The sequence below is a fragment of the Ruegeria sp. HKCCSA071 genome (assembly GCF_017872555.1).
Classification (GTDB): Bacteria; Pseudomonadota; Alphaproteobacteria; order Rhodobacterales; family Rhodobacteraceae; genus Ruegeria.
Genome location: NZ_JAEDOX010000013.1, coordinates 1 through 57,671, shown reverse-complemented (window position 1 = coordinate 57,671; position 57,671 = coordinate 1). Strand labels below are relative to the sequence as shown.

General features: G+C 54.6%; 42 protein-coding genes, 2 tRNA genes and 1 pseudogene (1 of these 45 running past the window's edge). 19 read left to right on the top strand and 26 right to left on the bottom strand.

From position 1 onward, the window contains the following. A pseudogene (locus I9188_RS20315) lies at window positions 1–771 on the bottom strand (GH1 family beta-glucosidase) (its annotated part extends 531 nt beyond the left edge of the window); the annotation flags it as partial. Then, complete coding sequence (locus I9188_RS17635; protein ID WP_209507653.1) at window positions 768–1,805, bottom strand: substrate-binding domain-containing protein; 1,038 nt, start codon at window positions 1,803–1,805, stop codon at window positions 768–770. The pseudogene I9188_RS20315 and the gene I9188_RS17635, both read right to left, overlap by 4 nt. Before the next feature lie 214 nt (window positions 1,806–2,019). Between I9188_RS17635 and I9188_RS17630 the strand changes: the two genes are divergently transcribed. The 14 genes from I9188_RS17630 to I9188_RS17565 all read left to right on the top strand — a co-directional run bounded on the left by I9188_RS17630 (window position 2,020) and on the right by I9188_RS17565 (window position 19,369). Next, on the top strand, window positions 2,020–3,378 hold the full coding sequence (locus I9188_RS17630) for an ABC transporter substrate-binding protein (protein ID WP_209507651.1): 1,359 nt from the start codon (window positions 2,020–2,022) through the stop codon (window positions 3,376–3,378). Between the two features lie 58 nt (window positions 3,379–3,436). Beyond that, entirely contained in the window at window positions 3,437–4,444 is a 1,008-nt protein-coding gene (locus I9188_RS17625; RefSeq protein WP_209507649.1) for a sugar ABC transporter permease, read from the top strand. A gap of 3 nt (window positions 4,445–4,447) precedes the next feature. Beyond that, on the top strand, window positions 4,448–5,596 hold the full coding sequence (locus I9188_RS17620) for a carbohydrate ABC transporter permease (protein ID WP_209507647.1): 1,149 nt from the start codon (window positions 4,448–4,450) through the stop codon (window positions 5,594–5,596). A 9-nt stretch (window positions 5,597–5,605) separates the two neighbouring features. Then, on the top strand, window positions 5,606–7,261 hold the full coding sequence (locus I9188_RS17615) for an alpha-amylase family glycosyl hydrolase (RefSeq protein WP_209507646.1): 1,656 nt from the start codon (window positions 5,606–5,608) through the stop codon (window positions 7,259–7,261). A 3-nt stretch (window positions 7,262–7,264) separates the two neighbouring features. Continuing rightward, on the top strand, window positions 7,265–8,347 hold the full coding sequence (gene ugpC / locus I9188_RS17610; protein ID WP_209507643.1) for a sn-glycerol-3-phosphate ABC transporter ATP-binding protein UgpC: 1,083 nt from the start codon (window positions 7,265–7,267) through the stop codon (window positions 8,345–8,347). An 81-nt stretch (window positions 8,348–8,428) separates the two neighbouring features. Beyond that, entirely contained in the window at window positions 8,429–9,178 is a 750-nt protein-coding gene (locus I9188_RS17605; protein ID WP_209507641.1) for a sugar phosphate isomerase/epimerase, read from the top strand. Continuing rightward, a complete protein-coding gene (locus I9188_RS17600; protein WP_209507639.1) occupies window positions 9,178–10,224 on the top strand; it encodes a LacI family DNA-binding transcriptional regulator in 1,047 nt (348 codons plus the stop codon). The genes I9188_RS17605 and I9188_RS17600 overlap by 1 nt, the downstream gene beginning before the upstream one ends. 22 nt (window positions 10,225–10,246) lie before the next feature. Beyond that, on the top strand, window positions 10,247–10,996 hold the full coding sequence (locus I9188_RS17595) for a basic amino acid ABC transporter substrate-binding protein (protein ID WP_209507637.1): 750 nt from the start codon (window positions 10,247–10,249) through the stop codon (window positions 10,994–10,996). Between the two features lie 66 nt (window positions 10,997–11,062). Further along, window positions 11,063–12,709, top strand: a complete 1,647-nt coding sequence (locus tag I9188_RS17590) for an amino acid ABC transporter permease (RefSeq protein ID WP_209507635.1) — start codon at window positions 11,063–11,065, stop codon at window positions 12,707–12,709. After that, a complete protein-coding gene (locus I9188_RS17585) occupies window positions 12,706–14,691 on the top strand; it encodes a beta-galactosidase (RefSeq protein WP_209507632.1) in 1,986 nt (661 codons plus the stop codon). Before I9188_RS17590 ends, I9188_RS17585 begins: the two co-directional genes overlap by 4 nt. A 126-nt stretch (window positions 14,692–14,817) precedes the next feature. After that, window positions 14,818–15,942, top strand: a complete 1,125-nt coding sequence (locus I9188_RS17580) for an extracellular solute-binding protein (protein WP_209507630.1) — start codon at window positions 14,818–14,820, stop codon at window positions 15,940–15,942. 116 nt (window positions 15,943–16,058) lie between these two features. Then, window positions 16,059–17,171, top strand: coding sequence for an ABC transporter ATP-binding protein (locus I9188_RS17575; RefSeq protein WP_209507627.1), 1,113 nt, complete (start codon window positions 16,059–16,061; stop codon window positions 17,169–17,171). Window positions 17,172–17,183: 12 nt separating this feature from the next. Further along, window positions 17,184–18,104, top strand: a complete 921-nt coding sequence (locus I9188_RS17570) for an ABC transporter permease (RefSeq protein WP_209507624.1) — start codon at window positions 17,184–17,186, stop codon at window positions 18,102–18,104. After that, the gene (locus I9188_RS17565; RefSeq protein WP_209507622.1) at window positions 18,101–19,369 is read left to right on the top strand and encodes an ABC transporter permease; all 1,269 of its coding nucleotides are present in this window, start codon (window positions 18,101–18,103) and stop codon (window positions 19,367–19,369) included. The genes I9188_RS17570 and I9188_RS17565 overlap by 4 nt, the downstream gene beginning before the upstream one ends. 43 nt (window positions 19,370–19,412) lie before the next feature. On the opposite strand, the gene I9188_RS17560 is transcribed toward I9188_RS17565, so the two are convergent. The 10 genes from I9188_RS17560 to I9188_RS17515 form a co-directional block, all read right to left on the bottom strand. Beyond that, a complete protein-coding gene (locus I9188_RS17560; protein ID WP_209507620.1) occupies window positions 19,413–21,329 on the bottom strand; it encodes a beta-galactosidase in 1,917 nt (638 codons plus the stop codon). Beyond that, window positions 21,326–22,186, bottom strand: coding sequence for an SMP-30/gluconolactonase/LRE family protein (locus tag I9188_RS17555; RefSeq protein WP_209507617.1), 861 nt, complete (start codon window positions 22,184–22,186; stop codon window positions 21,326–21,328). The genes I9188_RS17560 and I9188_RS17555 overlap by 4 nt, the downstream gene beginning before the upstream one ends. After that, on the bottom strand, window positions 22,183–22,788 hold the full coding sequence (locus I9188_RS17550) for a 2-dehydro-3-deoxy-6-phosphogalactonate aldolase (protein WP_209507615.1): 606 nt from the start codon (window positions 22,786–22,788) through the stop codon (window positions 22,183–22,185). Before I9188_RS17550 ends, I9188_RS17555 begins: the two co-directional genes overlap by 4 nt. After that, entirely contained in the window at window positions 22,785–23,678 is an 894-nt protein-coding gene (locus I9188_RS17545; protein ID WP_209507613.1) for a 2-dehydro-3-deoxygalactonokinase, read from the bottom strand. Before I9188_RS17545 ends, I9188_RS17550 begins: the two co-directional genes overlap by 4 nt. Before the next feature lie 4 nt (window positions 23,679–23,682). Continuing rightward, on the bottom strand, window positions 23,683–24,447 hold the full coding sequence (locus I9188_RS17540; RefSeq protein ID WP_209507611.1) for an SDR family oxidoreductase: 765 nt from the start codon (window positions 24,445–24,447) through the stop codon (window positions 23,683–23,685). Continuing rightward, complete coding sequence (locus tag I9188_RS17535) at window positions 24,447–26,153, bottom strand: IlvD/Edd family dehydratase (protein WP_209599697.1); 1,707 nt, start codon at window positions 26,151–26,153, stop codon at window positions 24,447–24,449. The genes I9188_RS17540 and I9188_RS17535 overlap by 1 nt, the downstream gene beginning before the upstream one ends. Before the next feature lie 58 nt (window positions 26,154–26,211). Further along, window positions 26,212–27,552, bottom strand: a complete 1,341-nt coding sequence (locus tag I9188_RS17530) for an alpha-glucosidase/alpha-galactosidase (protein ID WP_209507607.1) — start codon at window positions 27,550–27,552, stop codon at window positions 26,212–26,214. Continuing rightward, window positions 27,549–28,397 (bottom strand): carbohydrate ABC transporter permease, encoded by an 849-nt coding sequence (locus I9188_RS17525; RefSeq protein WP_209507605.1) that lies wholly within the window; start codon window positions 28,395–28,397, stop codon window positions 27,549–27,551. The genes I9188_RS17530 and I9188_RS17525 overlap by 4 nt, the downstream gene beginning before the upstream one ends. Window position 28,398: 1 nt before the next feature. Beyond that, window positions 28,399–29,325: a sugar ABC transporter permease gene (locus I9188_RS17520; protein WP_209507603.1), complete on the bottom strand. Its 927-nt coding sequence runs from the start codon at window positions 29,323–29,325 to the stop codon at window positions 28,399–28,401. Window positions 29,326–29,418: 93 nt separating this feature from the next. After that, entirely contained in the window at window positions 29,419–30,678 is a 1,260-nt protein-coding gene (locus I9188_RS17515) for an ABC transporter substrate-binding protein (RefSeq protein ID WP_209507601.1), read from the bottom strand. Window positions 30,679–30,818: 140 nt separating this feature from the next. On the opposite strand from I9188_RS17515, the gene I9188_RS17510 reads away from it, so the two are divergent. The 3 genes from I9188_RS17510 (at window position 30,819) to I9188_RS17500 (ending at window position 35,137) form a co-directional block, all read left to right on the top strand. Then, the gene (locus I9188_RS17510) at window positions 30,819–31,625 is read left to right on the top strand and encodes an IclR family transcriptional regulator (RefSeq protein ID WP_209507600.1); all 807 of its coding nucleotides are present in this window, start codon (window positions 30,819–30,821) and stop codon (window positions 31,623–31,625) included. Next, complete coding sequence (ugpC, locus tag I9188_RS17505) at window positions 31,622–32,680, top strand: sn-glycerol-3-phosphate ABC transporter ATP-binding protein UgpC (RefSeq protein ID WP_209507599.1); 1,059 nt, start codon at window positions 31,622–31,624, stop codon at window positions 32,678–32,680. The genes I9188_RS17510 and ugpC (I9188_RS17505) overlap by 4 nt, the downstream gene beginning before the upstream one ends. A 243-nt stretch (window positions 32,681–32,923) precedes the next feature. Then, window positions 32,924–35,137 (top strand): NADP-dependent isocitrate dehydrogenase, encoded by a 2,214-nt coding sequence (locus I9188_RS17500; RefSeq protein WP_209507598.1) that lies wholly within the window; start codon window positions 32,924–32,926, stop codon window positions 35,135–35,137. Between the two features lie 389 nt (window positions 35,138–35,526). Here I9188_RS17500 and I9188_RS17495 read toward each other — a convergent pair whose 3' ends face one another. The 13 genes from I9188_RS17495 to I9188_RS17435 all read right to left on the bottom strand — a co-directional run bounded on the left by I9188_RS17495 (window position 35,527) and on the right by I9188_RS17435 (window position 52,698). Continuing rightward, window positions 35,527–36,501 (bottom strand): glycosyltransferase family 2 protein, encoded by a 975-nt coding sequence (locus I9188_RS17495; RefSeq protein ID WP_245220708.1) that lies wholly within the window; start codon window positions 36,499–36,501, stop codon window positions 35,527–35,529. Window positions 36,502–36,752: 251 nt separating this feature from the next. Then, a complete protein-coding gene (locus I9188_RS17490; RefSeq protein WP_209507596.1) occupies window positions 36,753–37,859 on the bottom strand; it encodes a transporter substrate-binding domain-containing protein in 1,107 nt (368 codons plus the stop codon). Window positions 37,860–37,903: 44 nt separating this feature from the next. Beyond that, on the bottom strand, window positions 37,904–39,166 hold the full coding sequence (locus tag I9188_RS17485) for a transporter substrate-binding domain-containing protein (RefSeq protein ID WP_209507595.1): 1,263 nt from the start codon (window positions 39,164–39,166) through the stop codon (window positions 37,904–37,906). A 21-nt stretch (window positions 39,167–39,187) separates the two neighbouring features. Beyond that, window positions 39,188–39,970 carry a PP2C family serine/threonine-protein phosphatase gene (locus I9188_RS17480; RefSeq protein WP_209507594.1) on the bottom strand — a complete coding sequence of 261 codons (783 nt, stop codon included), beginning with the start codon at window positions 39,968–39,970 and terminating at the stop codon, window positions 39,188–39,190. A gap of 3 nt (window positions 39,971–39,973) precedes the next feature. Beyond that, window positions 39,974–40,993, bottom strand: coding sequence for an FHA domain-containing protein (locus I9188_RS17475; RefSeq protein WP_209507593.1), 1,020 nt, complete (start codon window positions 40,991–40,993; stop codon window positions 39,974–39,976). 201 nt (window positions 40,994–41,194) lie between these two features. Next, complete coding sequence (locus I9188_RS17470; RefSeq protein WP_209507592.1) at window positions 41,195–43,366, bottom strand: serine/threonine-protein kinase; 2,172 nt, start codon at window positions 43,364–43,366, stop codon at window positions 41,195–41,197. A gap of 341 nt (window positions 43,367–43,707) precedes the next feature. Next, on the bottom strand, window positions 43,708–44,994 hold the full coding sequence (locus I9188_RS17465; RefSeq protein ID WP_209507591.1) for a dynamin family protein: 1,287 nt from the start codon (window positions 44,992–44,994) through the stop codon (window positions 43,708–43,710). After that, on the bottom strand, window positions 44,991–47,033 hold the full coding sequence (locus I9188_RS17460) for a dynamin family protein (protein WP_209507590.1): 2,043 nt from the start codon (window positions 47,031–47,033) through the stop codon (window positions 44,991–44,993). Before I9188_RS17460 ends, I9188_RS17465 begins: the two co-directional genes overlap by 4 nt. A gap of 69 nt (window positions 47,034–47,102) precedes the next feature. After that, window positions 47,103–47,969 carry a hypothetical protein gene (locus I9188_RS17455; protein WP_209507589.1) on the bottom strand — a complete coding sequence of 289 codons (867 nt, stop codon included), beginning with the start codon at window positions 47,967–47,969 and terminating at the stop codon, window positions 47,103–47,105. Window positions 47,970–47,992: 23 nt separating this feature from the next. Beyond that, entirely contained in the window at window positions 47,993–48,394 is a 402-nt protein-coding gene (locus I9188_RS17450; RefSeq protein ID WP_209507588.1) for a hypothetical protein, read from the bottom strand. 46 nt (window positions 48,395–48,440) lie between these two features. Beyond that, window positions 48,441–50,183, bottom strand: a complete 1,743-nt coding sequence (locus tag I9188_RS17445) for a dynamin family protein (RefSeq protein ID WP_209507587.1) — start codon at window positions 50,181–50,183, stop codon at window positions 48,441–48,443. A gap of 8 nt (window positions 50,184–50,191) precedes the next feature. After that, the gene (locus I9188_RS17440; RefSeq protein WP_209507586.1) at window positions 50,192–52,204 is read right to left on the bottom strand and encodes a dynamin family protein; all 2,013 of its coding nucleotides are present in this window, start codon (window positions 52,202–52,204) and stop codon (window positions 50,192–50,194) included. A gap of 2 nt (window positions 52,205–52,206) precedes the next feature. Next, window positions 52,207–52,698, bottom strand: coding sequence for a hypothetical protein (locus tag I9188_RS17435; protein ID WP_245220707.1), 492 nt, complete (start codon window positions 52,696–52,698; stop codon window positions 52,207–52,209). Between the two features lie 768 nt (window positions 52,699–53,466). On the opposite strand from I9188_RS17435, the gene I9188_RS17430 reads away from it, so the two are divergent. Next, window positions 53,467–53,551 (top strand) — tRNA-Leu (locus I9188_RS17430). A 363-nt stretch (window positions 53,552–53,914) separates the two neighbouring features. Here I9188_RS17430 and I9188_RS17425 read toward each other — a convergent pair. Then, window positions 53,915–53,991 (bottom strand) — tRNA-Pro (locus tag I9188_RS17425). A gap of 2,072 nt (window positions 53,992–56,063) precedes the next feature. Between I9188_RS17425 and I9188_RS17415 the strand changes: the two genes are divergently transcribed. Further along, a complete protein-coding gene (locus I9188_RS17415; RefSeq protein ID WP_209599696.1) occupies window positions 56,064–57,458 on the top strand; it encodes a hypothetical protein in 1,395 nt (464 codons plus the stop codon). Window positions 57,459–57,671: the final 213 nt, after the last annotated feature.

Here is a 57,671-nt window from a genome sequence, read left to right as displayed (position 1 = left end):
TTGGTTAAATACTCCCCCAAGGAAGAACCGGTTGTAGATGCCATCATACAGGTCCGCTGCGCGCTGCGCTTCGGTGCTGCCATCGGCGGGCTCAGCCCATTCCAAGTTGAACACTGCTCCCAGATTGCTCATGCCCAGACTGCGCATGGCTTGAATAGCTTTTCCATGGGCCAACAAGACGTGGTGCATAGCTCGGGCGGTGGCGCGGATATCCCGTAGGCCGGGGGCATGGTGACCTTCAAAATGGCTTAGCCAGCTGACACACCAGGGTTCGTTTATCGGCGCAGCACTGAACATCCTGTCGCCGATCCGCCCCATAATAATTTCGGTATAGTCCGCAAACCATCCTGCGATGTCTCGGTTGCTCCATCCACCAATATCCGCAAGCGCAGAGGGCAATTCCCAATGATAGAGCGTCACACAAGGCCGGATCCCGCGTTCCAGCAACGCGTCAGCTAGTCGGTCATAGTAGTCCAGCCCAATCTGATTAACCTGACCACGTCCCTCTGGTAGCACCCGCGCCCAACTTGTTGAAAATCTATAACAGTCAAATCCGGCGTCGCGAACCAGATCGAAATCCTGTTCGAAACGGTTCAGGTGATCGCAGGCTATGTCGCCATTTTCACCTCGAACCACGTTGCCTGGTGAAGCTGCAAAAGTATCCCAGTGAGTCTGACCGGCCCCACCTTGCGCGTGCCCTTCGATCTGATAGGCAGAGGTAGCGACGCCAAAGAGGAAGTCCTCAGGGAAATCCGCGCGCGAGTGTTTCATGATCGCGACCTGTTTGGTGCGGGACCGGTTGATTCTCCCACTACCAACTCTGCCTCCAACAATCTAGTTTTGGCAGGATCATCCGGGGACGTGATCCGCTCGATCAGCATTTCTGCTGCCATCTCTCCGGCCAAGCGAACTGAAGAGCGAGTCGCAGTAAAGATCGGAACGTCTTGCCCGTTTTTTAAATAGGAAAGATCATCGTCATGAGCGATTACCGAGATATCTCGGCCCATTTTCAAACCAGCTTCGTCCATCGCGCGCCTGACCCCGATCGCAGAAATCATGGAAGAAGTCAGGATGGCTGTGGGTGGATCGTCAAGTTGCAGCATCCCGTGCGTTTCACGATGCCCATAAACTTCGGTCATTTCCGCGCTGCGCATCAGATCAGGATCGACAGCCAGCTCGGCGTTTTTCAATGCCTCAAGGTACCCTTCGCGACGGCGTTGCGCGAAATCCATGTCTTCGAGCCCATTGATCAAAGCAATGCGGTGATGGCCTAGGTCGATCAGGAAACGCGTCGCGCGCAGGAACGAGCTTTTATTGTTAACGTCAATCCAATCATATGAAGCGTTCACACCCGTTGAGCGACCATGAACAATAAACGGCACACCCATTCGGGTCAGAACTTCGATCCGGGGCTCATTGACCTTCGGACTCTGCAAGACAACCCCGTCCACTGCGCCGCGTTGGAAGAGACTACGATACGCTTTCTCGATCGATGTATCGTCTGCATTTGTGAACATAATATCATAGCCATGTTTGGCGTATTTATTGGCAGCTCCGGCTACAAAGTCCCCAAAGATAGGGTTGACCATTTCATGCTGCGAAGAGCTTGGGATGACGTGGCCGATCACCATGGATCTACCAGTCGCCAATCCCTTGGCGCGACTGTTCGGGCGGTACCCATGTTTGTACGCCGCTGCCTGGACGCGCGCGCGCGTGTCTTCGCTGACTTCGGGGTACCCGTTGAGTGCGCGGCTGACCGTTGTCTGGGAAAGCCTGAGAATCTCTGAGAGCTGTTTCAGGTTCATTATGATTTCAAAGCGCCTTCAATATAGTGACCTAGTTTGTTTTGTTGATAATCGTCTTTCCCGTCAACTGCTATTGTGGATTGGCGCTGGGATGCTAAAAAATTAATGAAACAGGGTGGATGTTGACAGTTTAACTTTCATCGAAGATAAACCCACTATCCAAAGCGCTTTGAAAGAGAGTCTTTCTGGTGCGACAATGTGGGAGGAGGTTTTGATGAGACACTCGCTTTATGCAGGTGCGGCGATGTTCGCCCTGATGGCCGGGCCTGTTCAGGCGCAGGGTGAATTGATCCACGCCGTGGGTGTGGGTGGCTTTGACTGGGATGGGTTTCAGGCTTTTGCCGAAGCCAATGACCTATCCGGTGAAAGCCTGACCATTTTTGGTCCCTGGCTGGCGGGTGAAGGAAAGTCTTTCGAGAACCTTGTCGCATATTTCGACGCGGCGACCGGTGCCAGTTCAAGCTATGTTGGTTCGGATTCGCTTGAACAGCAAATCCTTATCGACGCGGCTGCGGGATCAGCGCCAAACCTGACTGTCTTTCCGCAGCCCGGACTGGCGGCGAACCTAGCGAAGCAAGGGTATCTGACACCGCTTCCGGAAGGCTCGGCAGACTGGATCAGGGAAAACTTTGCAGCCGGTCAGTCCTGGGTGGATTTGGGTACTTTTGCCAACGCCGATGGGGCTGACGATTTTTATGGCTTTTTCTTCAACGTGAACGTCAAGTCCCTGGTCTGGTACATTCCTGAAAACTTTGAAGACTTTGGGTATGAAGTGCCTCAGACCATGGAAGAGTTTAAGGCGCTGATGGATCAGATGGTTGCTGATGGTGAAACACCCTTGTGTGTCGGATTGGCGTCAGGTGGAGCAACCGGGTGGCCAGCAACGGACTGGGTTGAGGACCTGATGCTGCGAACCCAGCCTCCGGAAGTCTATGACCAATGGGTGTCGAACGAGATGAAGTTTGACGATCCCCGTGTGATTGCTGCAATTGAGGAATATGGCAGCTTTACCCGCAATGACGACTATGTTGTTGGTAACGCGGACGACACCGCGGCTATTGATTTTCGCGACAGCCCAAAGGGTTTGTTCGACAGCCCGCCAGCCTGTATGATGCACCGCCAAGCGTCTTTTATTCCAGCATACTTCCCTGAAGGGACGGAACTGGGTGTTGACGCTGATTTCTTTTACTTCCCGGCCTATGCAGAAAAGGATTTAGGTACACCAGTGCTTGGGGCCGGGACGTTGTTTACAATTACGAACACAAATCCTGCGGTGGAAGCCTTTATGGAGTTTCTCAAGACGCCATTCGCGCACGAGATCATGATGTCGCAGGACGGTTTCCTGACGCCTCACTTGGGTGCAAATCCTGACAATTACGCGAATGACACGCAACGGGGTCAGGGGGAGATTCTAACCAACGCAACGACATTTCGCTTTGACGGGTCTGACCTGATGCCGGGTGCGGTCGGTGCCGGCACTTTTTGGACCGGGATGGTAGACTATTCGTCTGGTGCTAAAGATGCTGCCACCGTGGCTAGTGAAATCCAGTCCTCTTGGGACGCGGCAAAGTGATCAACGCACAGGGGGGGCGGTCCAGTGACCGCCCGCTTGCCAAACGGATGAGCGCACCATGACACCGGCACTACAAGGCCTGCTGACGATCGCCATCGGTGTGTCGGGTTGTGTAGGCTATTTCTACCTTTCAAACCTGTTTCTGGACAAAGTCCTGTTCCCGCCGCGCGGGCCAAACGCTGGCCAAAACATCAACCGCGCAAACTTGATCCGCCCGTGGTTGTTCCTGTTCCCGGCGCTTGCTGCATTGGGGCTGTATCTGGCGTATCCGGTGGTTGAAACCTTGCGCCTGTCGCTTACGGAACGCGTGCCTGGCAGCGGATATCGCTGGGTTGGCTTGGACAACTATACCCAAATGGCGGCTGAGCCGAAGTTTTGGGAAGCCATGCGCAATAACATGTTCTGGCTGATCGTTGTGCCAGCAATGTCAACGGCTTTTGGTCTTCTCGTGGCGCAACTGACCGACCGCATCCGCTGGGGCAACTTTGCCAAGTCCTTGATTTTCATGCCGATGGCCATTTCATTTGTTGGTGCATCGGTGATCTGGAAACTGGTTTATGACGCACGGCCGACTGAACAGGACCAGATAGGAATCCTGAACGCGCTGTACATCTTCTTCGGCGGCACCGAACCCAACACGTGGTTAACAATCCCCTTCTGGAACAGTTTCTTTCTGATGGTTGTCCTGATCTGGATACAGACTGGTTTTGCCATGGTCATCCTGTCGGCGGCTTTGCGCGGTATTCCCGAAGAAACCATCGAGGCGGCCATTTTGGATGGGGCCAATCCCTTTCAGATTTTCTTCAGGATCAAGGTGCCGCAGATCAAAACCACAATCCTTGTCGTTTGGACGACGATCACGATCACTGTTCTCAAAGTATTCGACATCGTCTTTGCCATGACCAACGGCCAGTGGGAGACGCAGGTGCTGGCAAACTACATGTACGACAAGCTTTTCCGCGCCAATGACTGGGGCGTCGGATCGGCCTCGGCCATGGTGATCATGTTGCTTGTCACGCCGATCCTCGTCTGGAACGTGCGCAACGCGCGCAAGGAGATGGAGTAAGCCATGAGCGATATCGCCGGAACCAAACCCGCGCTCAGAGGGGTGGTGCATCTGTCAGTCATCTTCCTAGTGATCCTTTGGGTCATTCCGACGCTTGGCTTGCTGATTTCGTCCTTTCGGACGGCAGATCAGATTTCGTCCAGCGGCTGGTGGCGGTCTCTGTTTCCCTCTGAACAAAACCTGACGCTGCGCAGTGCCGCGCCCGAGGCGCAGGTGCTGGAAAACGGAGTGTATGTCATTCAGGGGGCGTTGTTCGGCGAAGATGAGCAAGTAACGATTTCCAGATGGGGTATCAGTTCGCGTGATGTGGGGGTCTTTGAACCGGGCGAAACGGCCGAACTGCGCAGAGGAGGCATAATCACAGTAGATGAAGCTGGTAATTACCGGATGGAAAACTCTGAGGAATTTACCGGCAAACGCGGTGCGCGTATCTTCGTGACAGCCGAATTACCACCCGAGTTCACCTTGGACAATTACCGGAAAATTTTATTGGACCAGACCAGCACAGACAGCATGGCCAAGGCATTCTTCAATACGCTAACCGTTACGATACCGGCGACAATCATCCCTATATTGGTCGCAGCCTTTGCGGCTTACGCGCTGGCGTGGATGGATTTTCCGGGCCGGGCGCTGCTGATCGCAGCGGTCGTTGGTCTTTTGGTCGTGCCGCTTCAGCTTGCCTTGATCCCGTTACTGAAATTTCACTTGAGCATCGGGATTGGCAAAGGGTACCTGGGGGTCTGGCTTGCCCATACAGGATTTGGAATGCCCCTGGCGATCTATTTGCTGCGTAACTACATGGCTGGGCTTCCGCGCGACCTGATCGAGAACGCACGCGTTGATGGGGCCACCGAGTTCCAAATATTCACTAAGCTGATCCTGCCACTTAGTTTTCCCGCTCTGGCGTCTTTTGCGATCTTCCAGTTCTTGTGGACATGGAACGACCTGTTGGTTGCCAAAGTTTTCCTGATCGATGCCACCGGACAGACCACTGTCATGACGAACCGCATCGTCGAGCTTTTGGGCACCCGCGGTGGCAATTGGGAAATCCTCGCGACGGCTGCCTTCGTGTCGATCTTCGTGCCGCTGGTCGTTTTCTTCGCGATGCAAAAATACCTGGTCCGGGGCTTGCTGGCCGGATCTGTCAAATAGAGGCGTCTGATGAACGTGCAGAACAACCTTGAACAATGCAAAGCAACAAAACTGTCTTCGGACTGGTGGCGCGGTGGTGTGATCTATCAGATCTACCCACGCAGTTTTCAGGACAGCAACGGGGATGGGATCGGCGATCTGAAGGGCATCACTGCGCGACTGGATTACATTGCCTCGCTGGGCGTTGATGCAATCTGGATTTCGCCGTTTTTCAAATCGCCGATGAAGGATTTTGGCTACGATGTCAGCGATTACCGCGATGTCGATCCCATGTTCGGGTCGCTGGCGGATTTCAAAGAGCTTTTGGATCAGGCCCATGCGAAGGGTCTGAGGATCATGATTGATCTGGTCCTGTCGCATACATCCGATCAGCACCCTTGGTTCATCGAAAGCCGCAGCAGTCGGGAAAACCCGAAATCCGACTGGTATGTTTGGGCGGATCCCAAACCGGATGGCACGCCGCCGAACAACTGGCTTTCGATCTTCGGCGGCTCGGCCTGGCAATGGGATGCACGACGCCTGCAATATTATTTGCACAACTTCCTGACATCGCAGCCGGATCTGAATTTCCACTGCCCGGATGTTCAGGATGCGTTGCTGGACGTGGCGCGGTTCTGGCTTGATCTGGGGGTGGATGGTTTTCGGCTGGATACCATCAATTTCTATTTCCACGACAAGGCGCTGCGCGACAATCCTGCGCTGGCGATGGATCAACGCAACGCCACGATCGCACCGGCCGTGAACCCCTACAACCATCAGGACCACCTGTTTTCAAAAAGCCAGCCCGAGAACATCGCCTTCCTCGAAAGACTTCGGGCCTTGACGGACGAATATGAAGGCCGGGCTTGTCTGGGCGAGGTCGGAGATGCGCAGCGTGGGCTCGAGATCATGGGCGAATACACATCCGGGGATAAGCGGATGCACATGTGTTATGCCTTCGAGTTCCTGGAAAATCGTTCATTGACAGCAACTTACACCAAGCACGTTTTCGACCAGCTGGAAGAGAAGGCAGGTGACGCATGGCCATGTTGGGCATTTTCCAACCATGATGTGCAGCGCCACGCTTCACGCTGGAATCTGAACGATGCAGCCGCGCGTCAGTATGTGGTTTTGATGATGTGCCTGCGCGGCTCTGCATGCCTGTATCAGGGTGAGGAACTGGGCCTGCAAGAAGCTGACGTGCCGTTTGAAAAGCTGCAGGACCCGTATGGGCTCGAATTCTGGCCAGAATTCAAAGGTCGCGATGGATGCCGTACGCCGATGGTTTGGGCCGCTCAGGATGAACAGTCAGGCTTTAGTACAACCGAACCCTGGTTACCTGTAAGCGCCCGGCAAGCCGAACATGCAGTTGACCGGTTGGAAGCAGACCCGCAATCTATGCTGAACCACTATCGCCGCGCCATTGCATTGCGTCACACCCATTCAGCTTTGGCATCAGGTTTGCAGCGCGACCTGACCGAGACTGGATCGGTTTTGTCCTTCCTGCGCGAGGATTCCCGGGAGAAGGTCTATTGTGCGTTCAATCTGGGGTCGGACACGACCAAGTTAAAACTGCCGGAAGGCAACTGGCGTTTCATTGGTCAAGAACTGGGCGGAGTTGGCGGTATAGGTAGCGTCACCCTTAGCGCTTCGCAATTTTGCCTGATGGTCAGAAACAAGGGGTAAGGCATGTCAGATCTCAAACTCACGGGGGTCGCCAAGTCCTATGGCCCAGTCGACGTGCTTAAGGACATCAATCTTGATATCGAACAGGGCGAACTGATCGTATTTGTTGGTCCGTCAGGCTGCGGAAAATCCACATTGTTGCGGATGATCGCTGGTCTGGAGAATATCACGGGCGGAACCCTGGAAATTGAAGGGCAGGTAATGAACGACGTCCCGCCTGCGCAACGTGGTATTGCGATGGTCTTTCAAAGCTACGCTTTGTACCCCCATATGACAGTAAGGGAAAATATGGCGTTTGCGCTGAAAATTGCCAAAATGCCTGCGACCGACGTCGACGCTGCCGTGAAACGAGCTGCACGCATACTGCAGCTGGAGCCGTTTCTGGATCGCTTGCCCAAGGCCCTGTCAGGCGGTCAACGTCAACGTGTCGCTATCGGACGGGCCATCGTGCGCGACCCCAAGGTATACTTGTTCGACGAACCGCTCTCGAACCTGGATGCGGCTCTGCGGGTTGCGACCCGGATCGAGATCGCGCGCCTGAAGGAGGCCATGCCTGACAGCACCATGATCTATGTGACCCATGATCAAGTCGAAGCCATGACGCTGGCGAGCCGAATTGTTGTGTTGGCCAACAAAGGCATCGCGCAGGTAGGAACACCGCTTGATCTCTATGAGACACCTGACAACGAATTTGTCGCCCAATTCATAGGCTCACCTTCCATGAACCTTTTGCCAGGTAAAATCACAAAGACTGGAGAAATGACAACTGTTGAGCTTGCGTCAGGTGGAATTGCTGTGTCAGCGATTCCTACTGAAGACAGCGATCTCGGAAGACAGGTCGCAATCGGGGTTCGCCCCGAGGATTTTTTCATCACGAGCGAAGCCGCAGTCCTGACAGGAAAAGTGGATTTCACTGAAGCACTGGGAGAGGTCACGCTTCTATATTTTGAAAAGACTCAAGACTCCGAAGCTGCGATTGCCAAATTACCTGGCGTACAAAGAAATCTGCGTGGGCAGGTGGTATCCGTAGGGGCGGTCCCGGAAAAAGTGCATCTTTTTCACAACGGTGTTTCCATGCGAAAGTAACAGCTAGGTCGCATCTATACGGCGCTTGACAAGGATATAACTCATAATCCACCTTAATTGAAACGTTTCAATGGTGGGGGGATGCGAGTTTCTGCCCAACTCTACACAGTGCGGCAATGCGGTGATCTTGCAGATCAACTGCAATTGGTTGCGGCCTGCGGTTTTTCAGATGTCGAAACCACTGGCCTGCACGGCCGCACCCCCGCTCAGATGGCTGGCATTATTTTCGGGTCAGGCCTTAGTGTTCGGTCTGCACATTTTGATTGGGAAGAGTTCGAAGAGCGATTTTCGGATATCGTCGAAGTATTAAACCTAATGGAATGCCGGGTGGCTGTCATGCCTTGGCTGGCGCCCCAGGTGCGGCCCGACACTGCCGAGGGATGGAGGGTGGTGTCGGGCCAGTTGTCCAAATGGGCAAACCAGCTGATGGATCATGGTGTCAGCCTGGCGTATCACAATCATGATTTTGATCTTATCGGCGAGGTTGGCGACACACCTCTTGACCTGATCCTTTCCGGCGGAGATGTCTTTTGGCAGCCAGATATCGGTTGGCTGGTTGCGGCTGGCCTGGATCCGGCGGACGCGATCCGCCGCCACGCCAATCGAATCCTGTCCGTACATGCAAAGGATATCGACCCAGCAGGCGGAACAGGTGACGCGCGCTGGCGCGATTTGGGCGAAGGTGCGGTTGACTGGAACGCAACCCTGCACGCGCTTGCCTCGACCAACTGCATGGATCTTTTTGTTGAACATGACGAAACCGCAGATCACGTACGCACGCTGCAAACGGGTCGGTCGTTTTTGACGGAACAATTGGCAGGGTTTGAGTGATGGCGCGGGCGACGATCAAATCGATTGCCAGAAGTACCGGGTATTCCGTTGGCACAGTCTCGAATGCCTTGCGGGATTCCGTATCGGTGAAGCGGGAAACCCGGGAAGAGATTCAGAAAGTTGCATCGGAGCTGGGATACCGGGTGAATCTGGATGGCCTAAAGCTGCGCACTAATAAGTCCTATAGAATTGCGGTCATGGTCAGTGTTTCAAATGATGCGGCGGAAGAGTGGGAAGGTGTAGAGTTTACGCGAATTCTGGCCGGGATATCCAATGCGTTAATAGGATCACGCTATCAGCTGAGCGTATTTAGCACATGTGATGGCGAGGCTGCGCTGCAGACATTGAAGTCAGTCGTGCAAGAAGGGCAGGCTGATGGCGTGATCTTTTCCGGCACGCGTGTTCATGATGAACGCGTCGCGTATCTGCAGGGGCAGGGTTTTCCTTTTGTCACATACGGCATGAGCGACAGCCCCCAACCGCATCCTTTTGTGGATCTCGACAGTCAGGCAGCGGCCTATGATGCCACGGCTCGACTACTTGCGCTGGGGCATCGTCGCATCGCTTTGATAAACCCGCCGGATGACCTGATCTATGCACAGCAACGCCGCCGGGGGTATGCTGATGCGCTGTCAGAATGCGGTGTGGAGTTGGACCCGGCACTGGTATCCACCGGCCCGACCACCGCGGAATCCGGTCAGCAGAAATTTGCGACGCTAATGCAGTTGCCGAAACCGCCGAGCGCCATCATCTGTGCAAATGAGGCCATAACCCTTGGGGCTCTGTCAGCTGCCGATAAAGCCGGAGTGCAGGTTGGCAGGGACGTTGTGGTCATCTCGAACGATGACTTGAAGCTCAGCCAGTATTTTGTACCGCCACCCAGCACTTATTACTTGCCGATTGCTGAAACTAGCCGTCTGCTGGGTGAGTTCATGTTGAAAGCTTTGGACGGGGTCGATCCGTCCGAGATTCAGAAAAAGATCAGGGCCACATTGATCGAGCGGCAACCTGACACCCCGGCGCCGGAAGCGGCGCAGACCACCTGATCCAACAAAGGAGTACCTGAACATGATTAAGAACCTACTTGCCGCTGCCACACTCACGACACTGATTGCTCCAGCGGTTATTGCTGCCGACCTAGAGGGTCGTGTTCTGAAAATCGGAACCGATGCGACATACCCACCGATGGAAACCGTGGATGAAACAACCGGAGAGATCGTGGGCTTTGATGTCGATGTGATGAATGCGATCTGCGCGAAGGTCAATTGCGTTCCCAACTTCGTAAACACCGCCTGGGACGGTATCTTTGCGGCCCTTCAGCAGGGTGAGTTCGATCTGGTTATCTCGGGCGTGTCGATCACACCGGAACGCGAAGAAACCATGGACTTTTCCGAGCCTTACATCGTTGTCAGCCAAGCCATTCTGTTGCAGGTCGATAATGCTGACATGACACTTGAGGACTTCAAAGCCGGTGGCCAGAAACTGGCCGCGCAAACCGCGACGACCAACGCCCAATTGGCGGAAGAGCTTGTCGGGCGCGAGAATGTCAGCCTTTACGACAACTTCTCGGCCGCCATTCTGGCGCTTCAGAACGCGGACGTTCAGGGCGTGATCATCGATGGCACTTCGGCGGCGGCCTATGAACAGGAATTTGCGGGCGAATTGACTGTTGGCATTACAGGCCTGCAATCCGACCCGTTAGGCATCGTGTTTCAGGAAGGTGATCCGACAGTGGATGCAATTAACGCTGGTCTGAAAGCCATACAGGAGGACGGAACACTGGACGAGCTGACGGCCAAATACTGGGGCACCAACTGATCCATTAGCGCCCTTTTTTGGTCCGGCGGTCAGCACCGCCGGGCCTTGTTTTAGCGGAGAATTTCCATGTCGCGCCTCAGCACGATCCGCCCGAGTAACCTGGTGTTGCTCGCTGCAGCGCCCTTTATTATCTACCTGTTCGCTACATCCTCAAAATACTTGCGGTCGTTGGTCGCAATTCTGGGGATCGGCATCGACGCGGGGCCCATTTTTGTAGGGTTTCTGCTGATTTCGACCGTTGCGATCCTTGGATATCTTTGCGCCCGGTACGCGCGGTTTTCACAAAACTCCCCCGGCTGGTTGAGGTTCAGTGCGCTTGCTGCGTTACCGGCTGCTGCGGCGCTTTTGGTCATCAGCTTTGTTTCTCCGCAGCTTCTGATGCCATTTGCCGAGTCGGTCTTCTTTCATGCGCTCAGCGAAAACACCTCACCCCTTATCGATCGATCCAGTCAGACCTGGGTACTGTTTCCGGACGTGATCGCCAAGGTTCAGTCGGGACTACAAGTTTTCCTCACAGTTTACGCGGCTGTCGTCGCACTATGCCTGATTTCGGCACGTTTGCAGCCGCCCTGGCGCAGGCGCGTCTTGTTGGGGTTGGAGTGTCTCACGGGCGCGGTTCTGTTTTATCTCATGTTCATGGCTCATTGGCAGTTCGCAACCGGGGTGGCCATTACATTCCGTGCGGCCATTTTTGCCTATATCTTCGCGGCCATTCTTGGTTTGGTCTGGGTCGGGCTGCAATCGTTCAAACCAAAGGCACGTACGACGGTCGTCTATGGTTCGATCAGTTTGGCAATGCTGGCAGCCTCGGCATTTTCCTTTATGCAGCCGCAGGTCAGCTTTGTTCTGGTGGGCAGCACAGAGGGGCGTATCGCGGTTGTGCGCGGCACGCCGCAGGCGCAGGCTGACGTCATCCGGTTTGGCGAGTTCGAGGGGGCCGATGGTCAGCAGTATCGGATCCGCAGCGCAACCGATGCCACTGCCGCGCTTGAACAGATCGAAACGGTCGACAGCGTCTCGGGCGCTTTTGTTCCGGCGGAGGCGCATACGCAAGGTTATCCGGTCCTGTGGCAAACAAGATTTCTACCCGATAAGTACCGCAATCCGGCCCTGGCATTTGCCGTGCTCGGGTTTTTGTTGCTGACACTGACCATCGGCGGGGCTCAGCATAAACTGCACCCGCTGGCGGTCGGGGCCGAATTTTTCGTGGATACGATACGCGGCATTCCGATGCTGGTAATCATTCTTTATATCGGTTTGCCGCTGGCGGGCGCAGTCAAGGATGTTACCGGCGGCGGAATCGATATGACCAATATGACACGGGGGATCATCGCGATCTCGGTTGGCTATTCCGCCTATATGGCCGAAATTTTCCGGTCCGGGATCGAGGCGATACCGAAAGGCCAATTGGAAGCGGGCAGCTCTCTGGGTTTGTCGCGATGGCATACGGCGCGGCTTATTGTTCTGCCGCAAGCCCTTCGGATTGTAACTCCACCGCTTGGCAACGAGTTCATCGCGATGATCAAGGACACGTCATTGCTGTCTATCCTGTCCGTCCGCGACATGACCCAGAGGATGCGCGAATTTCAGGCGGCTAGCTTTTTGCCCTTTGCCCCCTTCAACACGGCAGCAATCCTGTATGTCGTTCTCACACTCGGCTGCGCCAGTTTCCTGAAGTGGATCGAACGACGCATGGCAAAGGACACACGATGAGCGCGCTGGAACTTGGGGTTTGTTACTACCCCGAACAGTGGGACCCTTTGCAATGGCGAGACGATGCCGCCCGAATGGCAGATATGGGGTTGGATTGGGTGCGGATTGCTGAATTCACCTGGGGCCTGATCGAACCCGCGCGCGGTCAGTTCCACTGGGGCTGGCTGGATGAGGTGATTGAGATTTTGGGGCAAGCCGGTCTGCGGGTCATGATGTCCAGCCCAACAGCCGCCCCCCCAAAATGGTTGATCGATGAGTACCCCGAAATCCTGCCTGTAGGGCCGGATGGTCGGGTCAGAGGGTTCGGTTCGCGCAGGCATTATTGTTTTTCCAGTGAGGTTTATCTGACCGAGGCGCAAAGGATCGCAACCGAATACGCTCGCAGATATGGTCAGAATTCGTATGTACAAGCGTGGCAGATCGACAATGAGTATAACGACCACGATACAGTTCTCAGCTATTCCGATGCCGCGCGGACTGGTTTTCAGAACTGGTTGGAGGAACGATATGGTGCAATCGACGTATTGAACGACGCGTGGGGAACCGTTTTCTGGGGGTCGCTTTACTCACGGTTTGGTCAGATCGAACTGCCCAACGGGCTGGTCGCCATGCCCAATCCAGCCCACGCGCTGGATTTCGCGCGCTATTCTTCAGAGCGGGTTCGGCTGTTCAACAAAACGCAGGTGGATGTTCTGCGCAAATATGCGCCGGGCCGGGATATCACCCATAACTTTATGGCAGGCAGTTTCGAGTTCGATCACCACGTCGTGGCTGCTGATCTGGATATTGTCGGGTTCGACAGTTACCCGCTGGGGAACCTATTGGGCTCTTCCCTTTCGGATGAAGAAAAGCGCCGTTATCTGCGCACCGGCGCACCGGATTATCAGGGATTTCATTGTGATTTGTATCGCAGTCAGGGGCGCGGTCGGATGTGGGTGCTGGAACAGCAGCCGGGCCCGGTAGATTGGGCCGATAAGAATCCGTCTCCGGCAGAGGGGATGGTTCGGCTTTGGACCTGGGCGGCCTATGCACATGGCGCGCAAGCCGTGATGTTTTTTCGCTGGCGACAGGCAAAATCTGCTCAAGAACAATACCATACAGCGATATTACGGTCAGATGGTAGCCTGGATCAGGCCGCAATTGAATTGGCTGAGATCGTAAAGGACCGCGCCATTTTGCCACCCGAGAGGCGGGCAAAAGCGCGGGTTGCAATGCTGCTGGATTATACCTCTATCTGGGCGGCGGATATCCTGCCGCATGACAGGGATTTCCCCAATGCCCAGATTTTTCGCGAGTGGTACACTGCTATTCGTGGTTTTGGGGTCGATCTTGATTTTGTTGGCCCTGAAGATGAGCTGAGCGACTACGCCCTCATCGTACTACCGCAAAGCATGATCGTGACGGCTGACCTTGCAGACAAGCTTGACGCTTCGGGAGCCAAGATACTGATTGGTGCCCGTTCCGGCAGCAAGACATCCGGGATGAACACTCCGTCCAATCTGGCTCCGGGCGAATTGGCAAAGTTAACAGGTATCCGTGTCACGCGCGTCGAATCACTCCCTTCACTTGCGCAGGAGGCTGTGGTTCTTCACGATGGACAGCAATTTGAATTCACAGGCTGGCGTGAAATCATCGAGACCAATGAGCACGTATTGGCCCGCTTCAAGAGCGCTTATTGTGATGCCAGCCCAGCGGTCATCCGTTCTGACCGCACGACCTATCTGGCAATGGTTCCGCGAAATGAGCTTTTGCAGGCGATTGTCGGTGAGGTACTGAACTGGGCTGGGATAAATGCAACGCCTTGCGACCCCGATATACGCATAACCCAACGCGGCTCGACCTATTACGCGTTCAACTTCAGTGACGTTTCAAAGCCTTTGCCTGTTGGTCGTGCACGTCAAATTCTGCTTGGTTCAGATCCGGTCAATCCAAGGGACGTTACCGTTTGGCGGGAGAATGCGGCGCCTCATAATTCAGCTTAGACGTGTCAAATCGTGAAACTGGACATAAGAATTTCGAAAACTGTCACTTTTGGACTGACGGATGGGCGCAGAAAGTCCTATGAATAGAAAACAAAAAAAATCGAGTCCAACAACGGGAGAACACTAATGGTTACCAAGTCATCACTTTCCAGACGCACTGTTTTGAAAGGAGCGGGTGCCGCGGCACTTGCCGCGCCTCTTTACAGCAAGAGCGCTCTGGCGTCGTCCGGTGAAATCAACATCCTGATGTGGTCGGATTACCTGCCGCCCAGCTTTATCGAAGAGTTTGAGACCCTTACCGGCATCAAGGTGAACTACACCGGGATCGGCTCAAACGAAGAAATCATCAACAAGATGAAGGCGACCAAAGGTCAGGGCTTTGACATCGTCTCACCGACCAACAACCGCTCGTTGCAATGGGAGCCGCTGGAGCTGTTACAACCCTTTGACATGAACAAGGTTCCGGTCGACCTGGTGAACCCAGCCATGGCTAAAATCGGTACGGATGCTTGGAACTTTGGCGGCGCCGGGGTCCACTGGTTGCCGCATATCTGGGGCACCGAAGGTATTGCATACCGCACCGACTTGTGGCTGCCGGCTGGGGACGCGCCATCCTATGGCGACGTCTGGTCAGAAGAAAACGCAGGCAAGACCATGGGCCGCGCGCATTCGATGATGCTGGGTGCAGGTCTCTACATGGAGCGTTCCGGCGAGATGGAACCGGGTTCGGTCTGGGCCGCATATGGCGATGAAGAAACCATGCGCAAGGTCTGGGGTCAGATCACCGACTGGTGCATTGCACGTAAGGATCGCATCAAGCTGATCTGGAACGATGCCGACACGCAGAAAAACGGTCTTCTGAATGAAGGTGTTGTTGTCGGTCAGACCTGGGACGGCCCGCCACTTGCACTGAAATCGGCTGGTGAACCGGTGCATTATCAGGCTCCCATCGAAGGGGCGATGGCATGGGTTGACGGGATGTCGATTCCATCTGGTGCGGCGAATATCGACCAGATCTATGCCTTCATCGACTTCGCCTATCAGGCCAAACCTGCCGGTGTTGCCATCGACAGCCACGGGTACAACTCTCCTGTTCTGGGGGCTGACCAGTATTCAGGCGACACCTATAAGAAGAACTTTGCCGAGGCCTATCCGGGCGACTCGCTGGCCAACCTCAACCCCTGGCCGGCCGAAGCACCGTGGTATGCTGAAACGCGGACCGAGTTCGTCAACAAGTTCAAGAGCGCATAAGCGATCTGAATCCATGCCCCTCGCGACCTGCGAGGGGCAACAATCTGTGCGCCGCTCCGGCGTAACGGAAAGCTATGTGGTGTGGTGATAGCGCGCACCTCAAGGAGATACCAAAAATGAGTGCAGGGGTCGGAGTCGATCTGGAAAACCTGTGGATCCGTTTCGGTGACTTCGTCGCCGTGCGCGATGCAAACGTCAATATAAACGGGGGCGATTTCTTTTCGTTCCTCGGGCCCTCGGGTTGCGGAAAAACAACGATCTTAAGGGCTGTTTCCGGCTTTCTCGAGCCTAGCGAAGGCAATGTTCTGATCGGCGGAAAGAACATGCGGGGCATCGGGCCCAACAAGCGCCCCACTGCTCTGATCTTTCAAAACCTAGCGTTGTTTCCCTTGATGAAGGTCTGGGAGAACATCACGTTCTCGATGGAAATCAAAGGTGCCAGCAGCGCCGAACGACGCAAGCGTGCTGATGAGCTTTTGGACATGATCGCGCTGCCGGGGCAAGGCGACAAACTTCCCAGCGAATTATCTGGGGGTCAGCGTCAGCGAGTGGCCATCGCTCGCGCCCTTTGCGCCGAGCCGCACGTATTGCTTCTTGATGAACCTCTATCAGCACTTGACCTCAAATTGCGCCAGCACATGCGAACGGAACTGCGTGAGATACAGCAGCGTGTGGGAATTACTTTTATCTACATCACGCACGACCAGGGCGAGGCGCTGACCATGTCAGATAATATTGCTGTCATGCGCGCAGGTGTGATTGACCAGATTGCCGATGGCAAAACCATCTACAACGATCCCAACACGGCTTTCGCAGCCTCATTTGTCGGCGAAAACAACGTTTTCCGTGGCAAGATAAAGCAGGTCATGGGTACCGAAGCGCTGATCTCGACCAACCGCTCGGGCGATCTGGTTGCACGGATATCGACCGCCAACCAAGGCAAGATGAAAGAAGGCGATAGTGCGATGATGTTCATTCGCCCCGAAGCCTTCGCCATTGCGCCCAAGGCGGCTTCGGGTGACCATTTTGTTACCGCGCGCGTCAACCACGAAGAATTCGAAGGCAACGTCTTCAACATCTTTACCGAAGGTGAAGGCGGAAAAGAGATCAAAGTGTCGATCCCGAACCATGGACAATCCTTCGAGGACCACACCGGACAGAACATCACGTTGGAATACAAGACGGATAACGCCGTCATCGTTCCTGCGGGTGAACTGGCTGCAGAATAAGGGGAGTAACTCATGCCCCAGTTTCTGAAAGACTTCTTCAATCGCAACGGCACCGGCATGGGAGTGGCAATCCTGGGTCTGGTTATGTTCTGGACCATCGGCCTGATCATCCTTCCGCAGCTGTCGATGTTGGACTTCTCTTTCCGTCCGAACCTGCCGCCGCCAGAGATCGGCGGCCCCAAAGACGTATATACGCTGGAGAACTACAAGTATCTGATCTATGGCCCCGAAGGCGGCAGTCAGGACTACAACACTGTTGATCTGAGGGTGTTTTTCCGAACTCTCGTGGCTGCGGTTTTTGTGACGGTTTTCAACCTGATCATTTGCTATCCGATTGCCTATTACCTGGGTCAGGCCGAAGGCAGCCATATTCGTATCTTCGCGATCATGCTGATCATCCCTTACTGGATCAACGAGATCCTGCGCGCCTTTGCGCTGCGCATCATTTTTGGGGAAACAGGCGTGTTGAACACATTGTTCACGGGGCTGGGCATCTGGGATACGCCGTTCGACTTCATTCGCAATGACATCGCGCTCTATGCGGGCCTGGGATATGCCTACATTCTGCTGATGATTTTCCCGATGTATAACGTGATTGAAAGTCTGGACAAAAACCAGATCGAAGCAGCACGCGACCTTGGTGCGCCCTGGTGGCGGATTCATTGGCGTGTGGTCATTCCTTATGCCAAGCCGGGGATCAGCTCGGGCTGTACCATGGTCTTCATGTTGTCCGCCGGTGCGTTGGCTGCGCCGCAAATTCTGGGCGGGCCGTCCAGTTTGTGGTTCACCCAACTGATCTATCAGCAATTCAATGACAACAACGACTGGCCACAGGGCGCCGCCTACGCAATCGTTCTGCTGGTCACTTGTATTCTGTTCGTGCTGGCCATGATGCGCCTGTTCAAAGTGAACATGGGGGATATCGGGAAATGAACAATTCCTTCCTCCGTATAAGCATCTGGGTCTATCTGGCGATCTTCTTCCTGTATCTGCTGGGCCCGCTTGTGATCATGTCGATCACCGCGTTCAACTCGTCCGGGTTCCCCCGGATGAGCCCATGGGAATGTCTGACATTCCAATGGTTTGGCGAACTGTTTCAGGATCAGCGTATCCTGAACGGCATCAAGAACTCGCTGATCATCGGAATTGGTACAGTGATCCTGTCCGTGGCGATGGGTTTGGCAGGCGCGCTGATGCTGACCCAGATCTGGCCGAAGCTTCGCGCGACCTACTATACAGTCATCATCGCTCCTATCCTGATCCCCGGTGTGGTTCTTGGTATCTCGACGCTGGTCTTCTGGGACCGGATCAACCGGATGCTGGGGCTGGGTGCAGACAGCTTTCTGTCGAACGGTATTTTCCTGACGGTGATCGGCCAATCCACCTTCATCGCCAGTTACTGTATGCTGGTGCTGGTGGCGCGGTTGCAGCGTTATGATGTCGCCCTGACCGAGGCGGCACTGGACCTTGGGGCCAGCCACGCTCAGGCTTTTCGCAAAATCCTGCTGCCGTTCATGCGCCCGGCGATTGCCTCGGCGGCGGTGCTGGCATTCTTGGCCTCGTTCGAGAACTACAACACCACCACTTTCACCTTTGGTGAATACCCGACGCTGACGATTGAGCTGGCTCAGAAGGTTCGCTACGGCATCACGCCTGCGATCTCGGCGCTGGCATTCATCATCGTTGCGCTGACGGTTTTCTTCGCTCTGCTGAACGAAGCCAAGCTGAAACGTCAGGAACTGGTGGCCGCGGCGCGTAAGAACGCAACGGTCGAGGAACTGGCTGGCAAGATCAAGCTACCCAGTTTCTTTACCGGTAACATAGCCGCTGTGTTGTTGGTCGCATTTGCGGTTGTTACGATCACCGTTATTGGCACAGCGGCGACCTACAGTCCGGCGCAATGCATTGCCGATGTTCGCGAGCAAAAACAGTTGGAAGCAGAACAACGCATTCAGGAACTTCGCAAGCAGCGTGAGGAACGCCGCAAACAGCAGGAGGCGGAAAAAGCCGGGCAGGGTGATGCCCAAACCGCGCCAAAGCCGTCAAACAACAGCGGTTTTGGTAATGTCTTCGCTCCGAACTCGCTGGATGGAAGCGAGAATGAAAGCAACGAAGGTGCTTCTGAAACCGAGAGTGAGCCGTCCAACAACAGTGGTTTCGGAGGGGTGTTTGACCCCAACAGCCTGAAAAGCGACTAATCGGTGTGCTAAGCGGCAACCAACGCAACTGTCCGGACAGGATTCAAATCTGTCCGGGCAGATTGCGCTTCAGGATTTTCACATCACAACCGCCAATGGTCGACCCGTTCCAGACCACCGGTTCAGCGTTATAGTTGATCAAGAACACGTGATCGGCTGTCTCACGCAGTCGCAGTCCTGGCGGCATTGGCTTCGGGCTCAATCCCGTTTTTCCCGCAGCCAGACCGATGACGCGATCCCATAATATTTCGTTTGGGAAGCCTGCAAGATACCAGAGCCCGTCCTCTGCCATAAGCGCAGGCGCTCCGTCGTCAAAACTCAGAATTTCTTCGGCTGATCCTGAAAGGCGATCAATCCAATGTTGTGCCGCGCCGCCGCCCCGGACAGGCCGGTTGTTTGCGGGGGGCAGTGTTTCGACCAAGTCCACGTTGCAATCCAACCCGTTCAGGCCAGGTCGACCGACGACGGGGATCTGGAAATCACGAGTAATTGCGCCGCTGCGCGGACCGAGGATGGCCAGATCCGAGTTGTCCGTTAACCTACGCTCCAAATCCGGGCCAATCGTTGCCAGTCCGGGGGCAAGGATCAGCGCATAATGCGCGGACAGGTCATCGGACGAAACGAAGTCAATCGACAACCCCGCGCGGCGCAATGCACGATAAGCTGAGAAGACCAACCGGAAATAGTCAAAGCCTGCTCCTTGCGGTAGCGATGTCCAGGCCCAGTCCGAGGGGTAATCAAACAGTATCGCAACCTTGGATTGGACCTGATACACCTCGCCCAATGTGGATAGCTCTCCCGCTGTCTGACGGGCCTCGTGCAAGGCAGGGGCAGGGCGATTGTCCGGTGTCAGCAAACCCGCGTGCATCTGTTCCTGTGCAAAGGGGGCTTGCCGCCACCGAAAATAGCTCACAACCTCAGCTCCGTGGGCGACAGCTTCAAGCGACCACAACCGTACCATTCCGGGCAAGGGTGCCGGGTTATAGGGCGCCCAATTCACCGGACCGGGTTGTTGTTCCATCACCCACCATCGGCCACGGCCCACTGCCCGGTAAAGATCATGGTGAAACGCCTGCATGTCCGGATCGCCTTGCTGAAGAAAGGCGGTCTTGTGGGCTTCGTCATCTTCCAATCGGTCCGATAGAAATCCGATCGGATAGCTGTCCCAAGTCGCAATATCCAGATCCGCGCCAACCTCGAAATGGTCGAAATCCAGAATACGGCCCATATAGTTATGCAACAGCGGCGCATCGGTCAAAGTTCGCAATACATCGACCTGAGCTTTGTTGAATGCCACAACCTGATCTGAACTGAACCGACGGAATGCCAGTACATGAGCAGGGTTCGGTTCGGTCACAGTTTGATTGGGTAGGTCAATCTCATCGAAGTTGCGATACTCCATTGACCAGAACACGTTTCCCCAGGCCTTGTTCAGTAGTTCTATGGAACTGTATTGAACAGCCAGCCAGCGCCTGAATGCGTTCAGTGCCGGGGTGCTGTAGCTGACGGTTGTGTCGTGACACCCATACTCATTATCGATCTGCCATGCCGCCACGTTCGGGTTATGACCATAGCGCTCTCCTAAGACCCGTGCGATGCGGACACATTCGTCGACATAGCCCTGGTGGCTAAAGCAGTAATGTCGCCGTGACCCGAATTTGCGCGTGTTTCCATTTGCATCCACAGCCAGCATGCCCGGATGTTTGTCCAGCATCCAACGCGGTGGTGTTGCTGTTGGTGTACCAAGCACGACTTTCAATCCTGCCGCGCCAAGTGTTTCAACCGCGCGATCCAGCCATTCGAATTGCAGGGTTCCGGGGTGAGGTTCCAGCCGGTTCCACGCGAACTCTCCAATGCGTACCCACAAGATGCCGGTGTCTACCATGCGCGCGGCATCTTCCGCCCACATCGCCTCGGGCCAGTGTTCAGGGTAGTAACACACACCAAATTCCGGCTTCATAATATGATCCTATGTTCTGCCTGCCCTCGCCCCGCGTTTGGCATTGCAAAGGTCATGCCGTTGGTGGGTTGGGATTCAATATCCGCGTTGCTCAACCCTTGGCGCGCTGAGGTGCAGAACAGCGTGCCTAAGCTGTCGCCGCCAAAGGCCGGGCAGGACGTATGTAACGCGTCGAAGGAAATGGCCTTTAGGAATTGACCTTCGGGCGTGTAGGCCGCGACACGTCCGATCCCCCATTGGGCGATCCAGATGTTCCCGTCGGCATCAACCACCGCACCGTCCGGGTTCAGGCATTCTTTGCGTAAGTCCAGAAATACCGTGCTTTCTCCTTCGGGCCATCCGCTTTCTGCATTCAAGCTCCAGCGCCTGACCTGCCTCGTTTTCGTGTCACAGAAATAGGCCACGGATCGATCCGGGGGAAAACAGATTGCATTGGAAATCGTCACATCGGACACGAGACATCTGAGTGTACCTTTCCAGAACCGATAAATTGATCCGGCCCCGGCTTCAGCCTGTTTGCCCATCGTACCGATCCAGAAACCGCCCCAAGGATCAGCGCGACCGTCATTCGAGCGGGTGATTGGGTTGTCTGCCTCTAGCGGCGTGACCAGCGCTCGATGCCCGGACTTCAAGTTAAACTGCCAAAGACCCGTTTCCGACGCCAAAAGCAGTGTATCGCGATCCACCCAGCCTGCCGCAGAGACATGTTCATCGAATTCCCAGCTTATCTGATTTACGCCTTCGCGCGCCATCAGGCGTTTGTTGAGAATGTCGAACCAGAATAGCTGTTGCAGAGCGGGGTGCCAAAGCGGACCTTCGCCCAACGCGCAGGGGCGGTCGTCAAAGACCGTGCTCATCCTGCCGCCTTGTCAAAGGCTGTAACGATCTGCCTCGCGCGTTTTGCGATTTCGACTGTGTCCATGCCAGGTTTGTACAGCGCTGATCCAATCCCGAATCCATCCGCACCGGCTTTGATCCATTGGTCGAAGTTTTCAGGTCCGGCACCACCGACGGCAAAGACGCGTGTTTTCTTGGGCAAGACGGGTCGAAGTGCGGCCAATCCTGCAGGGCCTGCCATGACGCCAGGAAACAGCTTTAGTCCTGTGGCCCCGGCTTTGAGAGCGGCAAAAGCTTCGGTCGGCGTGTAAACACCCGGCCAGCTTTGCATCCCCAACGCCACAGACCGTTTAATCACATCAGCATCATAGTTGGGTGACACGATCAGCCTGCCTCCGCCATTCCGGACGGCGTCCACCTGATCAACCGTCAATACAGTACCTGCGCCTATCAGGGCGTGACCTTCGAAGGCACGGGCCAGGATGGAAACGCTGTCGAGCGGATCAGGCGAATTGAGTGGAACTTCGATCCTGTCGATCCCTGCATCGATGATAACTCTACCAACGGCTTCAGCTTCTTGTGGCCGCAAGCCACGCAGAATGGCGATGATGGGGCGGCTCATGCGGTTTGCCTTGTCATGTTTCGCGCCAGCGCCAGCCCGGCCAGTGTTGCTTCGGTGGCGTTTGCAGTCTCAACAAAAGCACCCTGTTGTTTCAGCGCTGCCGAATAGACCCGCGATACGGCATCAGCGCCAATGATAGCCAGTTGTTGACCCAGCCAATAGGGACGGGTTGCGGCCAATTCAGCACCAATAAGCAGTCCCGACAGCCGCGCACGCGCGATGTCTTTGTCCTGATTATACAGCAGGTCCGCAGCCCGCAAGCCGAACAGGCGCGCAGCCAATTGTTCGGGTTTGGACAATGTGTCCGCCACAGCATCGGCAAAGGCATCTTCATCCCATCCTTCACCTATTGAATGCCGCAGCACAGATTGCGCACTTAACAAATCAAAAAGCTCTCCGGTCATGAGCGTCCGAAAACTCACGATTTCACCTGCGCTGACCTGAACCCACTTCGTGTGAGTTCCCGGAAGGCAGAGGACACCATCCCAGTTCTGGCGAGTTCCCAAAAAACCCGCGATCTGTGTTTCTTCTCCCCGCATCACATCTGGCGGGCTCAGTTGCTTTAATCCGGGTATGACGAAGGCCCGGATGCGCGGGTCTGTGCCGGGAACACGGACCGGGGCATGCGGCAAGGGCTGCGACGGAACGGTGGAATAAGGTGCTTCGACCCAGCCTTGGCGTGCGCCGACCATGCCGCAGGCGATCACGTCGATGGGGTCATCCTTCAGCCAGTTTTCAACAAGGTCCAACAGGGCGGTCTGGAACCCGTCGGCTCCGATGCGTGCCATACCCTTGTCGGACTGCGCGCAGCCCAGCACCTTTGCCCCCTGCATGGCCCAGACCCGCAGGTGAGATGTGCCCCAATCAACGGCGATCCAGTCAGTATTCATTGCGTCACCCTGAAACCACGACGCCGCCATCAACCGCCATACACTGACCGGTCATCGCCCGGCTGGCGTTGGATGCCAGGAACAATGTCGGTGCAACCATGTCTTCGGGTGTCAAGTGTTCTTTCAGGCATTGTCGATCCAAATGCGCGGCCAAATCTTCGGGCGTCGCCCACATATCCAACTGTTTTTGCGTCAAAACCCAACCGGGAGCCAGCGCATTCACACGAATGTTCTTTGGCCCCAGTTCGCGGGCCAAAGACCGAGTCATCCCTGTAATGCCCGCATTTGACGTCGTATAGATCGGATAGCCTGCATTGCCCATCATGTAGCTGATCGAGCTGAAATTAATGATAACGCCGCCTTCTTTCATTTGCCGGGCCGCTTCCTGACAGGCGAAATAATAGGCTTTCAGGTTTACGTCGATCATCCAGTCCCAGAACTCGGTCGTGGTTTCCTCAAGTGTATGGCGTTGGTCATTGGCCGCGTTGTTAACCAAAACGTCTAGGGGGCCGTGGGCTTCGGCGGCTTTGGCCATTGTCGTGTGAAGAAGCTGGGTGTCGGTCATGTCACCCTGCATGAACAGAGGTGCGCGGCCATGTTTGTCGCGCATCTCTTCGACAAAACCGCTGGCATCCGATCTGCCGATAAAAGCCACATTGGCCCCCTGAGCCAGGAACCCATCCGTCAATGCCGCGCCCACGCCCGAGCCTCCGCCGGTGATATAGACGGATGACCCGTTTAAGTCATGAAATGTCGCTGGCTGGGTCATCAGTGGCTCTCTCTGGTCACAAGGCGGGTGTCTTTGCCGACGAGGAAATCCAGATCGGCCCCTTGATCGGCCTGCAACACGTGATCGATATATAATTTTGCATACCCGCGGGAATAATGCGGCTTGTCGGGTTTCCATTGGGCTCGGCGTGCGTCCAGTTCTTTTTCGTCCACCAACAATTCAAGCTTGCCAGCGCTGGCCGAGACGCGGATGCGGTCACCGGTTTTCACCAGCGCCAGCGTGCCACCTGCTTGTGCCTCGGGGCTGACATGCAGGATGACGGTGCCATAGGCTGTACCGGACATGCGGGCATCCGAGATACGGATCATGTCGCGAACGCCTTCCTTCACCAATCTCGCCGGAATCGGCATGTTTCCCACCTCGGGCATCCCGGGATAACCCTTGGGCCCACATCCCTTGAGCACCAGAATGCTCTTGGATGTGACGGGCAGATCATCCCGGTCGATATTGGCTTTCAGGTCTTCGATATTTTCGAAAACGAACGCCTCACCCTCGGTTTCAAGAAGGGCATCGGTTGCGGCAGAAGGTTTGACGATGGCCCCGTTGGGCGCAAGATTGCCGCGTAAAACACGAAGGCCAGCAGCGGGCTTCACCGGATCGTTGAAAGGGCGAATGACGTCGCGGTTGAAACTTTCGGCACCTTCGTAATGTGCAGAGATGTCCTTGTTCAGAACCGTTCTGGCCGGGCGGAGGAAAGGTTTGAGTTCGCTCAGCACGGCAGGCACACCGCCTGCGTAACAGAAATCTTCCATCAGGTATTTGCCTGAGGGCATGCAGTTCACCAGTAAGGGAATCTCTGAACCAATTTCAAAGTCCTTGAGCGTCAGGTCAACGCCCACGCGCCCTGCGAGCGCTAGTAGATGCACAACGGCATTGGTCGATCCCCCTACGGCCGCATTGGCGAGGATTGCATTCTCAAAGGCTTCCTTAGTCAAAATGTCCGATGGTTTCAGGTCTTCGTCGACCATTTCGACAATCCGCTTGCCGGTCATATGGGCGAGGGCCATGCGGCGGGCGTCAACGGCGGGCAGGGCGGCATTAGTGGGCAGGCTCATGCCCATCGCTTCGACCAGAGACGCCATGGTGCTGGCTGTCCCCATGGTCATGCAAACCCCGGCACTGCGAGACATCCCGGATTCGGCGCTCATGAACTGCTGAAGGGTCATCTCTCCGGCGCGCACAGCTTCGGAAAACTTCCAAACATCGGTTCCTGAGCCAATATCCTGACCGCGATATTTTCCATTCAGCATAGGGCCGGAGCTGACAACGATCGACGGCAGATCGACCGATGCCGCGCCCATCAGTTGGCCCGGCGTGGTCTTGTCGCACCCGCCCAGCAGAACCACACCATCAATGCCATATGCGCGGATCGACTCTTCGACATCCATGGCCAGAAGATTGCGAAACAGCATGGCTGTGGGTTTCATCTGGGTCTCGCCCAACGACATGACCGGGAATTCGACGGGAAAGCCCCCGGCCTCCCAGACACCACGCTTTACCCCTTCGGCCAGATCGCGCAGGCCGGAATTGCAAGGGGTCAGCTCCGACCACGTGTTGCAAATTCCGATAATTGGCCGCCCATCGAAGGCGTGATCAGGAAAACCCTGATTTTTCATCCAGGATCGATGGATGAACCCATCCTTGTCGAGTTTCCCGTACCAGTGCTGTGAGCGGCGTTTTGACATTGTTCTGTGATGCTTTTCGAGATCTGGGAGGATTTGAGTATTTCTAAAAAGATGAAATTCAAGCGGCGCGAGGCGGGCGACACCAATCCGGCAACCAGTCGACATGGGCAGACAGTAGGTCGTTCACCAGATTTCGAATTTGGCGCAGATCCAGCTCGGCGGCGGTGTGCGGGTCCATCATCGCTGCATGATAGATATGCTCGGGGTTCTGGTCGACCAATGCCCTGACTGTGAGTTCCTGAACGTTGATCTGGCTACGCATCAGGGCGATCAACTGCGGTGGGATGTCTGCGATGACAGAAGGCTGAACACCATTTGCATCAACCAGACAAGGTGTTTCGACAGCAGCCCCAATCGGCAGCTGAGGTATCTGGCCGGTGTTTGGCAGATTGCCATAGGCCACGTAAGGGGAGTCAGAGGTGATCGCGTTCATTATGTCCGCCGCAAACTCGTGGCTGCGAGTGACCGCTATGTCGCGCCCGTCAGTCAGGGTTTTGGCCTGCTGTTTCCAGTTGCTCATCTGTTCCACACAGCGGGTCGGGTATTCATCCAGTGGGATTGAGAATTTCTCGATCAGGTCCGCCCGCCCGTCTTTGATGAACCATGGCACGTATTCTGCCAAATGCTCAGAACTTTCGGTGCAGAAATAGCCAAGGTGGTCCATCACTTCGTAGCGCACCTTGTTGGGGCAGCGCGGCATCAGCAGCGGCGCCTTGGGGATCCTGCCGCTGACATAACCTTGCCGAAGGGCGGGGTATAAATCTTGTCCCTGATGCTCAAGCCGCAGGAAGAAGGCGACGTGATTGACGCCCGCCACCTTGTAGCGAATGTCGTCTTTTGGCAGGTCCAAATCATGTGCTAGTTCCGCCACCGTGTTCTGAACCGAGTGGCACAGGCCGACCTGCTTCAATAATGGGTATTTCTCGGCCAGTGCCCAGGTGTTGATGGCCATCGGATTGACGTATTGCAGCAGTGTCGCATCAGGGCATAGCTGCATCATGTCATGCGCCACGTCCCACAAGACCGGCACAGTGCGCAGTCCCCGCATGATGCCACCTACGCCCAGCGTATCGGCGATGGTCTGGCGCAGCCCGTATTGCTTGGGGATTTCAAAATCTGTGACGGTGCAAGGCTGGTACCCGCCAATCTGAAAGGCAGTGATAACGAAATCGGCACCATCAAGTGCCGCGCGTCGATCTGTATGTGTGGATACTGTCGCGTTTGACCGGATGGAACGGATCAAGGCGCGGGCTACAGCTTCGCTTTCCATCAGGCGTACGGGGTCGATGTCCATCAGCGCAAAATGACTGTCTGCCAGAGCAGGCGTTAACAGAGCATCCCCCACGATGTTCTGCATAAAGATCGTGGAACCTGCTCCGATGAATGTTATCTTTGTCATTTTACAGCTCCGAGGGTCAGGCCCGCGATAAAGTGCTTTTGCATCAGGAAGAACATGGCAACCGGTGGCAGCGCTGCTACTATCGAGCCCGCGCTCATCAGTTGGTAGGCGGCACGGAACTGGGCGTTGAAACTGGTGATGCCTGCTGTGACAGGCTGGCTTTCCGCGCCCTGTGTCAGGACGACCGCCCAGAAATAATCGTTCCAGATGAAAGTGAAGATCAGCACGCTGAGCGCGGCTATTGCAGGTTTCATCAACGGCAGAACCACGTACCAGAAGATGCGCCATTCGCTGATACCCTCGACCCGCGCGGCCTCGATTAATTCAAAGGGCAGGGCCCGGATAAAGTTGCGCATGAACAATGTGCAAAAGCCAGTCTGGAAGGCGATGTGAAACAAGACGAGGCCGGTTTTTGTGTTGTAGAGGCCCAAATCCAGGGTCAGGTCGCGCACAGGCACCATCAGGATCTGGAATGGCACGAAATTGCCGGCTACGAACATGAAGAAGATCCATAGGTTCGATTTGAATTTGTAGATGCCTAGTGCAAAGCCGGTCATGGAACTGAGGGCAACGGCACCGATCACAGTGGGGATAGTGATCATGAAAGAGTTCAGCAAATACCGTGGCATGTCAGAATTGAAGAAAACCAGCCCGTAATTGACAGCGCCCTCAAAACTGGATGGCAGGCCCCAATAGTTGGCGTTGGTGAAATCCGCCGCAGGTTTGACCGAAAACAGAGCCACCGCCAGCAGGGGCCCCAGCCACAGCAACAGGGCAATTGGCAGCATCGCCTGATAGGTGATCTGCGCGGCACGCGGCTGTTTTTCGATAGGCTTGGGAAACATCTCAGTGCCCCCTTTCTTCGCGATACATCGACCAGAGGAAATAGGCGATGAAGCAGAGCATGATCAGGAACAGAACCACAGCGATTGCCGCGCCATACCCCATGCGGAACCCGTATTCGGACAGGGCGACTTCGAACATGTAATAGGCCAGCACTCGGGATGAACCGAACGGCCCGCCCTGTGTCATGATCGAGATCAGGTCGAAACTGCGCAGCGCCCCGATGATTGTCACGACAAAGGCTATGAAAGTGGCCGGGCGCAACTGCGGCAGAATGATGTGCCACAGCATTCTCAAGCCTTTGGCACCGTCCAGGCGTCCGGCTTCGATCTGTTCTGGATCGACGGCATTCAGACCGGTGAGGTAGAGGATCATGCAATAAGCGGTTTGCGGCCAAAGACCCGCGACGATGATGCCATAGGTGACCAGACGCTCATCACCCAGCACATTCAAGGGGCCCATTCCAAATAGGCCGAGAAGCTCATTCAGAAGGCCAAAAGTAGGGTCATAAAACCACGTGAATACGAGGCCAACAACAACCTGAGAGATGACAAATGGAAAGAAGAACAGCGACTTGTAAAGGCGAATACCCCAGACCGTCTGGTTCAGAAACAAGGCAATGAACAGGCCCGCGGGAATGGCCAGAAGGTACAGGATCAGCCAGATCAGATTGTTTTTGAGCGAAATATAGAATGCGTCCCGGTCAACCCACTCCCAATACAAATCTTCATAGTTGCGCATGCCCACATATTCAGCGGCCCCCAACCCATCCCATTCATAAAGTGACAGGTTGAAGGACTGGAAGACCGGAATGATCACATAGACCATGAAGAACAGCAGGCCCGGAGCCAAAAATAGCCACGGGGCGATCCGCTGTTGGTTTCTTTGAAACCAGCTTTCCTGTTCTGGGGCGTCGGCGGCAGTGGTCATGGGTGTCCCGGGGTTTCTTGAGGTGAAGGCGGGCTGAAGCCCGCCCTACAAAGCGGGTCAAGTAGGCCGGGCTTCAGCCCGGCCCAAGCCTGATTAGTTGTCGTAGATACGCTCTCGCGCGCGTTCCAGCTTGGCCAGAATACGGTCAGCATTGTCTGGTTTGACCATGAATTCCTGGAAACCTTCCATTGACACTTTGGCCATTTCAGCCGGCGCGTCGCGGTCCCAGAACTGAGCCACACCGCCGGGGCTGTTGGACGAGAGCATCGAAAAACCCTGCTGCAGGAACTTGTCATCGTCTACTGAGGATTGCGCGTTCACCGGCAGCTGACCGAGATTTGACCCATTGTTGATCTCGGTCTGTTCGTCCGCCGAGACAACGAAGCGCAGGAATTCACGCGCGGCTTCTTTGTTCGAGGCATTCGCCGGGATATGGAATGTATCGGTCGGCGCGTCTTCAGCCAGTTCGACATCAGGATTGATCGACACGAATTGGTAGAAATCCAGCTGATCGTCTGTCAGCCCTGCTTCACGCAAAGGCGCGACTGCGAAGTTGCCCATCAGATAAGCAGCGGCCTCTCCGTTGACCATGAATGGCAAAGCCTCCTGCCAGCTATAGGTCTGATGGTTATCAATGAAGGCCCCCATGTCGATCAACTGCTTCCAGTTGGCAAAGGTCTGCTTGACCCGGTCATCTTCCCAGCTGATTTCACCATTGGCCAATTGGTTGTGGAAATCAAACCCGTTGGTGCGCATGTTCAGGTAGTCGAACCAGCCACCAGCGGTCCACAGGAACTTGGTGCCGATAGTATAGCAGGCGCGGCCAGAATCGACGATCTTCTGACAGTTGGCCAGTTCTTCTTCCCAAGTGGTCGGTTCGCTGAGGCCCAGCTCATCAAAGATATCTTTGCGGTAGTAAACGCCCCACTGGTAGTAGGTATAGGGCACGCCCCATTGTTTGCCGTCGATGGTCATGGCGCCTTTGGTCGAAGCCAGGTTCTCGGCAATTTCGGGCTCGGCCCACAGATCTGATACGTCTTCAAACAGGCCAGCCTCGACATACGGCTTCATACGGTTGGCGGCATACCAAGTGGCCACGTCAGGTGTGTCAGCCGTCAGAAAGTTGCGGATCTGAGTCTTATACGCCTCGCGGTCGATAACCGTGGTTTCGATTTCCAGGCCGGGGTGCTGCGCTGCAAACCGCTCGATCATCGCTTCCATCGTTGCGCGCGGGGCCGGGTTTGACGTGTCCAGGAATATCCGAAGCTCTCCGGTCAGGTCAGCAGCCGCCGGTGCCGCCATAGCAATGCCAAGTGCCAGCGCAGCGGTTGTGCGCTTGAAAGTGGAATACATGGTTTCCTCCCTGTTGTCTCCACGTAAGTTTCAAATAATGAAACCTTGTTTTATATATTGAAAACTACACATCGACTCGGTTAGGCTTGTCAAGACCCTCGTGCGATCTGCGATGGGCAAGCGGAGGAGAACGGACGCCCGTGTCAGGTGACGGAACTATTGGCAAAGCATGTGATGTGCTGGATCAGGTCGCCGCATTTCAGCGCCCTGTGCGATTTTCGGAATTGCTGGACGACAGCGATTTCCCGAAAGCAACATTATATCGGTTTTTGCAATCATTAACCAATCAGGGAATGCTATGTTACGATCCCGAGCGCCAAACCTACGCGCCGGGTATGCGTTTGGTACGGCTTGCGCATGCAGCCTGGACCCAAAGCTCACTGGCCCCTATCGCACGTCCGTTTCTCGATATTCTAAGCCAGGAAACCGGCGAGACCGTGCATTTGGCGCAGCTCGATGCAGGTCAGGTTCTATACGTTGATAAACGCAACGCAGCGCAACCGATTGAGATGTATTCTCAGGCGGGTAAGGTGGGCCCGGCCTACTGCACGGGCGTCGGCAAGGCGATGCTTGCCTTTCTGGATGAGGGAGACCTTAACCGGGCAATTTCGCAGCAGAGTTTTCACCGCTTTACCGACAAGACCCTGACGTCGGACAATGACCTGCGCACGGATCTCGATCGAATTCGCAGCAAGGGTTTTGCCGTTGATGACGAAGAACATGAACCCGGAATTATCTGCGTCGCCTGCCCCATTCTGACATCAAACGGTCGGGTGCTGGGCGCAATCTCAGTAACTGGCTCGACCCAACGAATGGATTTTGAACAACTCGAGGCATGGGTGCCTCGTGTGCGGCGGGTGGCTGAACAAATCAGCACCGAGGCACAGGCTTGGCGTTTCCCTGAAACGCGACCAGACCTCGTCAATGACAGGAAGCAAGCGACATGACAGGTGTAACTCTGAACCAGGCAATCAAGCGGTACGGCCAGACGCAGGTCATTCACGGCATCGACTTGCAGATCGATGATGGTGAATTCTGTGTTTTCGTTGGCCCTTCAGGATGTGGCAAATCCACATTGTTACGGATGATCGCGGGTCTTGAAGAAACGTCGGAAGGCGAGATCCACATAGGGGCGCGGGACGTAACCCACATGGACCCGGCTAAGCGCGGCGTGGCGATGGTGTTCCAGACCTATGCGCTTTATCCACATATGACCGTGGCAGAAAACATGGGCTTTGGGCTGCGCATGAACGGCGTCGCAAAGGCAGAGATCACCAGAAAAGTGCAGGAAGCCTCGAACATTCTGAAACTTGACCAGTACCTCAAACGCAAACCCAAGGCCCTGTCGGGTGGTCAGCGGCAGCGGGTTGCGATTGGCCGTGCCATCGTTCGTGGCCCAGACGTTTTCCTGTTTGACGAACCCTTGTCCAATCTGGACGCCGAGTTGCGCGTGGAAATGCGTGTCGAGATCGCGCGCCTTCATCAGGAAATCGGCGCAACCATGATTTACGTGACCCATGATCAGGTCGAAGCCATGACCATGGCCGACAAGATCGTCGTGCTGCGGGATGGTCGTGTTGAACAGGTTGGCGCTCCGATGGATTTGTACCGCGATCCGGACAACCGGTTTGTCGCAGGCTTCATCGGTTCGCCTGCAATGAACTTTCTGGAATGTGACTATGGGGATGGCCTAGTCTCCCATCCCGCACTTAGCAAGCCGTTGCCCGTTACTGTGGCTATACCCGCTGGTCGGACCAAGGTGATATTGGGCATGCGGCCCGAACATATTCAGATTGACCGTTCGGCTGATGCCTGCACCGTGGACCTGACCGAAGCCTTGGGCGGCGTGTCCTATTCCTATTTACGGACGCCAAATGGTGATAAGCTGATCGTTGAGGAACGGGATGATCAGCGAAGCAGAACCGGGGATCGGATCGGCATAACCATACAGCCAGAGCGTGTGATGATTTTTGATCCAGAGACCGGGCAACGGTTTCGTTAATTACGACTTTCCGACCCAAGGGCAGTCTTCCCAGTGCCAAGAGTTACAAGACACATTAGTTGCCCCGTGGCAAAACGCGCGGGCAGATGTGATTGATTCCAAGTCGAACGTGATTTAAGGGAAGCCCTGTCAAAACAGAGTCACCCAGGGGCTGTACCGTGGTTTCGCCCCTCTCACGCCACGCAATTGTGGTTGCAACTCTTGGATCGCACGCCCCGAAAGGCTTAAAAAAGGTAAAAGAATATGGCAGATAAATCGAACTTCGACATATTGTATACCATTGTAGACGAAGCGCCAGAACTGGCCAGCGCCTCGTTCCTGCCCATCATTCGCAAGTTCGCATCTGCTGCGGGCGTCCGCGTTGGCACCAAAGATATTTCCCTTGCGGGACGCATTCTGGCAGTATTCCCCGAAAACCTTACCGACGAACAGCGGGTAAGCGACGATCTGGCTGATTTGGGCGAGCTGGTGAAGACACCTGATGCCAATGTCATCAAGTTGCCGAATATCTCTGCCTCGGTTCCACAGTTGGTTGCGGCCATCGAAGAACTGCAATCGCAGGGTTACGACATTCCGACTTACCCGGCAGAGCCTGCAACGGATGAGGAAAAGGCGATCCGCGCCCGTTATGACGCGATCAAAGGTTCCGCTGTTAACCCGGTTCTGCGCGAAGGGAACAGTGACCGCCGTGCGGCGCGTGCCGTGAAAAACTATGCTCAGAACAACCCGCATTCGATGGGCGAATGGGCGTCGGACAGCAAGACCAAAGTGTCGTCCATGCCGGCCAATGATTTCTATGCAAACGAGATTTCGGCCACCATCACCGCAGCACAAGCGGGCGATGCTAAAATTGAATTTGTGGGCAAGGATGGTGACGTCACCGTACTGAAAGACGGCTGGTCGCTGGAAGAAGGAACCATAGCCGACGCGACTTTCATGTCGGTCAAAGCACTGTCTGCGTTCCTTGCAGATGCCATTGAGGATACCAAAAAAGACGGGACCATGTTCTCGCTGCATATGAAAGCCACGATGATGAAGGTTTCAGACCCGATCATCTTTGGCTATGCCGTCAAAGCGTGGCTGGCCCCCGTGTTTGAAAAATTCGGCGCGGAACTGGATGCGTTGGGTGTGAACCCAAATTCAGGCCTGGGTGCATTGCTGGAGCGTGTACAGGGTCACGCCGACATCATGGCTGCCATCGACGCGCTCAAGGCGGACCGGCCGTCCATGTATATGGTGGATTCGGACCGCGGGATCACGAACCTGCATGTCCCATCGGATGTGATCATTGATGCCTCAATGCCTGCTGTGATCCGCGCCGGGGGCAAGGGCTGGGACGAGACGGGTGCCAAAGGTGACACCAACTGTGTGATCCCAGATCGCTGCTACGCGACCGTCTATGATGAGGCGATCAAGTTCTTCAAAGCCAATGGCGCGTTGAACCCGTCCACTGCCGGAGCCGTGGCGAACGTGGGCCTGATGGCTCAGAAAGCCGAGGAATACGGTTCGCACCCGACAACTTTCGAGGCACCGGCCGATGGTGCAATCCGCATCGTTCTGGCCAATGGTGAAACGTTGCACAGCCACAGTGTCGAGGCCGGCGATATCTGGCGCGCCTGCACCGTCAAAAAGGCGCCTATCGAGAACTGGATTCAGTTGGCTATGGACCGTCAGCGTCTGACCGGGTCCGAAGCGATTTTCTGGCTGGACGCAAACCGGGCCCATGACGCGGAACTTATCAAATATGTCAAACCGGCGCTTGAGGCCGCTGGCGTGGCCGACAAGTTCCAGATCATGGCCCCGCGTGAAGCGACCCGGCAGTCGTTGGAGACGATCACAGCAGGTAATGACTCGATTGCTATCACCGGCAACGTGCTGCGGGATTATTTGACTGACCTGTTCCCTATCCTGGAATTGGGTACTTCGGCCAAGATGCTCTCCATTGTCAAACTGATGAACGGCGGTGGTTTGTTCGAAACCGGTGCCGGTGGCTCGGCGCCCAAACATGTGCAGCAGTTGGTCGAAGAAAATCACCTGCGCTGGGACTCGATGGGTGAGTTCTGTGCGTTGGGTGAATCGCTGAACTACCTTGCTTACAGCAAAGGCAACGAGAAAGCGGGCATTCTGGGTGCGGCGGCCGAAGCAGCGACGCAGGGTATTCTGGACAACAACCGCTCACCCAGCCGCAAAGTTGGTCAGCCGGATAACCGCGACAGCCACTATTGGTTTGCTCGCTACTGGGCTGAGGCTTTGGCCGCCCAGTCCGAAGATGCGGAACTGGCTGCCGAGTTTGAATCATTGGCCAAGGATCTGGCCGCCAATGAAGCGCAAATCCTGTCCGAGTTGGCCGCAGCGCAAGGTAAAGCTGCGGATTTGGGAGGTTACTATCACACCGACCCAGCCAAAACGGCAGCGGTTATGCGGCCCAGCACAACGTTGAACGCAATCATCGGCTAATCGCTAACGGCAAAACAGGTGATCCCTCGCCTGTTCAAAACATGGAAAGGGACCGGCACAGTTGTGCGGTCCCTTTTTGTATCGCAGACACTGTGACGGAAAGTAGGGTCGGCAAAAGTTTTTTGCATTTACAATGCTTTATAAAAAATTTGTTTGTACTTACGGGATTCCCCTAATAGCACGACAGCGCTGACTGCTTTAAACCTTGGATAACAGAGAATTTCACTGGTGATGCCTCAGGGCCTTATCACTCACTCAGAGAATGACCAGCATTTGGGGTGCTGGTCATTTCATTTTGGTTCTCAGGATTTTCTGGACAGCCCAGCAGTTCAACCATGGTTGAAAACGAACACTATATCGAGTGCTCACAAAATACTGGAGACAGGGTTTTAACCAACACGCCGGGGTTCTGGGCTGGCAATCGGCGCTTGTATTCTGTTCGCTCCGCTAACCGCAACACCTTTATGCCGTAGATAAGAAAGGCGACGCGCCTCACGCCGGGCGAGCGCCAAGGATTCAAGGATAAGCGCGCACACGATCGACAGCATGGTTCCAACAAAACCGGATACTGCGACAACCAAAGACGGAACTCGGTCAACCAACCCTGTTTCCAGAAACTCTCGGAAAACCGATACGAATACGAAAAGCGACGGTAAGAAAATAAACAAGGCCAAAGAAAGGAAGAAAGCGATTGGTTTTTCGTCCTTGATCAGAAGGCCAATCATCTTGAGAATTCGCCACCCATCGGAATAGGTGGCTAGCTTGGAATTCGAATCCGGAAGCCGTGCGACGTATTTGGTCTCAATTTCTCCAATTGGCATGCGCATCTGCATCGCGTGTACCGTAAGTTCAGTTTCAATTTCGAAACCGTTGGAAACCGCTGGAAAACTTTTGACAAAACGTCTGCTGAAAACACGATAGCCGGACAGCAGGTCGTTGATTTTGCTTTTAAAGAAGAATTTCACCAGCCCGCTGAACAAGGCGTTTCCAAGTTTATGGCCCCGCCGATAGGCTTGAATGTCGTCGTTTATACGTGCGCCGTTGACCATATCAAGATTTCGAGAGACCAGCAGATTTATCAATTCAGGTGCTGCCATACTGTCATAGGTCGCATCCCCGTCTGCCATAACGTAGACATCCGCATCCACGTCGGCAAACATCCTGCGGACAACGTTACCTTTACCCTGATATGTTTCAGAATAGACCAGCGCGCCAGCTTCTTGCGCCACTCTGGCTGAGCCGTCCGTGGAATTGTTGTCGAATACATAGATTACGGCTTCTGGCAGGGCGGCGCGGAACTGCTTGACTGTTTCACCAATGGCAATTGCTTCATTGTAACACGGCAAGATAACGGCAATCTCCAAGCCCGGCCACGACGCCCGCGTCAGAGCTCCACTTCGGATATTCAAGGCACCCTGTATCATATGTTACTCATGCTCGCTCAGATGTGTCACTTGAAGGATGATTGCACTTCACCCCCAAGATGCTGCGCGTATGAGGCAGTTCTGAAGCAGATAAATGGCTGAAATTTGGCATCCGGCTGAAACGCACCGATAATTCAGCAAAAAGGGGCCGGTTCAGGAACCGGCCCCAAAGTTTCAGCTGAACCGAGGGATCAGTTCGAAGCTGAGTTCAGCTTTTCATTTTGCTCACGCAGTGTATCCGAGATAATCGCGTACCATTCACCGGATTGACGCATTTCGATCAGACCTTTGTTCATCATTGCGATGTACTCGCGCGCGAATGGGTTAGTACGATGTGCAAGGAAGCTCATCGACGACAATGTAGACACATAGGGGTTCTCAACAATGTCAGCCGATGTCAAACCCATGTCTTTCATTGTTGATGCGAACAGATCAACTTCGAATGCCGCAACATCTGCAGTCCCGGTCAATACGGCGTCAAGACAATCACGGGCCGAATTGGGCTGAACCACAGTCGTGTTCTCGCGGTTCAGTCCTTGTTCTTCCAAGACAACCATGCTCCAGCCTGCCATACGGCAAATGGTCGAGCCTTCCAGGTCCTTGAAGCTTGTCGCGCTTGCGTATTCGCTTTCCGGCAGTGTGAAGAAGCCACCGACGATATCGTATACCGGAACGGAAGCTACGAATTGACTGCAGCGAGCTTCGGTTTCTGGAGACCATTCGTACGTACGGTTAGTACAATCCGGAACGGTCCATGCAATTGAAATATCAAACGCACCAAGCGGCAACAGTGTATCCAGATGCGAACTCCAGTCGTCGACAAAGCTGACGGAATACTCGCGGCTGTTTCCAGCCCGCTGAAGGCTGGTCGTTGCTAGGCGGGTCATGATGCCCCCGCCGCTGAGTGTTTCGGTTGTGAACGGTTCCCAGCCGTTACCTGCCACCATTTTGATCGGCGGCGCATAGACATTCGACCGCTTTACGCTGGCCGCACGCTGTTCTTCAGCAGCGATGATTTCCTGTGCGCTCTGACCGTTCGGCAAGCTGCCGTCTTCACAGGGCAGGGCCAGCACCAAACCAGGGTTGAGAGACCCCGGGTTGGTGATTGCATTCCTGTTCGCGTTGAAGATCGGCTGGTAGTTCGAGGTGCCATAGGCGGCGATCGCGATGGTTGCCAATGTGTCACCGTCTTGCACAGTATAGTTCGTGCACGCTTCCTGTGCAGCGGCGGCGCCTGCGCTCAGAGCTGTGATGGCGGTTGCCGACAGCACTGCTTTCTTAATATTCTCGTTAAACATGTCCACTTCCTCCAGACTTTAGATTGTCAGGCCAGACGGGGGCCTTATCCATTTTCCATTTGATGACGCAGTGCGGTCGACACGATATCGCGCCATTCGCCCGACTGCTGCATGATTGCCAGACCCTGATTCAGCGTCTCTAAGATCGCTTCCCCATCAGGATTATCTTTATGGGTCATGACGTTTAGCGACTTGATCGCCGCCAGGTTGGGGTTTTCGATAATCCGGTGTTTGTAGCCAAGCCGTGCGATGGCTTCCTCTGCCAGATGCGCTTCGATTGCCACGATGTCAGCAGTTCCGTCCATCACAGCATGAAAGCACTCGTCGGGCGATGTTGGCCGCATCAACTTGATGACGGGTTCGTAAAGACTTACCGCGTCCATATGTGAAAGCGACCAACCTTCCGGGCGGCAAATTGTTGTCCCGGCAAAGTCGGCATAGGTCAGCGTCTGCTCGTACCCCGATCCATCGCGTGCAAAGAATGTATCCACGACTTCATAGAAAGGGTTCGAGAAATCGTATGTTTCACAACGATTACGGTCACTTTCGGACAACGCTGCTGCATCTTCGCAATTTGGGCGTGACCAGGGGAAAGTGCCGTCAAATGCAAGTGTTGGCATCAATAGATCCAGATGCGACGACCAATCGTTCACGAACTGAATTTTGTACGCTTGTTCCGGTGCGGCCCGCAGCATCGCTGTCTCAACCAGATGCGTGTAAAGCCCCCGGTTGGGCAACGCTTCGTCCGTAAACGGAGCGTAGTTCCCGCCGGTAATCAACAGCAACTGACGATCACGAATTTCCGGGCGCGTTTCAGCGTTAGCATTTCTGATCAGTGCGGCGGCTTCCGAGCGGGCTGCCTCGATCTCTTCTTTGGCAGCTGCCCGTGCAGCCACGACTGCATCTTCACTTGCCTTTTTTGCCTCAGCTTCTGCTGCCGCAACACGGGCTTCCGCTTCGGCCACGGCTTTTTCCGCGCGTTCTTCAGCGGCCTTTACCAGTTCTGAGGCCATTTCAGCCGCCAGACGTCCAGCTTCGGTGTCGGGCAGCTCGGGTGCGCGCCCAACATCTTCCAGACATGGCAGATTTAGAACGTCACCGATACGAATGATATTGGGGTTTTTGCCGATAACATCCCGGTTGGCATCGTAGATTGGCCGGAAATCTTCAGTCGCGTAAACTCGAATTGCCAATTCCCGCAGGCTGTCGCCGCGCTGAATCTCGTAGGTTGAACATGCCTCTTGCGCTGACACCGCGCTTGTGGCGGCGGCGAGGGCAAGGCTTGATATGATTATGTGTTTTCTCATGGGTCCTGTTGCTTTGCCTGTTTAATTTCTCGTAAGTTTGGCGACGGCGATCGACAGATTGTCCTGATCGGGATCGCCCTTGGCCTGCACAGCCAGTTGCAAGGCTTCGGCGATTTCCTGTGCTAGATCCTGCTGATGCAGGCGCAAAACATCCTGAATCTCAGCGTCGCTGAGATATTGCAGCCCGTCACTGCCAAGGATCAGAATATCAGCCGGAGACACGATCAGCGGTTCTTCAGGGCAATCCACTTTTGGAATAGCGCCCCCCATGATTACCGACGTCAGTTGGTTCCTGTCCAGTTCCCGTGCTTCAGCTTCCGAAAGCTCGCCAGCGGCCAGTTTTGCGTCGATCACGGGGGCCATCGAGTGGTCTTCGTTCACCTGTGTCAACTTGCCTTCGCGGAACAGGTAAAGGGGGCTGTCTCCGATTGAAATCCTGAACACACGCTGACCCAGAAAGAGGACACCCAACAAGGTGGAGCCCATGTTGAAACCCTGGCCCTGCGCTTCGTTATGGTCAGAAATCGCTGCATTGGCTTGCATGGCTGCCAAAGGCAACGCATCAATTGCGGCTCCTTCATTTAGGGTGTCAGCTTCCAGCTCGGCATCCAGCGCGTTGCGCCAAGCGGAGATCACCATTTCCGAGGCTACTTCACCCGCTTCGTGACCACCCATGCCGTCAGCAATCGCAATATAGCCCGCGTCCGATACATCGAACATGCGCGCGGCAATTGCGTCTTCCTGCGTTTCCCGCTGACCCTGGTTCAGGATCAGCGCAACATCATATGCCGGAGTTGCCAGCATCTATCAGGAATCCCGCCAATCAAAACCTTCATCGCAGAAGGCCATAAATCGGATTGAGGTTTCACTGATGCGGATTAGATCTCCGCTGGAGAGCGCGATTGTGCTCAGAACGGGTTTACCATTCAGCCGAACAAGGTTGGCCTTACCGCCATGTCCCAGATAGCATTTTCTATCTTCGGGGTCGTAAGCAATAACGGCGTGGTTCGAACGTGAAATGCCCGTGTCGCCGAAATCCAGTTGGATCGCCTGGTCATCGTTTCGACCGATTTGCATCAGGCCTTCGGTCAGGGTGATGCTAGCGCCCCGTCCGGGACCAGCCGTCACTACCAGCCAGCCAACCGGGAATGTTTCCCGAGCGGCTTCGGTTTTTGAGACGGGTTCTGATGTTTCAATCAATTCCTGAACATGCGTGTCCGCACGCTCAAACCCCAAGAACGTTGTTTTGACCCGTGAACGACGGTCTTCGGCCGGGGCGGCCGGCGTGGGCTGAGCCTGCACGGCGACCTCGTCCACCATTGTTGGTTCCTGCATGGGCGGGGTTGCATCTTCAGCTTCCACCGTTTCTGGCGCGCTCATTTCAGCTGCATCCAGAGGCGGCGTAACTTCATCCGGTGTTTCTGCAAGCTCGTCGGCTACATGCAAAGTGATGACTTGATCGTCCGAGATATCCTCGTCATCATCGGGGTCGGCCATCAGGTTTTTGGTATCTTGGTCGTCCTCGTCAATCGCATCTTCAACAAAGATGGATTCTTCAACCGGTTCTTCCGTGTTATCCGCCGCAACTTCGTCGAATTCCGGCATTTTCTCTTCAGGGATAAGCTCGTCTGTTTCCTCGTAGGATTCAGACGTCATGTTTCCACCGGCCAGTGCGGCGCGCAGCGCGTTGAAGTCCGCGATAGGCTCCTGCTTTTCGGTTTCAGGTGCCGCGCTGTCCGCTGCATGAGCGTTTTCTGCAACATCGTCTTCTTTGGTTTTGCCGGCACCTTCGAGAAGCCGGCTCAGAGGGCTTTTGTATTTGAACATGGTGTCGACACCTTCGAATTGTTGGCACGGACCTTTCGTGCCATTGGGCTGCTACCTACCTCCGCGTGAAACAACGCAGAGACACTCAACGAAAAACATGGAAACTGGTACTCTCTGCGGTGGGCCGGACCCCACCGGGCGGCAAACTGAACGCCACCCTCAGTAAACACACACTGGCAGATCAAAAATGAACCGGTCAGATCACTCCTGCGCTAACTGCATGATCGCGGCTACTTCGGCACCGTTACGGAGCACGGTCAGCTTTGCTTCTGGCTGGCTGTCGGAAACCAGCGCAGCCAGCATGTCATCAAGGCCTTCGGGCCCATTCAATGTCATGTCAGTCTGGCTTTCGCTTAACAGAACATCACCTTTTCGCAGTTGGCCCGTTGGCTCTGCCGGGACGGAGCTAACTTCTGTCTGCCATCCGTCACTTCCCGAGCCGCTGACAGTGAACGAATAACCGTTCTCCAAACCGATCGAGCGCAGCGCAGGCAGTGCTAGCAGGCCATTCTGTGCACGGGTCTTTCCAAGCGGACGATAGCGTGCTGCAACGCGAGTATAGCCGTCTGGATCGACGCTTAGCTTGTCTAGGACCTGCGCAGCGAAAGACATGTCTTCACGAACCGGGTTGCCGTTCAGCGTAAAGATCACAACTCCGGGTTCCACCCACTCGCCGACAATGCTCATGTCCTGATCGGCGTCCACACCGGTAACCGCTATAGTTGCACCTGTTGCGGTGCGGCGGCGGGATGTCTGGAAGGGGATTTCAACATCCCAATGGAGGAACGATATCTGTTGTTCTGCGGGAGTACCGGAAGCGGCATCGGTTTTGGGTTCGGCCACAGCGGCCGCAATCTCTTGTTCTGCTGGTTGTTCTTGGGCACCGACCGTCTCGGTAGTTTCGGACGCTACTTCTGCGGCGGTTGGTTCCGCAGGTTCAACTTGCGCCTGCTCGACAGGCTCTTCTGGTTCAGGTTGTTGCTCTGAAGCGACCGCGACGTCGGGTTCAGGTGTTTCGGCCGCGGGCTCTTCCACCGCGGGCGGTTCTGCTTCGGCAGTTTGAGTGGTTGCTTCAGGCAGCGTCGTCGTAACCTCAGCTTGTTCTTCACCTTTGTCGCCGGACATCACAAAGAAACCGCCTGCGGCCAATGCTGCCACAAGCACTGCTGCACCAGCTATCATCTTGCCGCTGCCACCGGATCCGCTCTGAACTACGGTATCAACTGCGACCGGTGTTTCCGCTTTTGCGGAAATCTTGGCCATCTCGGGTTCATTCTTTTTTTCGTTTTCGCGAACAATGTCCGAGTTCCCGGCGAGCAGAGCCGTAACAACCGCTTCGGCATTTTCGCTTTCGGCCTTGATCCGCGCCTTTTCTTCTTCCTTGTCCTTGCGATCCATGCCGACGATCACCGAAACCGGGCGATAGGCGAAGGTATCAAACATCACGCCAGGGCCGCGGAACATGCGCAGCCAATCCAAGGCTGTCTGCAAACGGTCCGTTGCGTGCACTTCCATTGCCTTGTCGATTGCTTCGAGGAATCCATCGGGATATCCGTCAAAGCGGTCTGCCAATGGGGTATAAGGGTCGTCCTGCCCGTTGTTGAATGCATTCAGGCGACTCTGGCCGTCGACCGGACGTTCACCACTGATCGCATGGTATAGGGTTGCCGCCAAAACATAGAGATCGCTGCTGGGCCCCTGTTCGGCACCTCGGACGTAAAACTCGTGCGGCGAATATCCGTCTTTTATGACGCGCAGGGTCAACAATGCGGCCGACTTGTTTGCGGCTTGCTCACGCGCGGCACCGAAATCTATCAGGACCGGGTTTCCGTTTTCGTCAATCAGGATGTTATCCGGCGAAATGTCACGGTGCAGCATCCCGCTTTGGTGGATGAACGACACCGCGGACAGCATCTTTTCTGTTACCTGTACGATAAAGTCAGGACCACCGTCGTTTTCCGGATTTTCAACATAGTCCAGCAGGTCGCAACCACGGATCAGATCCATAGCGATGTAAGCTGTGTCATTATCTTCGAACACCTGGTGAACGTCGACGATGTTCGGATGCACCAGACGCGCATGATTGCGGGCTTCCTGAATAAACAGGTCGATAATGGCGCGCAGATCATCCTTGTAGGACGGGTCGTTCGGCTCAACCAGGTCCCCGTTGCGACGGCACAACGCACCGGGGAAACATTCCTTGATCACGACATCACGCTCCAGGCTGTCGCGCGCTAGATAGGTGATTCCAAATCCGCCATTGCTGAGGTATTGGAGGATTTCATACTGTCCGCGCAACAGCTTTGCGCCCGGTTGCAGTCCTTCAATCTTTGGTTCGTCGTGCGTTGCACCGACAGCCTGGTTGTGGCTCATTTCAATCCGCCCGTTCTACTCATTTTGCGGCTTTATCTAACAGGGCCGGCAGCCCACGAACTCACAACCAAAAACAACCGCAGGACACTTAAGAACGGTTAGACGTTTCAAATTTGACTTTAATGGGGCCGCCTGATGGCTTCACTAAGGATCGTTTTTTTGAATAAAGCTTATATAGTATGCCGACTTCGTGCTAATACTACATATTGACCTATGGGGTGGGAAAAACGAAAACTGATGACCCCAAACAGGTCTGTTGGTCTACGAATTCGAAACAATAAAGGGCCGATTCTTCGGCCCTTCGAATCGCTTCACAGCGCTTCAATCCTTGTGAAAAGTGGCTAGGTACCGGTTTTAGGTTGCGCCGCGGCGACGGTACTGCCAGCCCATGCAAGGTTGTCACCAAGCTGTACAAGTATGCTGATTGCGTCTTTCAAAGGCGCATCCCCGCTTTCAAACTGAAGCAACAACAACAAGTCAGTCGCTTTTTCGAACTCAGCCGGAATCCAATCAGCATCAGGATCAATTTCACCACCTTGGTCCAACCGCTCTGCGAAATCTTCGACGATTTCCTGGCAGCTTTGCAGAAAGGCAGCGGGTTCAATATCAGCGGAGTCACGCAGATCTTCATAGATGCTTGCAATGGCAGCTAGCCAGTCTTCAAGAATGGGGTTGTTCAGTGGCGGAAGGGCAGACTCCAACGTTGACTGCATTGAGGCAGCATCGCTTACGGTCGGTTCCGGTTCGGGCCCTTTCAATGTTTCCAGGAATGGCAGAAACTCGTTCTTCAGATCCTTCCGAGCAGCGTCAAGGTCACTGCGCCGCCGGTCAGACGCCGCATCAAGGACCCTTTCCGCAAGTTCCTGGCCACCACAGTTTTCCCAAAGATCGAAATCAGGTTCTGGCTCTTGTGCCATGGCGCGCACCGCGACGGGTGTGCCAATTGGGACCACAGCGCGAAACAGACCTTCTTTTTCTTTGTTCAATCGAGCTAGCACCCGATCCAGAGCGGACTGCACCGGGGGCAAATCAGCATGCGTGACCGCCAGCAGGCTGTTGGCTCGTAGCTCGGGCGGCACCTGCGCCCACAAATGCCGTTCTGTTTCACGCCATGCGCTAGTGCCATTAGTACACCAGATGGCACAGTCGACGAACTTCAGCAGGTCCAGTGTCTGTTTGTATGTATCATCCAATGCGCCAGAGCCGGGAAGATCGAACAGTGATATCTCTTTGAGAGCAGGGGTGTTCAATCCAACAGAGATAAAGTCAGGCTCATCCGCAGCGGCCTTTTCCAGTGCTATGCCAGAATATGTCTTGGGCTCCTTGTTCCACCAGCCGACTGTCGTCTCTGGCGTATCCGCGTAGGCAACGATAACAAGTGGCAGCTTCAGATGCTGCGGACCGGTTGGAAGAATATCCGCCCCTGCCAACATGTTCGCAAGGCTTGACTTGCCCGCCCCGAACTCTCCAGCGAAACCGATGTTAACCGCGTTGGACAGACGCTCAGCATGGGCCAGGGCCCGTGCGCGCATATCTTCCAATTTCGGGTCCGACGACAACTTTTCTGTCGTTGTCAGAAAACGCTCCAGCTGGCGCACTTCCTGTTCGGTTCCGGGAAACTCAATCATTCCGCAGCCTCTGCTTGTCGTTCGTCCACGTTGCTTGTTCCAAAGACACTATCCAACTCGTCAGCAATACGGCGCGCCCGTTCAAACGCAGCTTGTGCTTTCGCCTGAGCATTCAACTCACCTGCTCCGGAGCGGTGCTCAAGATGGCCTGCCAACAGAGCCAAGTAATGATCCAGAACGGTTTTCAACCGTTCCAGAAGGTTTTCACGCGTTGTGTCGATCAGGTCATCGCCAATCAGTTCGAATTCCTGCACGATCATGCGCTCGGCCCGCGCCACAACGCTGTTGCGCGATATCAGACGCGACAACCAGTTTACACGCAGCTCAACGGTAATGCCACGGGTCAAGGCGGTGGTGTCCGGGCGGAACCAACGCACTGCACTTGTGTTCATGCGATTGTCGACTGGTTCCTGCCAACCTGGCAGTGCCCGCAAAGCGGCGTTGCATTGCATGTCGATCGCGTAAAGTTCGCTCAACATGCGTTGCCGCACCACTTGCGACGCGCCCTGCACCAACTCGCGCATTTGTTCGCGCAAAGGAGTGAAATTCAATTCGGTCGCGCCGCCTTTGGCAAGCAATGGGGATTGTCCTTCAGGTCCGCGCACCACAACAAAGACGGATTCAGAGACTGTGTCATCCATGACCCCACGCAGGTTTGACAGAACATCGTCCATGTCCTTGACTATGTCTTGCGATTTGTCCGCAATCAATTTGCGCAGATCACCAAGCGTCTTGTCGCTGTCATCCGGGCTGTGCGCCCCCGCGCTGCCTTCGTCTTGCAGCGCACGAAGATGTACCTGTGACCGCTCCAAATCGCCACGCGCGAAGCTGTCGAGATGCTGCCACGCCATCCTCAGCTGTTCGTTTATCGGCCCGTCCGCCAACGCCTGAGTGACATGGCGGCGCAAGTCGGGCAAGCCCGACGCGATCATCGCGGCAAACCGTAGTACAGCCTCGCGGCTGATGGGTCCCGGGCCTTGTTTGATCTCGGCCACGCCGTTCAGGTACTGTTGCATCTGTTCCGGGTGCGCCCGCAACCAAGCCAGAATATGATCGTGGTTCACACCGGTTTCATCGCCGGTCAGTGCATAATGCGCCCATTGTGCGCTTCCCATCAGTACATCGATATTCGACGTGCCTAACGCTTTTTCGAGCCCGTCTACAACATCCAGACGCACCTTTGCCGCATCATCGGCCCCGCCGCCCAATTCATCGACTCGGTTGATGAAGACAACGATCTGTCCAAGTTCCAATGCCTGCATCAGCCTGAACAGTTTCAGGTCCGCACGCGACAACGCCTGATGCGCTGACAGAACCACCACAAAGAAATCGGATTCCTTGAGATACTGACGCGAAATCTCCTCACGGATCAGCAGGGGGTCATTTACTCCGGGCGTATCAGTGACGGTCAGAGGGAATGGGAAATGTCCGATGTCGAAATAGACCTCGGCCTTGCGCGTGATGTCGCTGTAAAGTCCCCGATCACTGCCGGGGTCAATTGTTCCATCTTCCGCAGGGTCGTCCCCGGCGCACACGTAACGCGCCAGATCATCGGATGTCAGTTGATCCAGATCGTGGTGTTGACCCAACAGCTGTTCATAACTGTCCCCCAGTCGCCGACGCGCCCGGGTCTTCATGGCTTCGACCTGCTCTTCGATCATCTCGCGCTTGTAGCTGTCCTCGTCATCCGGGAACATGTTGCGCAATTCTTCGCCTTCGGCGATCAGTGATTGCCACTGGTAGTTGTCGAAGAAATGGAACTCGGCCCCTTCGGTTCGACCGTTCGGGTGCCCGAAATGCATGTCGGTGATCACGGTCGTCCAGGGGTTCACGTCCGACGGCAGGTATTCTGCCTGACCGGTGAAGCCGTTGATCAAGCGCGACTTTCCTGCTTTGATTTGCCCGACGAAGGCAACTGACGGTTTCAGTTTCCCCAGATCACCAATGATGCGCGATATGAACTGACGCGTTTCATCATTGCTCGTCCCATTCATGTCTTCTGCGATGCGAATAAGCTCGCGGCGATGTGTTTCACTCATTACTCTTTACCCTGACTACAAAAAAACAACGCATTGAATTAGTCGAAAATTTGAATGCTTTGGGGGCGGTCATTCCTCGGCCTCCTCTAAAGATTTCCAAAGATTGATTACCGCCCCAAGCTTGCGGGCATCGTGGATGGCCACAGCGATCTGCTCGTTATCGCTCAGAACTGCCATACCCGCACCCTTACCACCCGATGGCCGCATGACGATCAGATGTGGGCCTTCGAATTCGCCCCGGGTGTCATTGTTCCAACCAGCAAGATCCGAAACAAAACGTGTCAAAATCTGTTGATTGGGGTGCATTCCTTCGGAAGGTTTGCAGGTTCCTTCGCAAGCCAGTGCCGTGTTTTCCATATTGTCCACAAGGACACGACCTGTGGCAAAGCGTTCGGCCCCTTCAAAAAACTGGTGCGCCAACGAATTGCCCGACCGTGCTAACGGGGCAGGGCCGTTGTCTGAAGGTTTTTCAACATCTGGAACGACAGACACGATGGGCTCAGAGGAGAGCTCAATTCCGGCGCAGGCGCTCTCGATCTCACTCAGCGTAATACCAACATCATCAGCCTCCAGCGATGAGGCGGGCTTTCCTGACATCAGTTCCAATGGGGCAGGTGCGGCTGAGATGTCAGAAACCAGTTGGGCCAATTTATCGACCAGCGCGGTACGTGATTCCGTTTCGAAATCAGGGATCTGCCCGGACGGCACCTGAAACACATCCGTGATCCGAGAGCTGTTCACTTCGATTTTCAGGCAGTTTCCATTTGCCGCGGTCAGCTCCAGTCGCCTGGGCAATATTGTTCCGCGAATGAAACGCAATACAGCCGCCCGACGGGCTGCAGCAGTTTCACCGGGGACAATCACCGTCGGAGACAGGCGGGCGACCGAAGACCGTCCGATATCTTCGAGCATGTCGAGAATGTCTGTGTCCATCATACCGTGACCCCCTCTGGTCCCGTTCAGACTGCGGCCGCAACCGGCTTGAGACTGAGATGCGATTTCGTGAGTGCCAGTCCCACATTCGCGCTGTTGCGGCAGATATAGCAGACCACATGATCAGGATATTCCTTGGTCCGCAAAAAGATGTTCAACCGGTCTTTTGAAAACACCGCGATTTCCCCGAACCCGGTGTTTTCCTCATCAGTGTTTCCGGCCTCGTGCAAGAGCGCTTCAAATGCAGCGACACCCCGCCCCTGAAACAGATTGGCCACTGCGATTGCCAAAGTGTCCAGCGATTCTGCGCAATCGGAATCAGAGACACTGCTGCCTAAAAGCATGCCGGTCTCCATGTCGATATACCCGGCTGCAATGCAGTCGGGTATCGTTTCAATCGCGGTGTTCAATGCATCCTGAATGGACATTTAACTCTTTATAGTCCTTCTTCTCAGCGCCTTGACTAAGGCGTGCTTACAAAACATGCCATTCTGCACTGCTGCTTTCTTTCGTCTTTGGAATGGCTTGCGGGGCGTGTCTGGACTGTTTTGCACTATATTCAACTGCGATCTGGTCAAATTCGGCAAGAAAGGCTTTGAATACATTCTGAAGCCCGACTGCGTCTTTTGGCAGGTCCTCCTTGTTTGTGATTTCCCGCCACATATCCGACGCGCTAAGCGGCGACCCGACTGCGGACTCTGGAAGATCGATATGCGCATCGTGGCGGATATCGCGGGCGTCTTCCTCGACTGAGGCCACGACCTCTATCAAACCGTTTGACTCAGGCTCAGGTTCGTAATCCTCAGCGTTGTTCTCGGGCTGAGCCGCCATCAACGCCGCAATGGAGGATACCGAGACTTCGATACCCCGATCATCACGCGATTCAACTTCCGGCGTGAAAATCTCACTTTCATCCGCTTCGACCGAGGCTTCACGCAAAGTAGAGTTCAAAGAAGTCAGGACGTCATCAACGGATTTGTCGCCCGTTTCAGCATCTGGAGTGTCATCCAACAGATCGTCAGAGTCATCTGTATCGCCGATTTCACCGGACAGGTCGAACTCATCTACATCTTCTTCCAGACCGGCGACATTCTTCAATTCCAGCGGATCGTTCGAGGTGTCTTTGAAGAAGGCGCGCAATTCGTCGCTGGTATCAGCGTTCTCGGACATCTGCTCCGGGTCTGATACCATTTCGGCACGCAGCCGTTCAGCTTCATCCGGGTTGATCCGAACTCGTTCGCCCTCATCAGGGCGCCGCTCCACGCGGGCTGGCCGAATGGGGAAACTTGTCACGACATTAAGATCGTTGTCTTCAGTTCGCTGTTCGTCTTCCAACGGGTTGACCAGTCGCAAAGGTGCAGCTTCGATGTCGCTGGTCAGTGCTTCTCGTTCGTCTGGTTTGCGGGCAGGGCGCAGCGGTTGAACCTTGAATGCGCCCGTCTGGCTTTTGTCGATCTGGTACCGTGCCAGCTGATCGGCGCGGTTGTCCATGATCTGTTCTGTGATTTCCAGAAAACTGTCAATCATCTTACCGCCGCCGCTGCGCGACCACATTTCAGCGTCCCCAGTCTTGTCGCGGGCATTGATCGCATCCCGGGCAGAAAACAAGATGGACCGGTTGAACAGATGCCCGGCTTCGCGGTTGACACGACGCAGAACCTTTTGGCGGTCCTTAAGGTTTAGTGCATCCGCCCGCGTCACCAACAACAGAGAGTTGTGTTGCAAGCGGTCCGGCAGCGAAACCCACGTTGCACGTTCGGTTTCGCGCCAGGCTTGCGTCGCATGGGTGCACCATATGACACCATTTGCCTGACCGACTGCCCGCTGCCAGACATCTGTCGAGATCTTGGGGTCCGAGATGCCGGGGGTGTCGATCAGATCGACGGCTTCCAGAATATCTGCTTCAAGAAAGATACGAATGAACTGCGCGTCATTGACGCCAACAGTCTCAAGCTGATCCAGCTCAATTGGCTCAACGCTTCCGTCATGGCGTTTGATGTACGGTGTTTCACTGCCCCAGCTAAACCAGACCGGTGGTAGCTGGGTCGCGGTGACCTGCGTTGGCAATGTATGCGTTCGCAGTAAAAAGTTCATCAGTGTGGATTTGCCAGCGCTGAATTCACCCATCAAAGCGAAAACCGGTTTGCGGCGGGACCACTGCTCGATACGTTCCCATGCTTTCGGTGAAACAAAGCGTGTTTGTGAGTTGTTTGCCATTTTTCTACTTATGCCGCTTCGTTGCTTAGGTCTTTCAGGATGTCACCCAGAATTTCGTCTCGCGATTTCTGAGGTTGCAGGCCCGCCATCGCTGCCGAGGCCTGCCCGATATTTTTGTCCGCTGATGATGAGATACTCAGCAACGTCTCCTTCTGCTCCCGCATGAAATCCGCCAGAATTGCGCGGACGTTTTCCAACACTGCCGCAATCTGGTTTTCCTCGATATCCTTGGTGATCGAATTCGCTTCGGACGCGATCAGGCGAGTGTAATCGGCAGCGTATGCTTCAAAGCCTTTGCGCTTTTGCCACCAGCGTCGCCACCAAGTACTTTGCAAGTCCAGGGCAATCGTCCGGCCAATCCCCAATGGTGGTGGAACGCGCGGCACGATCGGTGCTTCGATGTTGAATTCGCCCAGATGGTTGCCAAGTATCTTGTGATACAGCGCTTCGACATCCGCGGCCGCAGTTGAATAGAGCGCTCCAGCATCTTTACGCATTGCGCGGGCAAAGCTGAAATAGGCGGCTTTTTGCAGCGTCCTCAAGCCAGCAGGGTCGTATTGCCAAGTGCCTTGCTCACCATTTTTCTCAAGATGCGCGATCAGAGAGTCTGTCGCACGCTTCACAAAATTTGTCTCGGCCGAGTTTAGGCGCTCCAATACTTTGTCGCGCAAAGCGTTGGTCAGTTCGGCTGCTTTCTTTTCATACTCCGCCGAGACTGTTGCAATCGCATCTTCCGGAGATACACCGTCAAGATCACGCGCGACGCCTTCACCCTCTGACAGAGTCTTTGCTACAGCGGTGGCACGAATTTGGCTGGCAATGTTGCGGGCGCGATGGCGAACCCGGTCCATCAGCCGCGCTCCGGCACCTTCTGCAATACGCTCGTTTATAGCCAACAGCAGATCAGGCAAACCGGACAATGCCCAGATTTTATCCAGCGAAGGGGCTTGATCACCGAACCCGGCAGCGAGGTAAAAAGTATTGAGTGCTTCGCGGGATTCTTCGTTCAGAATCTCGGGATTCCCGGTCAGCGCCGCCTCAGCCCATAAGGCACTGCCGAACACGACACTTGTCTTTTCGTCGATGTTGTTCTGTTTCAAAGTGTCCTGAATCCGGTCGCGGATTTCGGGGACTTGATTGACCGGGTCTGACAACTCGTCAATCCGGTTCACAAACAGGACAATCTGGCGATTCTCAAATTGAGCGATGATCCGCATCAAAGCCATGTCCATGGTGGTCAGGGCTTGGCTTGCGGCAAGCACTACAACACAGACCTCGGACCCGCGCAGGCTGCGCAGGGTAATCTGTTCACGCACCATGAACGTATCGTTAACACCCGGCGTATCACAGAGTTTCAGCGCAATCGGGTACTGAGGGATATCCATGTACAACTCGGCTGACTTGGTCACATCTGCAAACCGGCCTGTTTTTGGATTGATATCCGGGTCGTCCTCGTCACCGAGGCAGACATATCTTTGGATCAGTTCTTCATCGAAGTGGTCGTATTGGTGGCTTTGGCCAAGTATCAGGTCAAAGTGCTTTCCAAGACGCTCTTCGGACTTTGCTTTCATCTCGCCGATCTGACGGCGAATGTCCTCCATCTCGTCATCTGCACCGGCACGGTTGGCCAACTCGCCCAACCGGCCTCCCCCGACCATCAGGTTGTCCCATTCTTCCTGCTCAAAGAAGGTGAACTTGGCCTTGGTGTCGCCCGGCGGGCGCGTGTTGATGTTCAGGGTTGTGACGACCGACGTCCACGGGTTCACATCTGATGGAAGAAGGGAAGGGCGCCCTGCGAGAATGTTTACAATCGATGATTTTCCCGCTTTCACCTGACCGACCAAGGTGATGCTGGCGGTAAAGTTCTCCATCCGGGTCTTGAGTGTTGCCAGACGTGCCGAAGAGCGCGCATCAGCCACCTCAGTCAATTGATCAATCTGGGCCGTCAATGATGACATTGCAGAAGTCATCGGCGCCAGAGCTTCGTTGCCGACAGACAACAAGTGATCATTGCGCGCCATGCTTAACCTCCGGTTCCCGTAGCTGCGATGCGGGGTTCATGAGAAGGACGTCCTGTTGGAATTCCCGTCAGCGTGTCGATACGTGCGATCAGGTCCAAAGCGTTGCCCAGAATGTCAGCCTCGGCGCGCGGGCTGATGGTTTCGTAAGCCTTGGCGTCAGCCAGCACTTCGATCGAACTGAAGCGATCACCGTTTTCAAGGCACGCAACGCGGCGTCCGGTCGGGAACCCCTCGGATTTGACCGCGGGCAATGGCATACGCGCGTTGGCCAGCAGGTAGTGGTCTCCGGAGTGGGTTCGGAGCGAAATCCCAAAGCCCGTGTTCGGATGGTCCCGGTTCAGGATCTTGAGTTCGCCAAGAAAGCTTTCACGAGCAAAGAAGACAGCCTCTTGCTCGGCAGTAGCGGAGGGATTCAGATCGGTCACAGCAGTAAACCTTGTACTGGAGTTGAGCAGGAAACTCGTACCGGCGCCAAAGTGGCAAAAAAGACTCATTAACTCCTGCTAAACAACAAGACCCTTCAAGGCGGTCTTATTTTGACGTGAATAAGATTTTTTGGCGTTTGAAATGTGGCAGCTTTGTGGTGGAGTGCTCTTGAGAATGCCTCAACCTGCGCGGGAATGCCTATGAGGCAAGTGCCAATCCGCACTTCCTGTTTGAAACCGGGCGGGGACTGGCGAAACACAATAGCTTGTACCTGACGGTACAGGTCATTCAGTAAACTGCATGGTTCTGAAGGACATTGTAGCCGGGTAAGCCATTCTTGTTATTTCAGAACCCTGAAGTCTCTCTCTGAGTTGGCAAGGGTCGCAGATGCGTTTCCTGGGGGTGCCGTGGCGGGTAATCCCGCGCCCCTTTCCAAGGGTTAAACTACGAGCGTGCAACGGCAGCGAAGGATGATCTCCATATTCGCTATTGGTGATCATGCAACAGGCTGTCAGCTTGTCTTTTTGGCCTTTGGTCAAAGTAAGCGTGATATTTCGCAGGCTAGATGGGTAAAGTTTTAACTACGGCACGAGTAAAGAGCTCTTCTAAAATAACGTGGGCATAGTCTTGCAGGATACCGGATTTCACGGCCACGGATGTTCCCATCAGCTTTCCACTGACGAGTGTCTTGGGAGCATTCATTTTCATAAGGAACAGTGGTTGACCCATATCCGATCAGAGGATCTACAAACTTGGCGATACGTGTATTTTACCTCTCGCGCTCGGAAGCAAGCTTTGTTATTGACCGCTTCATTCCAGCGCCGTGGCGCTGAGTTGCGGGTGTGGCGAAATTGGTAGACGCACCAGATTTAGGTTCTGGCGCCGCAAGGCGTGGGGGTTCAAGTCCCTCCACCCGCACCACTTTGATCAACTAAAGTTTTGAAGATATTAGCATCTATTGTTCAGTTAGGTTTTGCCCGCAATTGGTCCCCAAGTTCAATCGCTGCTGGTTTTCCTGTCTTCGATCCAATCGCGCATCTCTAGCGCAATCAACGGTGCTTATCTTTTCCACTGATGAATAGGGCTTTCCTTATCGGCCCATAAGTCCAGAAGAGGTTAAGAAGGCCGCTGGGATCAATGATAGGAAGATACGAGATGTTGCTGCCGTAGATTGTGGATGAGGATTGCGATCGAAGTAAGCACAGCCAGTGCCAGAAATGTTGTGGAAACTGTTTCGGCCGATCTGCAGAAACAACAAATGCGCCCTTGGGCGCCTTGATTTACTGGTCGGAGTGAGAGGATTCGAACCTCCGGCCCCTGCCTCCCGAAGGCGAGCGTCTAGAGCAAGAGCCCACACTCTAAGGGAATTTGAAGTTAGTTGCCGCGTCTTATTGGCAGTCAGTTCCAGAATAACGTTGCGGTTTCATTGCGGGCAAAAATCTCCACCTTCGATTTGTTGACTTTGAGTTGGCGGAGGTATTTCGATACGAACGGCTTGCAAACAAGCCTTTCCAGCGCGTTAGGGGAATAGGACAGAATGCCGGCTCTAAATTTGGTAATTCGGGAGCATCTTGCGCGCAGCTGGCGCGAGGATCTACCTCCCACTTGGCGAGCCGTTTTTGCAAACGCTGAGCCCGACTTAAACCAACTTCCCAATTATGACGTGCCGGAGATTTTTCCGAGTCGCCTGAACCTCGGTCGCCCACGGAACGAACAGGATGTTGGGCCGATCCGACACATGCTGCGCGCCTTTGATGGCCTGGCGCCGGACGAAGTGCGAGTCGTCATACTCGGGCAAGACCCATACCCCCGTCGAGATCGGGCAACAGGTCGCGCCTTCGAGGATGGCGCTTGGAACGAAGCACTTCCGAGAGTTACTGCTAAGAGTCTGCGTCGGCTATTGCAGTCGGCTGCGGCCTGTGAACGCCCTGAGCTCGGCATCTCCGAACGGCAAGACGATTGGGGTAGCGTCCACCAGGCGATGCACGACGGGGAACTACCCCCGCCGGCCGTGCCTGGTTTTTTCGATTCACTTGCCGCCCAAGGCGTCCTCTGTGTCAACACGGCTTGGACATTCACAGGGACGTCTCGCGAGCAGCTAGGTGTCAACATAGGCGTCTGGAGACCTGTGGTTGATCGTCTCCTTCTGGAGTTGGTGCAGCATGAGGATTGGGGACCCATTGTGTTTCTGTTTCTCGGAGCAAAGGCTCGCGATAGATTTCGAGCAGCGACCTTTCAACACCTACGCGCAAATCCTGAACGCCTGTTCGATACGGTCTACTGCGCCCATCCTACGGCATGGCGAGGACGCACATATTTCGAATACGAAAACCCATTGAGGCGAGTGAATGATACACTGATACGGCTTGGGGCCGATCCTGTTAGGTGGTGGCCGCTAGTCGGCGAAGCAGCTTAATAGCGCCTGCCCATCAACAAGATAACGATTTGTGGTTCAGATTTCTGCTCACAATGAACTTGAGTGTGGACTAATTGATGGAGCTACGTTCCGTCGCGCATTCCCATCCAGATCGTCGCTATAACGAAAACATGCAGCACACACTGTATCACTTCTGAGAGGATAGCGATGGCCAAAAAACCGTATGCAGACACCCGGATGGCGAAATATGTCGACCGTAGGGTGCTCGAACTGAACAAGGCAGGTGTCTAAGAAACTAGGGGCACCTCAGATAGACTGGTTCCCTCAAAAGTATGATGGAAGCATGAGTTTTAGTTCTATCGATTTATTTGCAGACTGCTGCGGCCTTTCGCTCGGGCTTAGGATTTGCATTCCCTGGAACTTGTACTTCAACATTTGGTTGCAGCGCGTGTTTGCCCTGTTAGGATCATTGAAAATAAGAGATTTTTTCAGGCTAATATTCAGCGCCTCGACAGGCTCGTTGAGCCCTGAGCTGACGTCGATCGCACTTCGGTCTTTTGCAAGTGCGGCATGATGGCTCGGCCCAGAGCCGACCTTGACAATGCTCCCCAATCGCTGTGGCGCGGCCCGCCAAAGGAGACGTTCGCTGCAAGCGCAAATTATTGGTCCCGTGAATGTGAGCAGTGCGGGACAGAGCAGCCAACCAGGATCAACTCAGCTGCATAGTAAAAATCCAATTCCGAAGGTACGCGCCTATCGAAATTCTGCATCGCAGCCTATCAATTCCACCGTTCGCCGCACCTGCTTGATTCTGCTCCAGCTCAAATTCCACAGTGCAGACTTAGCCTCCGTTAAGCATAATATCGCACCTGCCTGATGTCCAAGTGGTTGCCATGTGTATAGGTACGTCACTTAACCTCAGGCAAGTTCGCAAGCATACTCTTATCATCACGGCCCACTTTCAACTGTTGAGGTTGGAGCGGGTTTCACATGTAGTTTGCTTGAGATAGAAAGCTGGGTATTTAAGGATTAGGTACTGGCACGGCTCATCAATTGTTGTCGAGATCCACAGCCAAACGTACTGAGAAAAACCAGACGCAAAGCCAGGTGCGCACCACGAATGCGATGAGAGATGAATTTATGTATAAAAAAACGCTATTTATGCACATAGGGGCCCCGAAAACCGGAACCTCCGCGTTTCAAACTTATTGCGCCGAGCACTCTGACATTTTATTCGAAAAACATGGTCTCTTATACCCTGATCTTTCCAACAACTTCCATATTGCCGCTAGTGGTGGAATAACCTCAGGTAATGGATTACTCATAGCCAGTGTTTTTCTAAGAGAAAACAAGAATACTATCGACGCCTCCGAGGAGGGTCTTCGACAGCTTGACGCTGCAATGAGCCTTTTGCGAGGAGATGAGTGTCGAAAGCTCTTGATTAGCTCAGAGGATCTATTTCATCTTTCCCCAGACGACTTTTTGGCCCTATCAGAGAAATGCCGTCAGGTGGACACTAGGCTACACCTTATTTGCGCGGTTCGGGACCTGCTGCCGTGGTTGGCTTCGATTTATGGGCAGCAAGTTAAGCAGCATGGCCGAACCGATGATTTCGAACGCTGCGCTCCGAATTTGCCGATCAAACTAAGCAATATAGCTGCCATATCGAAAGCAGCAAAAGAGACCGATGCCTTCACTCTTACGGTTTTAAACTATGCTGATATCCGGCAAAATATTGCGCAAGGCCTGCTAAAGCCTATGAATATCAATCACTTCGACGCTCTACCACAGACTGACTTAGCTTCAGTGAATCGCAGTTTGGACACCTGTGAATTGGCGCTGATGCGTAGTGCAAATGCGGCGTTAAAATTGCGACCACCAAACGAAGGCGCCGCTATTTCCGAAGCGCTTATCGTTTCAGACCCGGCTCGCAAGGGCGCAAACCTTCAATTGCCTGAAGGCGCCGCAAATCAGGTTTGGCAGAAGCACAAGGATAGCGTTGACTACATCAATCAAGTTATTTCTGGAGCGCCCATAGGACTAGGACGAAACACTAATTTACAGAAACCAAAAGCCGAAGTGGAAGAGTTTTTTCAAGATTTGATCGAACGACAGACTATTGTGCTTTTGGGCGCAATGAAAATCGAAGTTCGGAAACAGATAGATGATTTCTCTCGATTACAGAATTCTATGCAACGATCGGCGCTAGGTTCTATAGAGGCTCGCTTGTCTTCTGTGGCCGCCGGATTGCAAATTCAAGCTAGTGGAACTCAATCGGCTCGGGAAAGCGTGCAACAAAATCGACCACCCTCAAAATTGGCAAATAGACTGATTAGATTAGAGGTTGTAATTCTTGGTTGCTTGGCAGCGCTGCCATTTTTCTCCAATCGCCAACGGCAGAAAATTCTCAAATCACATGAAAAAAGGAAGGATTACCTCGAGGTAAGATAATGGAGCTACTGGTGCACCATGATAAATCCGATCGTTTCGTGGCAGTCACAAATTATCGGATCAACGCACAGCACAGTGACTAGGGTCAGGACCCATTGATTTCCGCATTGCGGCGTGATTCACGGTTCGAAAAACTAGCGGTGACCATGTCTGATCTTTTCTGGCTGACGGATGCGCAGATGGCGCGTCTTGAGCCCTTCTTCCCCAAGTCTC

Coding starts and splice junctions, on each gene's coding strand:
- I9188_RS17635 (WP_209507653.1), bottom strand. CDS start 1,805: ATGAACCTGAAACAGCTCTCAGAGATTCTCAGGCTTTCCCAGACAACG.
- I9188_RS17630 (WP_209507651.1), top strand. CDS start 2,020: ATGAGACACTCGCTTTATGCAGGTGCGGCGATGTTCGCCCTGATGGCC.
- I9188_RS17625 (WP_209507649.1), top strand. CDS start 3,437: ATGACACCGGCACTACAAGGCCTGCTGACGATCGCCATCGGTGTGTCG.
- I9188_RS17620 (WP_209507647.1), top strand. CDS start 4,448: ATGAGCGATATCGCCGGAACCAAACCCGCGCTCAGAGGGGTGGTGCAT.
- I9188_RS17615 (WP_209507646.1), top strand. CDS start 5,606: ATGAACGTGCAGAACAACCTTGAACAATGCAAAGCAACAAAACTGTCT.
- ugpC (WP_209507643.1), top strand. CDS start 7,265: ATGTCAGATCTCAAACTCACGGGGGTCGCCAAGTCCTATGGCCCAGTC.
- I9188_RS17605 (WP_209507641.1), top strand. CDS start 8,429: ATGCGAGTTTCTGCCCAACTCTACACAGTGCGGCAATGCGGTGATCTT.
- I9188_RS17600 (WP_209507639.1), top strand. CDS start 9,178: ATGGCGCGGGCGACGATCAAATCGATTGCCAGAAGTACCGGGTATTCC.
- I9188_RS17595 (WP_209507637.1), top strand. CDS start 10,247: ATGATTAAGAACCTACTTGCCGCTGCCACACTCACGACACTGATTGCT.
- I9188_RS17590 (WP_209507635.1), top strand. CDS start 11,063: ATGTCGCGCCTCAGCACGATCCGCCCGAGTAACCTGGTGTTGCTCGCT.
- I9188_RS17585 (WP_209507632.1), top strand. CDS start 12,706: ATGAGCGCGCTGGAACTTGGGGTTTGTTACTACCCCGAACAGTGGGAC.
- I9188_RS17580 (WP_209507630.1), top strand. CDS start 14,818: ATGGTTACCAAGTCATCACTTTCCAGACGCACTGTTTTGAAAGGAGCG.
- I9188_RS17575 (WP_209507627.1), top strand. CDS start 16,059: ATGAGTGCAGGGGTCGGAGTCGATCTGGAAAACCTGTGGATCCGTTTC.
- I9188_RS17570 (WP_209507624.1), top strand. CDS start 17,184: ATGCCCCAGTTTCTGAAAGACTTCTTCAATCGCAACGGCACCGGCATG.
- I9188_RS17565 (WP_209507622.1), top strand. CDS start 18,101: ATGAACAATTCCTTCCTCCGTATAAGCATCTGGGTCTATCTGGCGATC.
- I9188_RS17560 (WP_209507620.1), bottom strand. CDS start 21,329: ATGAAGCCGGAATTTGGTGTGTGTTACTACCCTGAACACTGGCCCGAG.
- I9188_RS17555 (WP_209507617.1), bottom strand. CDS start 22,186: ATGAGCACGGTCTTTGACGACCGCCCCTGCGCGTTGGGCGAAGGTCCG.
- I9188_RS17550 (WP_209507615.1), bottom strand. CDS start 22,788: ATGAGCCGCCCCATCATCGCCATTCTGCGTGGCTTGCGGCCACAAGAA.
- I9188_RS17545 (WP_209507613.1), bottom strand. CDS start 23,678: ATGAATACTGACTGGATCGCCGTTGATTGGGGCACATCTCACCTGCGG.
- I9188_RS17540 (WP_209507611.1), bottom strand. CDS start 24,447: ATGACCCAGCCAGCGACATTTCATGACTTAAACGGGTCATCCGTCTAT.
- I9188_RS17535 (WP_209599697.1), bottom strand. CDS start 26,153: ATGTCAAAACGCCGCTCACAGCACTGGTACGGGAAACTCGACAAGGAT.
- I9188_RS17530 (WP_209507607.1), bottom strand. CDS start 27,552: ATGACAAAGATAACATTCATCGGAGCAGGTTCCACGATCTTTATGCAG.
- I9188_RS17525 (WP_209507605.1), bottom strand. CDS start 28,397: ATGTTTCCCAAGCCTATCGAAAAACAGCCGCGTGCCGCGCAGATCACC.
- I9188_RS17520 (WP_209507603.1), bottom strand. CDS start 29,325: ATGACCACTGCCGCCGACGCCCCAGAACAGGAAAGCTGGTTTCAAAGA.
- I9188_RS17515 (WP_209507601.1), bottom strand. CDS start 30,678: ATGTATTCCACTTTCAAGCGCACAACCGCTGCGCTGGCACTTGGCATT.
- ugpC (WP_209507599.1), top strand. CDS start 31,622: ATGACAGGTGTAACTCTGAACCAGGCAATCAAGCGGTACGGCCAGACG.
- I9188_RS17500 (WP_209507598.1), top strand. CDS start 32,924: ATGGCAGATAAATCGAACTTCGACATATTGTATACCATTGTAGACGAA.
- I9188_RS17490 (WP_209507596.1), bottom strand. CDS start 37,859: ATGTTTAACGAGAATATTAAGAAAGCAGTGCTGTCGGCAACCGCCATC.
- I9188_RS17485 (WP_209507595.1), bottom strand. CDS start 39,166: ATGAGAAAACACATAATCATATCAAGCCTTGCCCTCGCCGCCGCCACA.
- I9188_RS17480 (WP_209507594.1), bottom strand. CDS start 39,970: ATGCTGGCAACTCCGGCATATGATGTTGCGCTGATCCTGAACCAGGGT.
- I9188_RS17475 (WP_209507593.1), bottom strand. CDS start 40,993: ATGTTCAAATACAAAAGCCCTCTGAGCCGGCTTCTCGAAGGTGCCGGC.
- I9188_RS17470 (WP_209507592.1), bottom strand. CDS start 43,366: ATGAGCCACAACCAGGCTGTCGGTGCAACGCACGACGAACCAAAGATT.
- I9188_RS17465 (WP_209507591.1), bottom strand. CDS start 44,994: ATGATTGAGTTTCCCGGAACCGAACAGGAAGTGCGCCAGCTGGAGCGT.
- I9188_RS17460 (WP_209507590.1), bottom strand. CDS start 47,033: ATGAGTGAAACACATCGCCGCGAGCTTATTCGCATCGCAGAAGACATG.
- I9188_RS17455 (WP_209507589.1), bottom strand. CDS start 47,969: ATGATGGACACAGACATTCTCGACATGCTCGAAGATATCGGACGGTCT.
- I9188_RS17450 (WP_209507588.1), bottom strand. CDS start 48,394: ATGTCCATTCAGGATGCATTGAACACCGCGATTGAAACGATACCCGAC.
- I9188_RS17445 (WP_209507587.1), bottom strand. CDS start 50,183: ATGGCAAACAACTCACAAACACGCTTTGTTTCACCGAAAGCATGGGAA.
- I9188_RS17440 (WP_209507586.1), bottom strand. CDS start 52,204: ATGGCGCGCAATGATCACTTGTTGTCTGTCGGCAACGAAGCTCTGGCG.
- I9188_RS17435 (WP_245220707.1), bottom strand. CDS start 52,698: ATGAGTCTTTTTTGCCACTTTGGCGCCGGTACGAGTTTCCTGCTCAAC.